Annotated in this window: 59 protein-coding genes (2 of these 59 only partly in view); 29 read left to right on the top strand and 30 right to left on the bottom strand. The window is 63.7% G+C overall.

Translation table 11 applies throughout. The features are described from left to right. From cysS to MESOP_RS26110, 9 genes are all read left to right on the top strand, one after another. Positions 1 to 1,120: the 3' portion of a cysteine--tRNA ligase gene (gene cysS / locus MESOP_RS26150; protein ID WP_013896348.1), read on the top strand. It extends 329 nt beyond the left edge of the window; only the last 1,120 of its 1,449 coding nucleotides appear in the window; its start codon lies beyond the left edge, outside the window; it ends in the stop codon at positions 1,118 to 1,120. A 120-nt stretch (positions 1,121 to 1,240) separates the two neighbouring features. Next, on the top strand, positions 1,241 to 1,648 hold the full coding sequence (locus MESOP_RS26145) for an endonuclease domain-containing protein (RefSeq protein WP_013896347.1): 408 nt from the start codon (positions 1,241 to 1,243) through the stop codon (positions 1,646 to 1,648). Further along, positions 1,645 to 2,031 (top strand): VOC family protein, encoded by a 387-nt coding sequence (locus MESOP_RS26140; protein WP_013896346.1) that lies wholly within the window; start codon positions 1,645 to 1,647, stop codon positions 2,029 to 2,031. Before MESOP_RS26145 ends, MESOP_RS26140 begins: the two co-directional genes overlap by 4 nt. Positions 2,032 to 2,037: 6 nt before the next feature. Beyond that, positions 2,038 to 2,529: a GFA family protein gene (locus tag MESOP_RS26135; protein WP_013896345.1), complete on the top strand. Its 492-nt coding sequence runs from the start codon at positions 2,038 to 2,040 to the stop codon at positions 2,527 to 2,529. Further along, positions 2,526 to 3,002 (top strand): GFA family protein, encoded by a 477-nt coding sequence (locus MESOP_RS26130; protein WP_013896344.1) that lies wholly within the window; start codon positions 2,526 to 2,528, stop codon positions 3,000 to 3,002. The genes MESOP_RS26135 and MESOP_RS26130 overlap by 4 nt, the downstream gene beginning before the upstream one ends. Next, a complete protein-coding gene (pip, locus tag MESOP_RS26125) occupies positions 2,999 to 3,952 on the top strand; it encodes a prolyl aminopeptidase (protein WP_013896343.1) in 954 nt (317 codons plus the stop codon). The genes MESOP_RS26130 and pip overlap by 4 nt, the downstream gene beginning before the upstream one ends. 197 nt (positions 3,953 to 4,149) lie before the next feature. Next, positions 4,150 to 5,766 (top strand): citramalate synthase, encoded by a 1,617-nt coding sequence (cimA, locus tag MESOP_RS26120; protein WP_041165016.1) that lies wholly within the window; start codon positions 4,150 to 4,152, stop codon positions 5,764 to 5,766. An 82-nt stretch (positions 5,767 to 5,848) separates the two neighbouring features. Next, complete coding sequence (rarD, locus tag MESOP_RS26115) at positions 5,849 to 6,766, top strand: EamA family transporter RarD (protein WP_013896341.1); 918 nt, start codon at positions 5,849 to 5,851, stop codon at positions 6,764 to 6,766. 9 nt (positions 6,767 to 6,775) lie between these two features. Next, positions 6,776 to 7,462, top strand: coding sequence for a glutathione S-transferase family protein (locus MESOP_RS26110; RefSeq protein WP_013896340.1), 687 nt, complete (start codon positions 6,776 to 6,778; stop codon positions 7,460 to 7,462). Between the two features lie 15 nt (positions 7,463 to 7,477). Here the strand turns inward: MESOP_RS26110 and MESOP_RS26105 are convergent, their stop codons facing one another. After that, a complete protein-coding gene (locus MESOP_RS26105) occupies positions 7,478 to 8,473 on the bottom strand; it encodes a transporter (RefSeq protein ID WP_013896339.1) in 996 nt (331 codons plus the stop codon). A gap of 181 nt (positions 8,474 to 8,654) precedes the next feature. Beyond that, on the bottom strand, positions 8,655 to 8,945 hold the full coding sequence (locus MESOP_RS26100) for a muconolactone Delta-isomerase family protein (RefSeq protein ID WP_013896338.1): 291 nt from the start codon (positions 8,943 to 8,945) through the stop codon (positions 8,655 to 8,657). 110 nt (positions 8,946 to 9,055) lie between these two features. On the opposite strand from MESOP_RS26100, the gene MESOP_RS26095 reads away from it, so the two are divergent. Beyond that, on the top strand, positions 9,056 to 9,946 hold the full coding sequence (locus MESOP_RS26095; RefSeq protein WP_013896337.1) for a LysR substrate-binding domain-containing protein: 891 nt from the start codon (positions 9,056 to 9,058) through the stop codon (positions 9,944 to 9,946). 91 nt (positions 9,947 to 10,037) lie between these two features. Here MESOP_RS26095 and MESOP_RS26090 read toward each other — a convergent pair whose 3' ends face one another. Then, positions 10,038 to 10,649, bottom strand: a complete 612-nt coding sequence (locus MESOP_RS26090; protein WP_013896336.1) for an LOG family protein — start codon at positions 10,647 to 10,649, stop codon at positions 10,038 to 10,040. Positions 10,650 to 10,807: 158 nt separating this feature from the next. Between MESOP_RS26090 and MESOP_RS26085 the strand changes: the two genes are divergently transcribed. Next, positions 10,808 to 12,277: a LysM peptidoglycan-binding domain-containing protein gene (locus tag MESOP_RS26085; protein ID WP_013896335.1), complete on the top strand. Its 1,470-nt coding sequence runs from the start codon at positions 10,808 to 10,810 to the stop codon at positions 12,275 to 12,277. A 14-nt stretch (positions 12,278 to 12,291) separates the two neighbouring features. Here the strand turns inward: MESOP_RS26085 and MESOP_RS26080 are convergent, their stop codons facing one another. Next, on the bottom strand, positions 12,292 to 13,089 hold the full coding sequence (locus tag MESOP_RS26080; RefSeq protein ID WP_013896334.1) for an NAD(P)H-dependent oxidoreductase: 798 nt from the start codon (positions 13,087 to 13,089) through the stop codon (positions 12,292 to 12,294). A 93-nt stretch (positions 13,090 to 13,182) separates the two neighbouring features. On the opposite strand from MESOP_RS26080, the gene MESOP_RS26075 reads away from it, so the two are divergent. The 4 genes from MESOP_RS26075 (at position 13,183) to MESOP_RS26060 (ending at position 17,039) form a co-directional block, all read left to right on the top strand. Beyond that, entirely contained in the window at positions 13,183 to 14,115 is a 933-nt protein-coding gene (locus MESOP_RS26075) for a LysR family transcriptional regulator (RefSeq protein ID WP_013896333.1), read from the top strand. A 67-nt stretch (positions 14,116 to 14,182) separates the two neighbouring features. Further along, complete coding sequence (locus MESOP_RS26070) at positions 14,183 to 14,530, top strand: ArsR/SmtB family transcription factor (RefSeq protein WP_013896332.1); 348 nt, start codon at positions 14,183 to 14,185, stop codon at positions 14,528 to 14,530. Positions 14,531 to 14,555: 25 nt separating this feature from the next. Then, on the top strand, positions 14,556 to 16,439 hold the full coding sequence (locus MESOP_RS26065) for an ABCB family ABC transporter ATP-binding protein/permease (protein WP_013896331.1): 1,884 nt from the start codon (positions 14,556 to 14,558) through the stop codon (positions 16,437 to 16,439). Between the two features lie 252 nt (positions 16,440 to 16,691). Beyond that, entirely contained in the window at positions 16,692 to 17,039 is a 348-nt protein-coding gene (locus MESOP_RS26060) for an antibiotic biosynthesis monooxygenase family protein (protein WP_013896330.1), read from the top strand. Here MESOP_RS26060 and MESOP_RS26055 read toward each other — a convergent pair. Continuing rightward, positions 17,036 to 17,902, bottom strand: a complete 867-nt coding sequence (locus tag MESOP_RS26055; RefSeq protein WP_013896329.1) for an SMP-30/gluconolactonase/LRE family protein — start codon at positions 17,900 to 17,902, stop codon at positions 17,036 to 17,038. The two genes, MESOP_RS26060 and MESOP_RS26055, sit on opposite strands and share 4 nt — an antisense overlap. Before the next feature lie 178 nt (positions 17,903 to 18,080). On the opposite strand from MESOP_RS26055, the gene MESOP_RS26050 reads away from it, so the two are divergent. The 3 genes from MESOP_RS26050 (at position 18,081) to MESOP_RS26040 (ending at position 21,154) form a co-directional block, all read left to right on the top strand. Further along, positions 18,081 to 19,346 carry a DMP19 family protein gene (locus MESOP_RS26050; RefSeq protein ID WP_013896328.1) on the top strand — a complete coding sequence of 422 codons (1,266 nt, stop codon included), beginning with the start codon at positions 18,081 to 18,083 and terminating at the stop codon, positions 19,344 to 19,346. 287 nt (positions 19,347 to 19,633) lie between these two features. Next, complete coding sequence (locus tag MESOP_RS26045) at positions 19,634 to 20,332, top strand: phosphatidylserine decarboxylase (RefSeq protein WP_013896327.1); 699 nt, start codon at positions 19,634 to 19,636, stop codon at positions 20,330 to 20,332. A gap of 3 nt (positions 20,333 to 20,335) precedes the next feature. After that, positions 20,336 to 21,154 (top strand): CDP-alcohol phosphatidyltransferase family protein, encoded by an 819-nt coding sequence (locus tag MESOP_RS26040; RefSeq protein ID WP_013896326.1) that lies wholly within the window; start codon positions 20,336 to 20,338, stop codon positions 21,152 to 21,154. Here the strand turns inward: MESOP_RS26040 and MESOP_RS26035 are convergent. From MESOP_RS26035 to MESOP_RS26020, 4 genes are all read right to left on the bottom strand, one after another. Further along, on the bottom strand, positions 21,151 to 21,744 hold the full coding sequence (locus MESOP_RS26035; RefSeq protein ID WP_013896325.1) for a TetR/AcrR family transcriptional regulator: 594 nt from the start codon (positions 21,742 to 21,744) through the stop codon (positions 21,151 to 21,153). The genes MESOP_RS26040 and MESOP_RS26035 overlap by 4 nt on opposite strands. A 109-nt stretch (positions 21,745 to 21,853) precedes the next feature. Then, a complete protein-coding gene (locus MESOP_RS26030) occupies positions 21,854 to 22,651 on the bottom strand; it encodes an SDR family oxidoreductase (RefSeq protein ID WP_013896324.1) in 798 nt (265 codons plus the stop codon). 176 nt (positions 22,652 to 22,827) lie between these two features. Continuing rightward, positions 22,828 to 25,050: an AMP-binding protein gene (locus tag MESOP_RS26025; protein WP_013896323.1), complete on the bottom strand. Its 2,223-nt coding sequence runs from the start codon at positions 25,048 to 25,050 to the stop codon at positions 22,828 to 22,830. Positions 25,051 to 25,188: 138 nt separating this feature from the next. Next, entirely contained in the window at positions 25,189 to 25,596 is a 408-nt protein-coding gene (locus tag MESOP_RS26020; RefSeq protein ID WP_013896322.1) for a tautomerase family protein, read from the bottom strand. 112 nt (positions 25,597 to 25,708) lie between these two features. Here MESOP_RS26020 and MESOP_RS26015 point away from each other — a divergent pair, with 112 nt between their 5' ends. Beyond that, positions 25,709 to 26,572: a LysR substrate-binding domain-containing protein gene (locus MESOP_RS26015; RefSeq protein WP_013896321.1), complete on the top strand. Its 864-nt coding sequence runs from the start codon at positions 25,709 to 25,711 to the stop codon at positions 26,570 to 26,572. 201 nt (positions 26,573 to 26,773) lie between these two features. Here the strand turns inward: MESOP_RS26015 and MESOP_RS26010 are convergent, their stop codons facing one another. The 3 genes from MESOP_RS26010 to MESOP_RS26000 all read right to left on the bottom strand — a co-directional run bounded on the left by MESOP_RS26010 (position 26,774) and on the right by MESOP_RS26000 (position 30,286). Next, positions 26,774 to 27,682, bottom strand: coding sequence for a DMT family transporter (locus tag MESOP_RS26010; protein WP_013896320.1), 909 nt, complete (start codon positions 27,680 to 27,682; stop codon positions 26,774 to 26,776). Between the two features lie 54 nt (positions 27,683 to 27,736). After that, the gene (locus MESOP_RS26005) at positions 27,737 to 28,624 is read right to left on the bottom strand and encodes a DMT family transporter (RefSeq protein WP_013896319.1); all 888 of its coding nucleotides are present in this window, start codon (positions 28,622 to 28,624) and stop codon (positions 27,737 to 27,739) included. 150 nt (positions 28,625 to 28,774) lie between these two features. After that, a complete protein-coding gene (locus tag MESOP_RS26000) occupies positions 28,775 to 30,286 on the bottom strand; it encodes a S10 family peptidase (RefSeq protein WP_013896318.1) in 1,512 nt (503 codons plus the stop codon). Positions 30,287 to 30,460: 174 nt separating this feature from the next. Here MESOP_RS26000 and MESOP_RS25995 point away from each other — a divergent pair, with 174 nt between their 5' ends. After that, complete coding sequence (locus MESOP_RS25995; RefSeq protein ID WP_013896317.1) at positions 30,461 to 30,967, top strand: OsmC family protein; 507 nt, start codon at positions 30,461 to 30,463, stop codon at positions 30,965 to 30,967. A gap of 158 nt (positions 30,968 to 31,125) precedes the next feature. On the opposite strand, the gene MESOP_RS25990 is transcribed toward MESOP_RS25995, so the two are convergent. The 14 genes from MESOP_RS25990 to MESOP_RS25925 all read right to left on the bottom strand — a co-directional run bounded on the left by MESOP_RS25990 (position 31,126) and on the right by MESOP_RS25925 (position 45,546). Further along, positions 31,126 to 31,344 carry a hypothetical protein gene (locus MESOP_RS25990; protein ID WP_013896316.1) on the bottom strand — a complete coding sequence of 73 codons (219 nt, stop codon included), beginning with the start codon at positions 31,342 to 31,344 and terminating at the stop codon, positions 31,126 to 31,128. Between the two features lie 167 nt (positions 31,345 to 31,511). Then, positions 31,512 to 32,150, bottom strand: a complete 639-nt coding sequence (locus MESOP_RS25985; RefSeq protein WP_013896315.1) for a hypothetical protein — start codon at positions 32,148 to 32,150, stop codon at positions 31,512 to 31,514. A 124-nt stretch (positions 32,151 to 32,274) separates the two neighbouring features. Continuing rightward, positions 32,275 to 33,015: an SDR family NAD(P)-dependent oxidoreductase gene (locus tag MESOP_RS25980; RefSeq protein WP_013896314.1), complete on the bottom strand. Its 741-nt coding sequence runs from the start codon at positions 33,013 to 33,015 to the stop codon at positions 32,275 to 32,277. 61 nt (positions 33,016 to 33,076) lie between these two features. After that, on the bottom strand, positions 33,077 to 34,546 hold the full coding sequence (gene purF / locus MESOP_RS25975; protein WP_023779649.1) for an amidophosphoribosyltransferase: 1,470 nt from the start codon (positions 34,544 to 34,546) through the stop codon (positions 33,077 to 33,079). Positions 34,547 to 34,650: 104 nt separating this feature from the next. Next, positions 34,651 to 35,313, bottom strand: a complete 663-nt coding sequence (locus MESOP_RS25970) for a CvpA family protein (RefSeq protein WP_013896312.1) — start codon at positions 35,311 to 35,313, stop codon at positions 34,651 to 34,653. Positions 35,314 to 35,360: 47 nt separating this feature from the next. After that, complete coding sequence (radA, locus tag MESOP_RS25965; RefSeq protein ID WP_013896311.1) at positions 35,361 to 36,764, bottom strand: DNA repair protein RadA; 1,404 nt, start codon at positions 36,762 to 36,764, stop codon at positions 35,361 to 35,363. 90 nt (positions 36,765 to 36,854) lie between these two features. After that, positions 36,855 to 38,345 carry a replicative DNA helicase gene (locus MESOP_RS25960; RefSeq protein ID WP_013896310.1) on the bottom strand — a complete coding sequence of 497 codons (1,491 nt, stop codon included), beginning with the start codon at positions 38,343 to 38,345 and terminating at the stop codon, positions 36,855 to 36,857. Between the two features lie 220 nt (positions 38,346 to 38,565). Next, positions 38,566 to 39,543: a small ribosomal subunit Rsm22 family protein gene (locus MESOP_RS25955; RefSeq protein WP_013896309.1), complete on the bottom strand. Its 978-nt coding sequence runs from the start codon at positions 39,541 to 39,543 to the stop codon at positions 38,566 to 38,568. Between the two features lie 2 nt (positions 39,544 to 39,545). Next, complete coding sequence (locus MESOP_RS25950) at positions 39,546 to 39,869, bottom strand: YnfA family protein (RefSeq protein ID WP_013896308.1); 324 nt, start codon at positions 39,867 to 39,869, stop codon at positions 39,546 to 39,548. A gap of 93 nt (positions 39,870 to 39,962) precedes the next feature. Further along, positions 39,963 to 41,255 (bottom strand): cyclopropane fatty acid synthase, encoded by a 1,293-nt coding sequence (locus MESOP_RS25945; protein WP_013896307.1) that lies wholly within the window; start codon positions 41,253 to 41,255, stop codon positions 39,963 to 39,965. 263 nt (positions 41,256 to 41,518) lie between these two features. Beyond that, on the bottom strand, positions 41,519 to 42,103 hold the full coding sequence (gene rplI / locus MESOP_RS25940; RefSeq protein WP_013896306.1) for a 50S ribosomal protein L9: 585 nt from the start codon (positions 42,101 to 42,103) through the stop codon (positions 41,519 to 41,521). 263 nt (positions 42,104 to 42,366) lie between these two features. Beyond that, on the bottom strand, positions 42,367 to 42,615 hold the full coding sequence (gene rpsR, locus MESOP_RS25935) for a 30S ribosomal protein S18 (protein ID WP_006203718.1): 249 nt from the start codon (positions 42,613 to 42,615) through the stop codon (positions 42,367 to 42,369). Next, entirely contained in the window at positions 42,615 to 43,106 is a 492-nt protein-coding gene (gene rpsF / locus MESOP_RS25930; protein WP_013896305.1) for a 30S ribosomal protein S6, read from the bottom strand. The genes rpsR and rpsF overlap by 1 nt, the downstream gene beginning before the upstream one ends. Before the next feature lie 487 nt (positions 43,107 to 43,593). Then, on the bottom strand, positions 43,594 to 45,546 hold the full coding sequence (locus MESOP_RS25925) for an LTA synthase family protein (RefSeq protein ID WP_013896304.1): 1,953 nt from the start codon (positions 45,544 to 45,546) through the stop codon (positions 43,594 to 43,596). Between the two features lie 253 nt (positions 45,547 to 45,799). Here MESOP_RS25925 and fabD point away from each other — a divergent pair, with 253 nt between their 5' ends. From fabD to fabF, 6 genes are all read left to right on the top strand, one after another. Then, a complete protein-coding gene (fabD, locus tag MESOP_RS25920; RefSeq protein ID WP_013896303.1) occupies positions 45,800 to 46,738 on the top strand; it encodes an ACP S-malonyltransferase in 939 nt (312 codons plus the stop codon). A 55-nt stretch (positions 46,739 to 46,793) separates the two neighbouring features. Then, complete coding sequence (gene relB / locus MESOP_RS25915; protein WP_013896302.1) at positions 46,794 to 47,015, top strand: type II toxin-antitoxin system RelB family antitoxin; 222 nt, start codon at positions 46,794 to 46,796, stop codon at positions 47,013 to 47,015. Continuing rightward, the gene (locus MESOP_RS25910) at positions 46,999 to 47,265 is read left to right on the top strand and encodes a type II toxin-antitoxin system RelE family toxin (protein ID WP_013896301.1); all 267 of its coding nucleotides are present in this window, start codon (positions 46,999 to 47,001) and stop codon (positions 47,263 to 47,265) included. The genes relB and MESOP_RS25910 overlap by 17 nt, the downstream gene beginning before the upstream one ends. 31 nt (positions 47,266 to 47,296) lie before the next feature. Then, a complete protein-coding gene (gene fabG / locus MESOP_RS25905; protein ID WP_013896300.1) occupies positions 47,297 to 48,034 on the top strand; it encodes a 3-oxoacyl-[acyl-carrier-protein] reductase in 738 nt (245 codons plus the stop codon). Positions 48,035 to 48,245: 211 nt separating this feature from the next. Further along, complete coding sequence (locus tag MESOP_RS25900) at positions 48,246 to 48,482, top strand: acyl carrier protein (RefSeq protein ID WP_006203723.1); 237 nt, start codon at positions 48,246 to 48,248, stop codon at positions 48,480 to 48,482. A gap of 34 nt (positions 48,483 to 48,516) precedes the next feature. Next, positions 48,517 to 49,779 carry a beta-ketoacyl-ACP synthase II gene (gene fabF, locus MESOP_RS25895; protein ID WP_013896299.1) on the top strand — a complete coding sequence of 421 codons (1,263 nt, stop codon included), beginning with the start codon at positions 48,517 to 48,519 and terminating at the stop codon, positions 49,777 to 49,779. 8 nt (positions 49,780 to 49,787) lie between these two features. On the opposite strand, the gene MESOP_RS36285 is transcribed toward fabF, so the two are convergent. Beyond that, positions 49,788 to 50,039, bottom strand: a complete 252-nt coding sequence (locus MESOP_RS36285; protein WP_245264976.1) for a hypothetical protein — start codon at positions 50,037 to 50,039, stop codon at positions 49,788 to 49,790. Here MESOP_RS36285 and mltG point away from each other — a divergent pair. From mltG to gmk, 3 genes are all read left to right on the top strand, one after another. Continuing rightward, positions 49,945 to 51,135 carry an endolytic transglycosylase MltG gene (gene mltG / locus MESOP_RS25890; RefSeq protein WP_342447489.1) on the top strand — a complete coding sequence of 397 codons (1,191 nt, stop codon included), beginning with the start codon at positions 49,945 to 49,947 and terminating at the stop codon, positions 51,133 to 51,135. The genes MESOP_RS36285 and mltG overlap by 95 nt on opposite strands. 148 nt (positions 51,136 to 51,283) lie before the next feature. Next, positions 51,284 to 52,174, top strand: a complete 891-nt coding sequence (locus MESOP_RS25885; protein ID WP_013896297.1) for a YicC/YloC family endoribonuclease — start codon at positions 51,284 to 51,286, stop codon at positions 52,172 to 52,174. Positions 52,175 to 52,195: 21 nt separating this feature from the next. Continuing rightward, complete coding sequence (gene gmk, locus MESOP_RS25880; protein ID WP_049802478.1) at positions 52,196 to 52,852, top strand: guanylate kinase; 657 nt, start codon at positions 52,196 to 52,198, stop codon at positions 52,850 to 52,852. A gap of 6 nt (positions 52,853 to 52,858) precedes the next feature. Here the strand turns inward: gmk and MESOP_RS25875 are convergent, their stop codons facing one another. From MESOP_RS25875 to pdxA, 3 genes are all read right to left on the bottom strand, one after another. Further along, the gene (locus MESOP_RS25875; protein ID WP_013896295.1) at positions 52,859 to 53,152 is read right to left on the bottom strand and encodes a DUF1330 domain-containing protein; all 294 of its coding nucleotides are present in this window, start codon (positions 53,150 to 53,152) and stop codon (positions 52,859 to 52,861) included. A gap of 167 nt (positions 53,153 to 53,319) precedes the next feature. Beyond that, entirely contained in the window at positions 53,320 to 54,144 is an 825-nt protein-coding gene (rsmA, locus tag MESOP_RS25870; RefSeq protein WP_013896294.1) for a 16S rRNA (adenine(1518)-N(6)/adenine(1519)-N(6))-dimethyltransferase RsmA, read from the bottom strand. 25 nt (positions 54,145 to 54,169) lie between these two features. Beyond that, positions 54,170 to 54,248, bottom strand: partial view of a 4-hydroxythreonine-4-phosphate dehydrogenase PdxA gene (pdxA, locus tag MESOP_RS25865; protein WP_041165011.1) — the 3' portion only. The gene runs 950 nt beyond the window's last position; 79 of the gene's 1,029 nt are visible here — the last part of the coding sequence; the start codon falls outside the window, past its right edge — the gene reads right to left on this strand; the stop codon is at positions 54,170 to 54,172.

Raw genomic sequence — 54,248 nt, 5'->3', positions numbered from 1 at the left:
AAAGACCGCCGACCAGTTCCACAGGGATGTCGCCACGCTCGGCTGCCTGGAGCCGACCGTCGAACCGCGCGCCACCGAATTCGTCGAGCCCCGCGCCGACGGCAAGGCCGACATGATCAGCTTGATTCAAAGCCTGATCGAACGCGGCCATGCCTATGTCGCGGCAGGTGAAGTTCTGTTCGACACGGCGTCGATGCCGGACTACGGCCAGTTGTCGAAGCGCAATCTCGACGAGCAGCAGGCCGGTGCCCGCATCGCCGTCGATGCGCACAAGAAGAACCCTGGCGATTTCGTGCTGTGGAAACTGTCGTCGCCCGAAGAGCCGGGCTGGCGGAGCCCGTGGGGCAGGGGCAGGCCTGGCTGGCACATCGAATGCTCGGCGATGTCGGCGGCCTATCTCGGCGAAGTCTTCGATATCCATGGCGGCGGCCTCGACCTGATCTTCCCGCACCATGAGAACGAGATCGCCCAGTCGCGCTGCGCCCACGGCACCGATGTCATGGCCAATGTCTGGATGCACAACGGCTTCCTGCAGGTCGAAGGGCAGAAGATGTCGAAGAGCCTCGGCAATTTCTACTCGATCCACGAACTGCTGGAGACCGAGACCTTCGGCGGCCGCAACTGGCCGGGCGAGGTTCTACGGCTGGCGATGCTGATGACGCACTACCGCGAGCCGATCGACTTTTCGATGCGCAAGCTGGAGGAGGCGGAGAACACGTTGCGCAAATGGAAACGCGCGGCCGATCTGGCGCCGACGGCGGGACAATTGCCGGCTAAGGTCGTGGAAGCCCTTTCCGACGACCTGGCCACTTACGCTGCCTTCCAGCAATTGACCCAGCTTGCCGGCGAGGCCAGCGAAGTCGAAGGCCATGGCGAGAACGCCGCCGCCGCTTCGCTCAAGGCCGCACTTCTCTTCCTCGGCTTCGACATCGGCGCGGCCAGGGTCGACGAGGCCGAGGTCGCGAGGTCGATCGCCAGGCGCCTGGAATTGATCGCCGCCAAGAACTGGGCCGAAGCCGACCGCATCCGCGACGACCTTTTGGCGCAAGGTGTACAGCTGAAGGACGGCAAGGATCCGGTCACCGGCGAACGTGTGACGACGTGGGAGGTGAAGCGGTGAGGGCGGCGCCAAGCGCCTTTGCAAGGTTGGCGGAGGCGCTGGCGACAGCCGATCTCCCCCCTTCCGGGGGAGATCGGTCGGCCTCATCGGTTTTGCCAATCTTCAGCGTAGGGGTGCTTGATGGGGCACGACCTCGTTCCGCCACGACAGCGCAAGAATGCGAAATCCATGCGGCGCGTCATGACCGATGCCGAGCTGAAGCTTTGGAACGAATTGCGCGCCCACCGACTGATGGGAATGAGCTTTCGCCGGCAAGTGCCGATCGGCCCTTACATTGTTGATTTCGCTTGCTCGGCCTGTCGCCTCGTTGTTGAGGTCGATGGCAGCCAGCATGCAGATGCCGAACATCTGCGGCATGACGAGGCGCGAAGCGCCTATTTGAAAGCCAGCGGCTGGACCGTCCTCCGCTTCTGGAACGATGACGTCATTCGCGATATCGACAATGTCTGCCAGCACATTGTCATCGAGGCCGGCTTGGGCAATGCCGCGAGGCCGGCGGGCGAACCAGCAAGGGAGGCTGTTTCATGATCGACCATCTCGGCATCACCGTTGCCGATTTCGATGTTTCGAAGGCTTTCTACGACAAGGCGATGGCGCCGCTTGGTGCGTCGTTGCTCTATATGGTGCCGCTGGAATACACCGGCGGCGCCAAGGTCGGCGGCTATGGCCGCGACCGGCCGGTGTTCTGGTTGAGTACCGGCAAGAACAAGCCGAGAGAGCACCAGCACGTTGCCTTCACCGCGCGCAGCCGTGCCGAGGTCGATGCCTTCCATGCGGCGGCCCTTGCCGCCGGCGGCAAGGACAATGGCGGGCCTGGTCTGCGCCCGCACTATCATCCGAGCTACTATGGCGCCTTCGTCTTCGATCCCGACGGCAACAATGTCGAGGCCGTCTGCCATGACCCGGAGTGAGCAACGATGAGCCTCGACAACCGGCCGGTCTACACAGGCGGCTGCCAGTGCGGCGCGGTGCGCTTCCGCGTCGAGGGCGCGCTTGACGATGCCTCGGTCTGCCACTGCCGCATGTGCCAGAAGGCGTTCGGCTCGTTCTACGCACCGTTGGTATCCGTGCGCGGCGCCAAGCTCGACTGGACGCGCGGCGAGCCGAAATATTTCCGCTCGTCCAGCCATGTCGATCGAGGGTTTTGCGCCAATTGCGGGACGCCGCTGACCTTTACCGCGCCTGATGGTGTCGGTCTCGCCATCGGTGCGTTCGACAATCCGGCGGAGATCGTGCCGTCGATCCAGTGGGGCACCGAGGCAAAACTGCCCTATGTGGACGCCATCCCGAAACTGCCGGGCGAGGAGACGATGGCCGATATATCATCGGCTCCGTATCTCGCCGATCTCGTCTCATATCAGCACCCGGACCACGATACGGAACAGTGGCCGCCAAAGGAAAAGTCATGACCGATCAGGTTCGAACCGGCGGCTGCCAATGTGGCGCCGTGCGCTTCCGCATCAAGGGCGCGCTCGGGCGCCCGTCCATCTGCCACTGCCGCATGTGCCAGAAGCAGTTCGGCTCCTTCTTCGGCGCCTTGGTGACGGTGCCAAAGGACGGCGTCGAATGGACTCATGAGGAACCGAGCTATTTCCAGTCGTCGGTAAATATCGATCGCGGCTTCTGCGCTCGTTGCGGCACACCGCTGACCTACCGCCAGCCCGGCGGTCTCGAAATTGCCATTGGCGCCTTCGACGACCGCTCGGATCTGGCGCCGCAGATCCAGGTCAATTACGCCGCGCGGCTGCCCTGGGTGGAGACGATCTTCGATCAGCCCATCCACCAGGATCCAGACTTCTACACAAGGCAGGAGCAGATCATCTCCTTCCAGCATCCCGATCACGAAACGGCCAACTGGCCGCAACAGGGCCTGAAACTATGAGCTTGCGCACCCTCTATCCGGAAATCGAACCGTTCGACTCAGGCATGCTCGATGTCGGCGACGGTCATCAGGTCTACTGGGAGCGTTCCGGCACCAAGGGCGCCAAGCCGGCCGTGTTCCTGCACGGCGGGCCGGGCGGCACCATTTCGCCGAAGCACCGGCGGCTGTTCGACCCGAAACTCTACGACGTCGTCCTGTTCGACCAGCGCGGCTGCGGAAAATCGACGCCGAACGCCTCGCTGGAGGCCAACACGACCTGGCATCTCGTCGCCGACATCGAGCGCCTGCGCGAGATGGCCGGCTTCGACAAATGGCTGGTGTTCGGCGGCTCCTGGGGCTCGACGCTGGCACTCGCCTATGCCGAGACCCACCCCGATCGCGTCAGCGAACTGGTGGTGCGCGGCATCTACACGCTGACCCGGGCCGAACTCGAATGGTACTACCAGTTCGGCGTCTCCGAGATGTTTCCCGACAAGTGGGAACGTTTCCTGGCGCCGATCCCCGAAGCCGAGCGCGGCGATATGATGGCGGCTTATCGCAAGCGGCTGGTCGGCACGGATCGCAAGGCGCAGATCGAGGCCGCCCGCGCCTGGAGCCTGTGGGAGGGCGAGACGATCACGCTGCTGCCAGAGCCGGAGACCAGCGGGCCATTTGGCGAGGACGACTACGCCGTCGCCTTCGCCCGTATCGAGAACCATTATTTCGTCCATGCCGGCTGGCTGGAGGAGGGGCAGCTTCTGCGCGACGCGCACAGGCTCAAGGACATTCCCGGCACCATCGTCCATGGCCGCTACGACATGCCGTGTCCGGCGCGCTACGCCTGGGCGCTGCACAAGGCCTGGCCGAGGGCGGATTTCCACCTGATCGAGGGCGCCGGCCATGCCTATTCGGAGCCGGGCATACTGGACCAGTTGATCCGGGCGACCGACCGGTTTGCGGGGAAGGTATAGTCGATGCACGGCGATCCTTCACACCCCCCTCTGTCCTGCCGGACATCTCCCCCGCAAGGGGGGAGATTGGATGTCGCCTTCGCTTTCGCCAATCGTCGACGTTGCAGGACCAGCGCTGTCATCAAAGCTGCCGATCTCCCCCTTTGCGGGGGAGATGGCCGGCAGGCCAGAGGGGGGTGCTCAAGCACCTTGCCATCATGAAAAAGCAACGCCTCTATCTCTTCGACACCACACTGCGCGATGGCCAGCAGACGCCGGGCATCGACTTTTCGGTCGAGGACAAGATCGCCATCGCGAGGCTGCTCGATGAATTCGGCTTCGACTACGTCGAGGGCGGCTATCCCGGCGCCAATCCGACCGACACCGCGTTTTTCCAGCAGAAACGCACGGCGAAGGCCAAATTTGTCGCCTTCGGCATGACCAAGCGGGCAGGCGTCTCGGCTTCCAACGATCCCGGCCTTGCCGCCCTTGTGCAATCGAAGTCGGACGCCATCTGCTTCGTCGCCAAGAGCTGGGATTACCATGTCCGTGTCGCGCTCGGCTGCACCAACGAGGAAAACCTCGATGCCATCAAGGCCTCGGTCGAGGCATCGGTCGCTTCGGGCAAGGAGGCGATGGTCGACTGCGAGCATTTCTTCGACGGCTTCAAGGCCAATCCGGACTATGCGCTGGCCTGCGCCAGGACGGCCTACGACGCCGGTGCGCGCTGGGTGGTGTTGTGCGACACCAATGGCGGCACGCAGCCATCGGAAGTGCGCGCCATCGTCGAGAAGGTGATCGCTTCCGGCATTCCAGGCGACCATCTCGGCATCCATGCCCATGACGATACCGGCCAGGCCGTGGCGAATTCCCTTGCCGCCGTCCAGGCAGGCGTGCGCCAGATCCAGGGCACGCTGAACGGCATCGGCGAGCGCTGCGGCAACGCCAATCTGATCTCGATCGTGCCGACGCTGGCGCTGAAGCCGGCCTTCGCCGATCGCTTCGAGACTGGCATTTCGGCGGAAGCGCTGACCGGCATCTCCAGGCTGTCGCGCGCCTTCGACGAACTCTTGAACCGTGCGCCTGAAGCGCAGGCGCCCTATGTCGGCGCCTCGGCCTTCGCCACCAAGGCCGGCATCCATGCCTCGGCGCTGGCCAAGGAGCCGGCGACCTATGAGCACGTGCCGCCGGAAACGGTCGGCAACCGTCGCCGCGTCATGGTTTCCGACCAGGGCGGCAAGGCCAATTTCCTCGCCGAGCTGAAGCGGCGTGGCATTGATGTGCCCAGGGACGATCACCGGCTCGACGCGCTGATTGCCGTGGTCAAGGAGCGCGAGGCCGAAGGCTACGCCTACGAGGGCGCCGACGCCTCCTTCGAACTGCTGGCCCGCAAGATGCTGCATGGCCTGCCGGAGTTCTTCAACGTCACCTCGTTTCGCTGTATGGTCGAGCGGCGTTTCGACGCCAACGGCCAGTTGAAGACGGTGTCCGAAGCCATCGTGAAAGTGCTGGTCGACGGCGAAGAGAAGATGTCGGTGGCCGAAGGGCATGGCCCGGTCAACGCGCTCGACATCGCGCTGCGCAAGGATCTGGGCAAATACCAAAGCGAGATCGTCGATCTGGAACTCGCCGATTTCAAGGTGCGTATCCTCAATGGCGGCACCGAGGCCATCACCCGGGTTCTGATCGAATCGCATGACGGCACCGGCGCGCGCTGGTGGACTGTCGGGGTTTCCGAAAACATCATCGACGCGTCCTTCCAGGCGCTGATGGATTCGATCGTCTACAAACTGATGAAGAACCGCGAGATGGCAGGCCTTGTTGCGGCCGAGTAAGTTTGAACCATCAGCGAAAGTCCATTGATCCATCAGAACTTTGCGATGGTCTTGCAGAGGTGACTGCGCCATAGCGTTGGCCATGGCCACTGAAGTAATTACACTCGACGCGGATTCGAAAGCCCGGCGCGGCTTCCTGCTGGCGCTGGGTGCTTACCTCTTGTGGGGGTTGCTGCCGTTTTACATGAAGGCGGTGGCGCATCTGCCGCTGGCCGAGGTGATTGCGCACCGCATCGTCTGGTCGGTGCCGATCGCCGCTGCGGTTCTCATCTGGGCCGGCCGCACGGCGGACTTCAAGGCGGCATTGCGCTCGCCGCGCACCATTTCCATGGCCGCGCTGACGGCGGCGCTGATCTCGGTCAACTGGGGCATCTATGTCTGGGCGATCGCCGTCGACCGCACCGTCGAGACCGCGCTTGGCTATTACATCAATCCGCTGGTTAGTGTGGTCGTCGGCGCGCTGTTGCTTGGCGAACGGCTCGACCGCTTGCAGATCGCGGCGGTTGTGCTTGCGGCGGTCGCCGTGGCGGTGCTGACGATCGAGGGCGGCAAGCTGCCCTGGGTATCGCTGGCGCTGGCGTTTTCCTTCGCCGCCTACGGCTTCTTCCGCAAGACGCTGCCGATCGGGCCAAGCCAGGGTTTTCTGCTGGAAGTGCTTTTGCTGTCTGTGCCGGCACTTGGCTACATCGTCTACCTGATCGCGACCGGACAGGACCACATCGTGTCCAGCAACAGCACCGACACGGCATTGCTGATCGGCTGCGGTCCGGTCACATCGGTGCCGCTGTTGCTGTTCGCCTTCGGCGCCAAGCTGCTGCGGCTCTCCACCATCGGCATCATGCAGTACATCGCGCCGACCATGGTGTTCCTGATCGCCGTGCTGATCTTCGATGAACCGTTCGGCACCACCCAGGCGCTCGCCTTCGCGCTGATCTGGGCGGCACTGGCGATCTATTCCTGGTCGATGCTGACGTCGGCACGCAAGGCCTCCGCCCGATAGGGAGTTTCGATGTACCAGCTGCACATTGCCAACAAGAACTATTCCTCATGGTCGCTGCGGCCATGGATCCTGATGCGAGAGCTGGACATTGCGTTCGAAGAGCGGCTGACGCCGTTTCCAACCGGATCGAGCTGGAGCCTTTACCGATCGTTCTCGCCGAACGGGCGGGTGCCTTGCCTGACCGACGATGGCTGGGCGGTCTGGGATTCGCTTGCCATTGTCGAATATCTGGCCGAGCGGCATCACGGTGTCTGGCCTGTCGAGGCCAAGGCGCGTGCCTGGGCGCGTTCGGCCGCCGCCGAAATGCATTCGAGTTTCACAGCTTTGCGCGGCGCATGCCCGATGAGTTGCGGCGTGCGCGTCGAACCGTTTCCGATGTCCGATGCGTTGAAGCAGGATCTCTTCCGCCTCGGCGGTCTCTGGAACGATGGCCTTGCCCGTTTCGGAGGGCCGTTTCTCGCCGGCGCGCATTTCACCGCCGCCGATGCCTTTTTCGCCCCGGTGGCGTTCAGGGCGCAGTCCTACGGGCTCTCTTTCGAGGGCGCGGCGTCCGCCTATTCGGCGCAGTTGCTGGCGCTGCCGGCGATGCGCGAATGGTACGCCGCGGGCCTCGCGGAGACCTGGCGCGAGCCTGATCATGAAGCGGAAGTCCGCGCGGCCGGCACCATCATCGAGGATCTTCGCGCCTTGGCGTGAAACCGCGGGCTGCCGTTACAATCCCCGGCCGAGCCGCCTGACGAACAGATAGGTGGCCGCCGCGATAACCACCGACACCGCCGTCACCACCCAGAAGCCTATTGGCGTATCGACCAGCGGCAGGCCGCCGACATTCATGCCGAACAGGCCAGAGATGATGGTCATCGGCAGCAGCACCGCCGTCATGACGGAGAGAACATAGAGCAACTGGTTCGACTGCATGGTCAGCTTGGCCATCAGCTCGTCCTGCAGCAGCCTCGTGCGCGCCTGCAACTGCTCGCCGTCATTGTAGAGCGTGAGCGCCCGGTGCGAGAGCCTGGCCGCCATGTCGTTGATCAGGTCAGGCAGCTCGTCGCGATGCGAATGGTCGAGATGCCGGAACAGGTTGGTCAGCGTCGCCATCTGCCGATGGATCACCACCAGTTGCCGGCGCGCCTCGACCAGCGCCTGGCGCTCATTGTGCCATGCGTCGCGCACCACGCGGTCCTCGATGCCGTCGAGCGTGTCGCCGAGCTTGCCGAGTTCTGTCGCCATGCCGTCGAGCGACTGGCCCATCACCGCCTCGATCAGCTCCGCCGGCGAGCGGAATTTCCGCGATCCGTTCTCCACCGCCTTGCGGATCGCGTCGACCGACTCCAGCGGCTGCTTGCGGGCGCCGATCAGCATCGTGTCGTTGAAGGCAAAGCGGAAATGGACGAGCCCGCGCGCCTCCGAAAAATCGTGCCTGAGATCAGGCAAATCGCCAAAGAGCCAGTTGTCCTCGTAGTCGATATGGCAGCCATGGCTGGGCGCGAGGAAGGCATCGCGGGCCGGCGCGGGCAGCGCCTTTTCGGCGCCGATCTCCTGGCGGGCGTGCAGGTCGGTGATCTGATAGCTGCGCCAGGTCCACTGCGCTTGCGCAGGATCCTTGGTGCGCAGGCCACTGGCGGTGAAATGATAGATGAAGAACAGCCCGTGCTCGTCGGGCAGATAGGGCGACAGGTCGGTGCCTTCGGGGAGGGCGGTGTCCATAGGGCGCTGTGCCAGATACGAGTTGCAAGGCGGCGCCGTGCAGCGGCACCTGGCCGCGATTTCTAGCACGCACGAACCCGGTTCCGTGTGACGGTTTCTTGACAGCCGATCACAGAGTGTCGGGCAGGCGGCAATGCGGTGACGGCGCCTTTCGCCATCACCGCATTGCAATTGCGGCGGTTCAGCGCTTCGGCCCGAACCCGGGATAGGGGTTGAGCGGTACGATTGCCGCGACGTCCATCATGCCGGCCTTGACCAATGGCAGAGTGGCGAGATGGCCGCGCACTTCGGCGTCGTCGTCCGCCTCGAACATCATGCCGCTGCCGGGAATATCGCCGCGGTTCCAGACCTGGCGCACCGCGCCTTCGGCGTAGAGCGTGCGCCGCTGCTCGGCCTCGCCGGGCAGGAGCGGTGCGAAGTCCGCGTCACTGAACTTGGCGGTGTTGCGGGTGAGAAGGGCAAAGAACTGCATGTCGGTCTCCTTGGTTGGGATGGCCGAGTATCGCTTTTCGATGGTCAGACTGTCCAAGACTGACTAGGCTAAAGTTAAGACCCATCAGGACTTGGAGCTTCGGAGAAAAATTGTTCGACCTGCGCCAGATCAGATATTTCGTCACCGTCGCCGAGACCGGCAATGTCGGCCGCGCCGCCGAAATCCTGCATATTTCGCAATCGCCGCTCAGCCGGCAGATCATGCAGCTCGAGGCGCAACTGGGCGTCGCCCTGTTCGAACGGGCAAGGCAGCGCGTCCATCTCAATGCCGAGGGCCGCGCTTTCCTCACCGAGGCCCGCGCGCTGCTCGCCGATGCGCGGCGTGTGGAGGAATTCGGCCGCAACCTCGCCAGCGGCGCGGTCGGCCGTCTCGCCATCGGCTATGTCGAGGGCGCGGTGCATGCCGGGCTGGTCGCCGACATGCTCAGGCAGTTCCGCCGCGAGCGGCCGGATTTCCATCTTCAGCTCAGGAGCCGGCGCACGGCCGCGCAGTTCGATGATTTGCGGCAGCGTGTGCTCGATCTCGGCTTCGTCTACGCTCCGGCCCCGGCCGACGATCCGGACATCGACAGCATGCTGGTGCGGCGCGAGCCGCTGGTGCTGGCTATCCCCGAGGATGATCCACTTGTCGCGCTAGCCGACATCGGGCCGCGGCATCTCGACGGCCGCACCTGGATCACCGTGGTGCGCCAGCCCGACGACACCAATCGCGGCCAGTTCCTCGCCGCCTGTGCAAAGGCCGGCTTTCTGCCCGACATCGCCTATGAAACAGCCGATCCACTGACCTCGCTCGGCCTGGTCAGCGCCGGCCTCGGCCTGGCGACGGTTCAATCCAGCCTGCGTGCCGCCGCACCGCCGCGGATCGCGTTCCGCGATTTGCCATGGTTCGAACGCACGGTGTCGATCCATCTGGCCTGGCGGCGGCATGACCGGCGGGCGGTGATTGGGGATTTGAGGAAGGCAGTAGGCAGTAGGCAGTAGGCAGTAGGCAGTAGGCAGTAGGCAGTAGGCAGTAGGCAGTAGGCAGTATCTTTCTCTATTCCCTACTGCCTATTCCCTTACTCCCCTAATCTCACATCTTATCGATCACCGACTGCACGCCCTCGGTCGGGGCGTCGACGGAGGAGCCTGCCACCATGATGGCGGCGACGATGGCCTCGGGGTCGTTGACGACCAGCGGCTTGACCCTTTGCGCGGTGTGAATGAAGCCTTCCGCCGCCATATGATCAAGCAAAGCCAGCATCGGATCCCAGAAGCCACCGACATTGCCGAAGACGATCGGCTTGCGATGATGGCCGAGTTGCGCCCAGGTCATGACTTCGACGATCTCCTCGACCGTACCGATACCGCCCGGCAGCGCCACAAAGGCGTCGGATTTTTCGAACATCTTATGTTTGCGCTCGTGCATATTGTCGGTGATCACCAGCTCGTCGAGCCGGTCAAGCGCGGTTTCGGTCGCTTCCCTGTTGATCAGGAAGCGCGGAATGATGCCCGTTACCTTGCCGCCGGCCTTGAGCGCGCCTTCGGCGACGGCGCCCATAATGCCTTTGGTGCCGCCGCCATAAATCAGCCTGAGGCCGGAGCGTGCAAGCGAGCGCCCGAGCAGGTGACCGGCCCTGACATAGATTTCATCACGGCCCGGAGACGAGCCGCAATAGACGCAAACGGATCGAATCGTGTTCATGCCGATGATTGGTGATTGGGTCTGAAAGCGGGGTCAAGCCCCAAGGCAACAAGGCCGGGCTTTTTCTTGTCGGCCCCTTTTTCTTCTCGGCCCGTTTTTCTTGTCGGCATTGGGAAAACACGCTAGACCGGCATTAGGTGGCTAAGGGGTAGGGAAATATGGCAATTAATCCACTGAAGGCGTTCCTGTTCGCGGCGGGTGGGACCGTCGCGGCTGCGGGAACCGCCTATGTATCGGGTGCGCTCGACCCGTATCTTCATCCAACGCCACCGGCGCAGGTAGCGGCCTTGACGCCGCCCGAGGCGAAACCGGCGGATCCCGGCACGGAAGGGCGACTGCCGGCACCGGCGGTACCGGCCGCTCCCGCCGCGGCACCGCAGGCGACGGCTCCGGCAGCGGATGCACCGGCGCCGGCAGCGCCCGCGGCGGCAGGTCCGATCGCGCCGACATTCGACGTCGTGCGCGTCGAGGGCAACGGTTCGATCGTGGTTGCCGGCAATGCGGCGCCCAATTCGAAGGTCGAGATCCTGAACGGCACCACCGTGCTTGGTTCGACGGTGGCGGGTCCCGATGGAGCCTTTGTCATCGTGCTCGACGATCCGCTGAAGCCGGGCGACTATACGATCGCCCTGCGTTCGACGGCCGGCACCGTGGTGACAGCCTCGGTGCAGACCGCCGTCGTTTCGGTTCCCAAGGATGCGACCGGCCAGGTGCTGGCGATGGTCGAGGAGCCGGGCAAGCCGGCCGAGCTGCTGACAGTCCCCGCGCCCGAGACCAAGCCGGCCGCGCCGGCCACCGGTGACCAGGCTGCCGCTCCGCCAGTGCCAGCGCCGGCTCCGGCCGCTGAAGCGCCGGCGGCTGTTGCTCCGGCGCCGGCAACATCGCCCGCCGCAGCCGCGGCTGAGCCCAAGATTGTTGTTGAAGCGGTCGAGATCGATGGCAGCAAGATCTTTGTCGCCGGCCTTGCTGATCCGGGCCGCAAGGTGCGCGCCTACGCCAATGACATTTTGCTCGGCGACGCCCAGACATCGCGCGACGGTCATTTCCTCGTCGAAGCGACCCGCGACATTCCGGTCGGCAGCTACACCATCCATGTCGATGGCCTTGATGCCGATGGCGTGAAGGTGGTCACCCGCGCCGCTGTTCCGTTCGAACGCGAGCCGGGTGACACGGTTGCCGCCGTAGCGCCCGCCCAGACCAAGCCAGCAGCGACGAAGCCAGCAGAGACCAAGCCTGCCGCCCCGGCCTCTGCCGCCGAAGCGCCAGCCGTTGCCGCCGCTCCGGCTGAGTCGGCACCAGCGGCGCCCGCCGCCGAGGCTCCGGCCATCGCGGCGGCAGCCACGCCGCCGAGCGACGTGCCCGAGGTCGTGGCACCCAAGCTCGAACACGCCGACAGCGCCGTCATCATCCGCCGCAACGACACGCTGTGGCGGATTTCGCGGCGCGTATACGGCCACGGGGTGCGCTATTCGACCATCTATCTCGCCAACCAGGACCAGATCAGGAATCCCGACCGCATCTGGCCGGGGCAGGTGTTCATGGTTCCGGAAAAGTCGAAGGAAGGCGAAGCCGCCGACCTCAAGGCAATGGGCGAGCAGGCGACGACGGCGCCGACCAAGACGCAGTAGAAGCCCCGTATCGGTCAGCCGGCATCACCGGCGCGGCTGGAGTGAAGCGCGAAACCGGCTGCACCCGGGTCGCCGAGCTCAGGGCGGAGATTCATGCTTGGAATGAGATAATCTCCGCCATTTTGCCGACGATATGGGATCGGCGGCGTCGTCGCCAGCGTCCGCATCCTGTCACGCAGGCGTTCAGCCACGGGCTCGAAGCCGTCCTCTCCGAGACGATCGACCTTGTAGACCACGAACGGCGGAAGCACGTCGTATCCGGGGTAGTAGAGAATCCCATGATTGATCGGGAACAGCAGGTCGTCGATGGGTCCGTTGATCCCGCGCGCGGTGTAGTGCTCCTCCCAGCCGCCAACGGTCACGATCAGCATCGCGCGTTTCCCGGCGAGGGTACCCTCGCCGTAGCGATCGCCCCAACGCCGGTCGCTATGCTCGCCAACGCCATAGGCGAATCCGTAGGCGAACACACGATCGACCCAGCCCTTGAGGATCGCCGGCATGGCGAACCACCAAAGGGGAAACTGGAGGATCAAGGTATCGGCCCACAGGAGTTTCTCGATCTCCGCCTTCACATCGTCGGTCAGTGCGTCGGCCTCGAAACCCCTCTTGGAGGCCGCGACGGGTATCAACCGCGCATCAGGTTCGAGCAAGGGGAAGTCGGTGCGATCGACCGCGGATTTCCAGCCATCGGCGTATAGGTCCGACACGCGCACCTCATGTCCTTGAGCCTCTAGTTCCTTTATGGCGACATCGCGAAGGGCGCCGTTGAGCGAACGTGGTTCGGGGTGGGCAAAGACAAGCAGAACTTTCATGGGTCAGATCCAATATTGAGGGGACTGACGTGAAGATAGCCAGCAGCGATGTGATCCACTATATGTAGGCAATGAATAACATTGTGCCGAATAATGGATAAGTCAGACGTCACATTCGAGCGGATGCGCACCTTCGTTCGCGTCGCCGAGCGTGGCAGCCTGTCGGCCGTTGCGCGCGAGCTTGGCGTCGGGCAGTCGACGATCACGCGGCACGTGCGGGAACTCGAAGAAGCTGTTGGCGTGCCTTTGCTCAGCAGAACGACCCGGCGTGTCACGATGACCGCTGAAGGCAGCCGCTATTACGCCAACAGCGTTCAAATCCTGCGCCTTGTCGAACAGGCCAGCGATGAGGCCCGGAGCACGCGCGGCGCGCCCGCCGGTACGATCCGGATAAGTTGTACGGCGGCTTTCGGTGTCTTGCACGTCAGCCGCCTCATCTTCGCTTTTCAGGACCGTCACGCCGACATCGGGATTGATCTCAGCCTCACGGACGAGCGGGTGGACCTCGTCCGTGAGGGCATCGATATCGCGCTCCGCCTGGGGCCGCTCACCGACAGTTCGTTGAAGCTGAGGGCGCTCGGCCAGTCACGGCGTCTGCTCGTGGCGTCTCCGGCCTATCTGGCGGCGCGGGGAAGGCCTTCTGTCCCTTCGGATCTGTCTCGACATGAGGGCATCCGGATGTCGAACGTGGCGGGCAGCGAAACACTTGTTTTGCAGGGCGCCGGCGGCGAGCGCCACATGGTGCCTTTCGCGGGGCGACTGCGGATCGATCATGGACTTGCCGCGCGGCAGGCCTTGGTTGCCGCTCGGGGCATCGCGCCTGCGCATCGATGGCTTGTGGACGATCTTCTGGACGCGGGCTCGCTGGAGACGATCCTGACGGATTATTCGCTGACGTCCGTTCCACTCAACATGTTGATTGTCCCAGAACGCGCGGGCGTCGCCAGGGTCCGCTTGCTGGTCGAGTTTCTGGCTGAACGGATTGCCGAGATTCCAGGGATCGAGAAATCCGTCTCACAGAACTAGCCGCTGTCTGATCTGCCCGGAAGAGTAGCTTGCGGCGGTGCCCTCCATCGTCTATCGCCGATGAACGATGACAGAATCCGCCTTTGAACCAGGCCGCGCCACCGTCGCTCTACCCAACTGCATCTCCGACAGTCGCGCTGTCGCGGCGCGATTTGCGGCGTTGTCGCATCCGGCGCGGATCGAAATCATAAAATACCTCTCGGCCAGCAATTCCTGCTGCTGCCGCGAGGTCGTCGATCGTTTCGACCTGGCGCAGTCGACCGTGTCCCAGCACCTGAAAATACTGGTGGAGGCTGGCCTGGTCCGGTTCGAGCCTGACCGCCAACGCTCGCGCTACGCGGTCGATCGCGCGGCGCTCGCCGAAATATCGGCGTCGCTGGGCGCACTCGTCGATTCCTGCTGCTCCGGCCGCTGACCCTCTCACCCAAAAGGCAAGAAAATTGGCCGAAAAAACTGTCTCCGCCGACACCTCGACCCTGACGACATTGCGCAATTTGTGGCCCTATATGTGGCCGGCCGACCGGGCTGACCTCAGGGCGAGGGTGACCTGGGCGACACTGCTGCTGGTCGTCGCCAAGGTGACGCTGGTCGCCGGCCCCTACTTCTTCAAATGGGCGACCGATGCGCTGGCTGGCGGCTTCAAAACGCCGCCGCCGCTGCCTTCCTTCCTGCTTGCCCCGGTGATGCTGGTCATCGCCTATAATGTGCTGAGGCTCGTTCAGCTCGGCTTCAACCAGCTGCGCGACGCGCTGTTTGCCCGCGTTGGACAACATGCGGTGCGCCAGCTTGCTTTCCGCACCTTCGTGCACATGCACCAGCTGTCGCTGCGCTTTCACCTGGAGCGCCGCACCGGCGGCTTGTCGCGCATCATCGAGCGCGGCACCAAGGGCATCGAGACGATCGTGCGCTTCATCATGCTGAATACGGCGCCGACCATTCTCGAATTCGCGCTGACCGCCGGCATATTCGGCTTCACCTATGGCTGGAAATATGTGGCCGTGGTGGCAGTCACCGTCTGTGTCTATGTCTGGTTCACGGTCAAGGCCAGCGACTGGCGCATCTCGATCCGCCGCGACATGAACGACAGCGACACCGACGCCAATACCAAGGCGATCGACTCGCTGCTGAATTTCGAAACGGTCAAATATTTCACCAATGAGGCCATGGAGGCCGAGCGCTTCGACCGCTCGATGGCGCGCTACGAGATCGCCGCCACCAAGACCTGGACCTCGCTCGGCTGGCTGAATTTCGGCCAGGGCGCCATCTTCGGTCTCGGCACGGTCGTCGTGATGTGCATGTCGGCGCTGGAGGTCCAGGCTCATACGCAAACGGTCGGCGATTTCGTCTTCATCAACGCCATGCTGGTGCAGCTCTCCGTGCCGCTCAACTTCATCGGTTTCATCTACCGCGAAATCCGCCAGGGCCTCACCGACATCGAGCACATGTTCGACCTCCTCGACGTGCCGCAGGAGATCGTTGACAAGCCCGATGCAAAGCCTCTGGTCGTCAGCGCCGGCAAGGTCGAGTTCCGCGACGTGCATTTCTCCTATGACCCGAACCGCAAGATCCTGAAGGGTGTCAGCTTCGACGTGCCGGCCGGCAAGACGATTGCCATCGTCGGGCCGTCGGGTGCGGGCAAGTCGACCATCTCGCGGCTCCTGTTCCGCTTCTATGACGTGCAGGGCGGCCAGGTGCTGATCGACGGCCAGGACATCAGGGATGTCACCCAGGAGAGCCTGCGGGCGGTGCTCGGCATGGTGCCGCAGGACACGGTGCTGTTCAACGACACCATCGCCTACAACATCCGCTACGGCCGCGTCGGCGCGAGCGAGGAGGAGGTGCGCAAGGCCGCCGAACTTGCCCAGATCGGGCCGTTCATCGAAAAACTGCCCGATGGCTACAAGTCGATGGTCGGCGAGCGCGGGCTGAAGCTCTCCGGTGGCGAGAAGCAGCGCGTCGCGATCGCCCGCACCATCCTCAAGGCGCCGCCGATCCTGATGCTCGACGAAGCGACCTCGGCGCTGGACAGCCACACCGAGCAGGAGATCCAGGCCGCGCTCGACCTGGTCAGCAAGGGCCGCACCACGATCGTCATCGCCCACCGCCTGTCGACGGTGATTTCGGCCGACGAGATCATCGTGCTCAAGGATGGCCAGATCGCCGAGCGCGGCACCCACATCGAGCTGATGCGCCAGCATGGCCTTTATGCCTCGATGTGGGATCGCCAACGCGAAGCGACCGAGGCCGAGGAACGCCTGCGTCGCGCCCGCGAGAGCGACGAATTTGGTGTTATCGTTCGCCGGCGGACGTCGGAGGTGTCGTAGGTTTTTCCTTCCCCCTTGTGGGGGAAGGTGGCCTCGCGAAGCGAGGTCGGATGAGGGGTGTTCCAGGGAACACCAACGCCTCACTCCGTCGCGCACCCCTCATCCGTCTCGGCGCTGCGCGCCGATCCACCTTCTCCCGCAAGGGGAGTAGGAAAAGATTTCAAAAACACCGCTTGACCTCAACTTAAGTTGAGATTGTACGCCGTTCCCCAGAGCCCGCAAACACCATGATCCAGGAACGGAACAATCGAGATGAAAGACATAAATCAGACTGTTAACGGTGGCAGCGTGTTCAGGGTGGACAAGTTCGTCGTGCCGGCCGCCGCCCGCGACGAGATTCTCACCAAGGTCAGGACCACGCACGAATTGCTGCGCCGGCAGCAGGGTTTCGTGCAGGATTTCCTGCTCGAGCAATTTTCGGGGCCGGGCGAGTTCAACCTGGTGACGATCGTCGAATGGGAAAGCCAGGCGGCTGTCGACAAGGTCGTGCCGATCGTCAAGGCCGCGCAAGAGCGCATCGCTTTTAATCCGCAGGAGACCATCGCCCGGCTTGGGGTGCGAGCCGACATCGCCAACTATCAGCGAATTCCGGGGCTCTAGCCGGGCCAGCCGGCGCCAGGTGCCGGCGCCTCGACGCTGAGTACCTGGCCGGTCCGGGCCTCGCTGACCATGTGCTCGAAGCCGCGCCATTCCGCGGCGACGATGAACAGGGTTCGCCTGGCCGCGCCGCCCAGCATGCAAGCAAAGCAACCGCGATCGATGGTGACGGTCTGCAAGACCTCACCGCCTTCGCGCACCCGCACGCAATGCTTGTTGGGAACATCCGCGTACCAGACCGCCCCTTCGGCATCGAGGCAGATGCCGTCGGGGTAACCGTCGAGTTCGGCCCAGACGCGTCGGTTGGATAAGGTACCGTCGGCGGCGATGTCGAAAGCGGTCAGCCGGCTTGCGTGGGATTCGGCAATGATCAGCGTCTTGTTGTCCAGGGTCACCACCATGCCGTTGGCAAAGGCGATATTCTCCGCCACTTGCCGGACCGAACCTTGCGGCGTGACCAGCACGATCGTGCCCGGGCCGAAATGTTCGCCGGGAGCCGGCGCCGGTCCGCCGCCATTGACATAGATATTGCCGAGCCCATCGACGACGATTTCGTTCCACGGACTTTTCGAGAGGCCGCGCAGATCGGCATGGGTGACGAGCCTGCCATCGGCTTCCTGCCGCAGCAGCAAGCCTTCCCGGCCCGAGACGACGAGCAGACGACCATCCGGCAGCCAATCGATGGAGTAGGGCAGGACGGCCGGCACCGTGAACATGATCTCGCGGTTGCCTTCGGCATCGACGGCGATGATCTCGCCGGTGCCCCAGTTGCAAAGCCACAGCCGTCCGTCATGCCAGCGCGGCGACTCGCCGAAAGCGAGGCCGGCAGTGATGAGATGCGCTTGGGGGGCAGGTGACTGCTGCATGTAAGGGACTCCTTGCCGGTTATCCTACCAAGGACGGTCGAGCCGATGGGGTGCCGACACCGCAGTCAGGAATTTCGGCACAAATCTTCCTATGCAAGTGCGGCAGATCAATCTTGAGCCCTTTTATCTTTCTGACCTGGTGATATTGTTCGCTATTAGAGTTTAGGGAAGTATTTGGATGTTCGGTTTTTTTTCGCGAAGACCAAAGAAGAATTCCGAGAAGCCGTCGGGAATCCCACTTCCTGCCGTAGGACAGGCATCGAAAGCCGGGCTGTTGGTAATCGTGCCTCGTTCAACCGTGGACAAAGCCGTTGAGAAGCCTTTTCAACTCGTCCTGGCAGTCGAAAAATTCATTCACGCTATGGTTTTTAAAGGGCTCTACCGCCATTTTGAAATCGACCCAAAGGCGATGCACGTCTCCCATGCCGATCAATATTCCGCCGAGGTGAATAACGGCGGTCATAGTCAATTCATCCACAATGCCGACCGTGAGTTCGATGTGATGGTCGCCAACGCTCGTGCCGGCCTCATTGCTATTGGCGCGAAGGGGCAATTGGCGACTCTGGAAGAGATGTCCGTCTGGGTCTCCGAACACCCTGACGAAGCCTCGGAAGAGACCGGCTTCGAGGGCGGGCGCGACGATTTTCTCGACACGCTTGATGATGCTTTCTACGGCGCCGATGAGGCTTCTCCGATAATCGATCTATTGGCGCTCTGGATCGCATCATGGCCCGATCTGCAGATTGTCGACGACGATGATTGCGATGAAGCTATCCTCCAGTTGGCAATGGCCAATCCTCTGCGCGAATCCCGGCTTCTCCATCGATCGGTCAGCGAACTGGTCGGTCAGATGTTTCGCACGCGCGATGTCGGAGTCGGCCTCGCGTGCGCCAATGCGCTACCGCCCGAGGTCAAACTATCGCTTGGCGTGGCGAGGATGTTGGATGTCGAGGGCGAGACCCAATTAGCTTTTCAACTGCGCACCAACGCAGAGGAGCTTCGCCTTTGCGTCTCCACCGACACCCATGCGGCTGTCTATGGATATATCGCTCCGGAAGTTCGGCCAATTGCGCAACCGGGTGAAAATATACTCGCTGCTGGTGCGCCTCGCGTCGGTCGCAAGCTCGGTCAAGCCGATGCGCAAACGATAGCAAAGGTAATCGAACTGGCCGAGGAATATCATGCGCCAGTAGCCGTCGATCTTTTGCTGCGGAAGGCTGGATTCGATCCAACTGACGCAGTCGTGTCGGCGAATTCTGTCGTGCAGAACGAAGGAGGGCCGGTGGTGAATTGGGTGGTGATGGCAGGTGGTCACGCGTTTCTCTTCCAGTCGTACCCAGACCGTGGCGTGATGTTACGCGGTGGCAATGAGCAAAGTCTGGTGGAAGCTTATCGAAATGAGCTTGAGGAACACTTCGACCTGAGCGCCGCAGCTGGCGAATAAACTGTTCGAGTTAGATCGGGCTGGAACGTCATCCTAGCCCCTGCGATCACTGCATTTCGCTCGGGAAGAAGTTTGCATGGAGATGGACGTTGGTGCCACGTGGGCCGGAATTCTGACGGCAATGGCATGGGCATGCAAGCCGGTCGCGGCTCACGAAAGACAGAGTGTCCGGCCATCCGGATACAGCGGGCCCTTGCCCGTTCGCCCGCGCCGCCGATTGTTGCGTTGCGGCGAGGGGGGCTTTCGGCTATTGAGGCCGGACCTGAAACGGAGCCCGTTTACACCCGATGAGCCTTGTCGATACGGTCAAGAACGCGTTCGTACCGATCCATCGCGAAGGCTATCCCTTTATCGCGGCCTTTGGCGCGGCGACGCTTTTCCTTGGCTATTTCTCCTCGATCCTGTTCTGGATCGGCCTGATCCTGACCGCCTGGTGCGTCTATTTCTTCCGCGACCCCGAGCGCGTCACCCCGATTGACGACCGCCTTGTGGTGAGCCCCGCCGACGGCATCGTCTCGGCGGTCGGGCCGGCCGTGCCGCCACGCGAGCTTGGCCTCGGCAATGTCGAGATGACCCGCATCTCGGTGTTCATGAATGTCTTTTCCTGCCATGTGAACCGCGCCCCGGTACGCGGCCGTATCGTCAAGATCGAACATCGGCCTGGAAAATTCCTCAACGCCGAGCTCGACAAGGCCAGCACCGAGAACGAGCGCAACGGCCTGGTCATCGAAAGCCCCAACGGCACGATCGCCGCCGTCCAGATCGCAGGTCTGGTGGCGCGCCGCATCGTCTGTTGGGCTGAGGCGGGCGGCTCGATCGGCATCGGCGAGCGTTTCGGCCTGATCCGCTTCGGCTCGCGCGTCGACGTCTTCCTGCCCTTGACCGCGACGCCGCGCGTTGCCGTCGGCCAGACCGCGGTCGGCGGTGAAACCGTGCTGGCCGAATTCGGTGGCGTCGCCGGTACGCCTCTCGTGCGGATTTCCTGAGCCGTGGGCACGCAATATAAGAAGTTCGAGGCCCATGCGAGCGGCGGTCCGCGCATCCGCGAGATCCCGATGCGCATGGTGCTGCCCAACCTCGTCACCGTGCTTGCCATCTGCGCCGGCCTGTCCGGCATCCGCTTCGGCTTCGAAGGCCGCTTCGAACCGGCGGTGGTGATGGTGTTGCTGGCAGCCTTCCTCGACGGCATTGACGGCCGCCTGGCGCGGATGCTGAAGGCGACCTCCAAATTCGGCGCGCAGATGGATTCGCTGGCCGATATCGTCAATTTCGGCGTCGCCCCGGCCTTGGTGCTCTATGCCTTCCTGCTCGACCGCGCCGGCTCGCCGGGCTGGATCGCGGCATTGCTGTTCGCCATCGCCTGCGGGCTCAGGCTCGCCCGCTTCAACGTGCTCGACGACGAGAAGGCCGACCGCCCGATATGGCAGTCCGAATATTTCGTCGGCGTGCCGGCGCCGGCTGGTGCCGTGCTGGTGATGCTGCCGCTCTATCTCTATTTCCTGCGGCTCGGGCTGGAGCCAAGCCGCCCGGCTGCCTTCATCGCCACCGGCTTCACCGTGCTGGTTGCCTTCCTCCTGGTCAGCCGGCTGCCGGTCTATTCCGGCAAGAGCATCAAGATCCCCGGCGACAGGGTGCTGCCGGTCATCCTGGCGGTCGTGCTCTACGTTCTCTTGCTGATGACCTATCCCTGGTACACGCTGACCGCGTCGGTCGCCGGCTACCTGATCTTCCTGCCGTTTTCCGTGAGCGCCTATTCCAAGCGCGCCAAGCTGGAAGGCGAGAAGGTGCCGCCCTCGGACATAGGCTAAGGTCTCAAGCCCCTGAGCAACAGATCACTCCAGGCCGACGCAAAGCGTTCGTCGCTGACGTCGATCGCACGCTCGCCCCAGATCGCTTCGAAGACCCGGAACATGGCGACGCTGCCGACGATCACGGCGGCGACGGCCTCGCTGTCATGCGGGCGCAGTTCGCCCTGGCGCTGACGCTCCCGCAGCCATTCGGCGACGGCAAGGTAAGTGCTTTGCATGATCTCGCCACGCGCCGCGGCTTTCAGTTCGGGAAAATGCTCCAGATCCCGCCACAGGATCCTGAGCACGTCACGATTGGCGCCGAGTTTTTCAAGCATGCTTTCCACTAGCCGCCGCGAACCCTCGTCGACGGAAAGTGTCGTCCCGCCAAGTTCGGCCCGGCCTTCCCGTGCGGTGCCGACAAACTGTTCGATCGCGGTGGCAAGCAGATCCTCTTTTGAGGAAAAATGCTTGTAGAGCGCGCCGGAGCCGCGCGACAGGCCCGCCGCCTCCTGAATCTCGGGAACGCTCGTCCGGTCGTAGCCGCGCTCGGCGAACAGGCGGATAGCCTCGCGCAGGATACGCTGGCGTCCGGTCGATGGCGGCTTCATGGCTGCTCCTGGCTCCGTGGGCACGATGACGGGGATTGGCGATCGGACATCAACATCCGACGGACAATCTGAAATGACCCGCGCCGCTGCGTGCAGCGCCGCTGACCGGTCACTGGCGCCCGCCTTGTTCGCAAAGCCACGCCTTCCAGTTTCTTTCGCCAAGCCGTTCGGCGGTTTCGACCAAACCCATTTTGAGGCTCATCTTGCGGCCGATCGGCAACGGCAGGACGAGACGCCTCAGCCCAAGCGCGTCGCGGTATTGCCGCGCGAAATCCGAGAAAGGCATCGTATCCGGACCGCCGATTGCCGGGCGTACGCCGCATTTGCCGTCGGTGACGGCCTCGGCCAGATATTTGGCCACGTCGCGTGTATCCACCGGATTCGACGGCGAGGTCGGCAGCGGCCAGACCGGCAGCCATTTCAGCCCACCGAGCATTTGCGCCAGAAGGTAATAGAACGGCGTGGCCGCGATGACCGACCATGGGACCGACGACTTCCGCACCAGCCGTTCGCCCGCCAGTTTCACGCGGGAATAGGGCAGGGTGCTGAATTCGAGGCCGACGATGGACACGAAGATGAAGTGCGAGACGCCGCTGCGCTCCGCGGCGGCGAGCAGGTGGCGCGTGCCGTCGACATCGACGCTGGAAGGGCTCGAAAAGAAATCGACCAGCCTCATGCCGCGCCTGGCGATCGGCGAGAGCGTCGCGGCGTGGATGACCGTATCGACGCCGCGCAGCGCTTCATCGATGCCATCTCCGGTCGCGAGATCGCCTGGGGCCCATTCCACGAAACTGTGCTGCCCGGCTTTCCGGGCAAGCAGCCTGACAGCGTGGCCAGCCCCGGTCAGCGCCGGCACGAGGTCGCGGCCGAGATGCCCAGTTCCGCCGGTGACAAGGATTTTTGACATTCGAGATCTCTTCGCTGTGCCAAACAGTGCCCGAAGCGGGTGCCATGGAATGCGAGACCACCGAAGCTTCGAACTTGAAGGAAGTGAATACTCACTCACCGGCAATTTGTCTAGGGAGATCACGCGCGGCATGGGCGCACAGATTGGCCCGGCCTGGATAGGGGATACGGGTAGGGTCAGGCCGCGACGCCGAGCCCCAGCCTGTCGATCGCCAGCTTGCGGGTCGAGACGTAGTCCGTCTTGCCCGACCCCAGCACGGGGATTTCCTCGACCTTGACGATGTCGTTCGGCACCATCAATTCGGCCGCACCCGCCTGCTTGCCGAACTTGCGCAATTCGTCGGGATTGGCATCGCCGGCGGTGGTGACCAGAACGATGCGCTCGCCGCGCCGCTTGTCCGGCACCGCTACCGCCGCGTGGCGTTCTTCCGGCCACAGCGACTGCACCAGCATCTCGACCGCGCCCAGCGACACCATCTCGCCGGCGATCTTGGCGAAACGTTTGGCGCGGCCGCGAATGCTGATGAAGCCTTCGCGGTCGACGGCGACGATATCGCCGGTGTCGTGCCAGCCGGTCAGCGGTTGCAACTCGCCGGGCCGGTCCGCGGTCATGTAGCCCATCATCAGGTTTGGCCCATCGAGCCACAACTGACCGGCGTCGGTGATGCCTTCGATCGGCTCCAGCTTCATGCGCATCGCCGGCAGCAGCCTGCCGACCGTGCCGTCGCGGCCGTGGATCGCGGTGTTGACGGCAACCACGGGCGCGGCTTCGGTCAGCCCGAAACCTTCGATGATCTCGGCCTGGAAGCGCTGGCGATAGACGCGACGGGTTTCCGGCTTGACCGCCTCGGCGCCGGCAACGACGAAGCGCAGGCTGGAAAAATCGCCGTCCTTGGCGGTGCGCGCATAGTTGGCGAGGAACGTGTCGGTACCGAACATGACCGTTGGCTTCACCTTGCGCGCGACCTCGGGGATGATCTTGTAGTGCAGCGGCGAGGGGTAGAGGAACAGTTTTACCCCGGTGACCAGCGGCAATATGGTGCCGCCCGTCAGGCCGAAGGAATGGAACACCGGCAGCACGTTGAGCAGGATGTCGGCCGGCGAGATGGTGATGCGCGCCTCGGCCTGCATGGCGTTGGCATGAAGGTTCCTCTGTGACAGAACAACCGCCTTCGGCGTGCCTTCGGAACCCGAAGTGAACAGGATCACGCCCGGCTTGGCCGCTTCCTGCCGCTGCAGAGGCCAGCGCCACAGCAGGGCGGCGGCGAGCTTGTCCAGCGCGGTGACGCTGGTCCGCAGATCTTCCAGCCACAGCAGCCTGGCGCCGCCCTTTTCGACGGCCACGACAATGTCGGCTAGGTCTGCTTTTTCGACAAAGGCGCGTGATGAGATGACGGTGCGGATCACCGCCGTGCGCACCGCCGCGGTGACGCTCGCCGGTCCGGCCGTATAATTGATCATCGCTGCTACGCGGCTGGCCGACAGAAGCCCGACGAAGGACAGCACGACGCCATTGGCGTTGGGCAGCATCACGCCTACCGCCTCGCCCGGCGCGGTGATCGCCTCGAAGCGCCTGCCCAGCACTCGCGCGCCGATGAACATCTTGCGGTAGCTCAGCGCGCCCGAGATGACATCCTCGATGATGGGATGCGAGGCGCCGACCCGATCCGAAGCATCGCGCATGGCCAAGAACAGTCCGCGATCGAGGTTGCTGCCGAAAAGCCGAGCCTCGGCGACACGGTCGAACAGGGCATTGGTGTTCGAGGCCTGGTCGGGGTTGCGCGCCACCAGTTCGGCGATGGTCATCGGCTCCAGGACGCTGATCGACAGCTGCGGAAACCAATGCCGTGGCGCGTTGTCCGCCGGCGTCAGCGACACCGGCAGGCTGCGCGCGCCGGCGACGAAGATCGGCACGATGCGGGCGTCGGCCTGCATGGCGATGCGGGTGACGGCGCGAAACAGCCGAAACGTCTTGACGTCGGGCTCGACCGCATCCGGCAGATAGACGGCGAGCCGCCCCTTGCCCTTCAGCACGCGCACCAGCCGGCGGCTGACGAAGACATGTTCGGCGTTGAAGGCGATGGTGCGGCCAAGCTCGCGCCAGGGTTCGAGCCAGGGCGAGCGCGCCGAGACCTCGTCGAGGATATGCAGCGTGTCGTCAGGCAGCAGCGACAGCATCAGCGCCGGTTCGAAGCGCGACTGGTGCGAGATGACGTAGATGACCGGTACCTGCGCTTTGCGCGCGATCCTGATGCGGTTGTCGCTGACCCGATAGGCGAGCTTGAACGGCACATAGAGCAGCGCCTGGGCGAAGCGCAGGCCGAGGCGGAATTTCTCCACCACGCCGATCAGCAGCCAGGCCACGACAAGACCCGCAAGCAGCGCCAGTGTCAGGATCATGCCGCGTCTCTCCCAACGACTTTATCATCGCGGCTCTTTTGCGGCCGCGTCGGGCAGAGCGTAGACGATGTGGGAGCAAGGTCAATGCGGATGAGGACGGTCTTCCTTCTCCCACAGGGGAAGAAGGAAAGGCGCCCCTCAAGCCGCCTTCAACCGTCCGCTGATGAATCGGAACTCCTGCGTCTTGCCGCCATAGCCATAGGCGGCCGCCGGCACCTCATGCACGAAGCCATAGCTTTCTTCATGTATGCCGCCCAGCAGGCCGCCGAAGGCATCGAAGATTGCCTTGAGATAGGCTTCCAGCTCGACCTTGGTATTGGTGCCGTCGACCACCTTGATGTCGAGCCAGAACGTGCTGGTTCCATGCTCGGCCAGCGACTTGCCGCCGGCGAACCAATGCTTCGGATCGATATAGGACACGGCAACGGCGGTGATCGTCGGATCCTTGCGCAATCGCGTGGCTGTGATTTCGGTCACCTCCCCGGCAATCCTGGCTGACAGGGCGGCGTCGGGCTTGCCGGTGACGCTGACATTGATGATAGGCATTTTTCTTCTCCTGGTTTGAGCGGCGTCCGATCGCCGTTGACAACACCATGCCACTATTGTCGGATCAAAAAAATCGAATTGTTTTTGATTGAAGATTCGATAAAATCGAATTATGGAAACGCTCGATCCCGATCTGCTCAGAACCTTCCTCGCTTTCGCCGACGGCGGCTCGCTGGCGCAGGCGGCTTCCAGCGTCGGCCGCTCGCCTTCGGCGGTGACCGCACAGATGCAGCGGCTGGAGGAGATCGTCGGGGAGCCGCTTCTGACGCCGCAGGGGCGGGGACGTGGCCTGACGCTGGCCGGAGAGGATCTCGTCGGCCACGCCAGGCGCATCCTTGCCGTGCATCGTGAGGCGTGGCTGGCGTTGAAGGGCGCGCGCGCCGCCGGGCGCGTCGCCATAGGCACCACGCAGGACTTCGCCGACAGCGGCCTGCCGGAGCTGCTGCGCGCCTTCGCTACCAGCCATCCGCGCGTCAGGATCGAGTTGCGGGTCGGCCGCTCCGCCGAACTGGCGCAGGCGCTGCAGGCCGGCAGCCTCGATCTGGCGATCGTCATGCGACAGTCAGCGTTGGCGGACGAGGTCGGCGTGCTGCGCGAGCCTATGATATGGCTATGCTCGCAAAAAGGACTGGCCTCGCGCCAGGAGGAACTGCCGCTGGCGCTGCTCGATCCCTATTGCGGCTTCCGCGAGGCCGCACTTGCGGCGCTCGATGCAGCTGGCCGGCGCTATCGCATCGCCGCCGGCAGTGCCAGCCTTGCCGGCCTGCGCACCGCGGTGAATGCCGGCGTCGCGCTGACGTTGCGAACCGCGCGCTTTGCCCATTCCGGCATTGTCGAGGCACCGCGCGAGCTTGGCCTGCCGCAGGTTCCGATGGCTGAGTTCGCGATCCGGCTGCGCGCCGGCGCCGATGGCCCAGCGAACGATCTGGCGGCACTGCTCCGCGGCAACCTGGCGCTGTCTGGAGCCTTTGGCTGAACACGGACGTGTTGGCCTTGGCGTTGCCTAAACGCAAAGAGAAAGCAGACCTTGCGGTCGGGCCCATTTTGCAAAAGAAAAAGCCGACCTTGCGGTCGGCTTGGAGTAAGACGGGCCGAGGGGTTTGGGGGGACTTGGGGGGTGGCCCGTCGCACCAATAATGCCTGAACCCGATGATGGTTCCATGACTTCGAAAATTTTTTAAGAAATATTTGACGCTGTCCGTTGCCCGCGGGCCGCCAGCCAGTCGCGGCCGGCATGGGCAAACACCGCGCAGAGTACGATGGCGCCGCCGACCAGGCTGGCTGCCGGCGCGATTTCGCCCAGGAACAGGAAGGCAAACAGGATCGCGAACGGCACTTCGGCCGAGCCGAGCAGCCCGGATTCGGCCGCCGGGATGAGCCGTGCGCCTTCCGTCCACAGGATCGACGACAGCGCGAAGGAAGCGCCGAAGGTGACGAGCAGGACGGCATCCCTTGGCGAGACCGCCAGCGGATCGGTGACGAACCAGCCGAGCACGAACAACAGGAAGGCCGATACCGCGCCGGCCCAGACCACCGGTGTGTCGCGGAAGGCACGCACCATGATCATGTAGAGGCCGCTGCCGATGGTCATCAGCAGCGCCAGTCCGTCGCCGAACAGGTTGCCGGTGCCGAAGCTGGACCAGACCATGATCGCCACGCCGCAGAGCGACACGGCAGCGGCGAGCATCGTCTGCATGCGGAAGGGTTCACGCGTCAGAACCCAGGCCAGCAGCGCGGTGGCGAAAGGTGCGGTGGCGTAGATGACGGTGACATTGGCGACGAAAGTGAATTTGAACGCCGAGATGAAGGCGATGCTGGCCAGCGCGCCTTCCACCGCCAGCAGCCAGCCGCGCCAGCCCAATCGCAGGCTCTCGCGCCCGCCGGAGCGGTGTCGCCGCCACAGCACATAGAGGCTGATCAGGATCGAACCGACAAAGCCGCGCCAGCAGATGATGGTCAGCGGATCTGCATGGATCGATTTTGTCAGCACGCCAGTCAGCGCAAAGACCGCCGCCGAGCATGACACGAGAACGATGCCAAGCGTGCGCTCGGCGACAGTGTCGGTGGTGGCTGTCACATCAGTCATGCCGCCAGCCTACGCCGCTCCCTCCTGACATCGTAGCGTCAGCAGTGATGCCCATCACAGCCGCTTGCGAAAATGCTCGCCGCCGACGATCAGCAGCCCGGCGGCGACGATGAGGGCGGCACCCAGGAAGACTTCACGGCGCGGCACGTCGCCCCAGATCGCGAAGCCGAGCGCGAACGCCCACAACAGCGAGGTGTATTCGAGCGGCGCGAGGATCGAGGCCGGCGTGCGCTTCATGCCCTCGAAGAGGAGGTATTGCGCCAGGCCGCCGAGCGCCCCGACGCTGGCGAGAAGCAGCAGCTGGGGCAGGTCCGGCGTGTGCCACCACAACAGCGCCGGCACCGCCGAAAACAGCAGGAAATAGAAATTGTTGAGGAGAAGCTGGATCATCGAGCGTTCGGCAAGCGCGGTCTTGCGCAGCAGCACGATGGCAATGCCCCACAGGAAGGCGGCTGTCAGCACCAGCAGCACCGGCACGGACAGGCCGAGATGGGTAGGATCACAGGCGATAAAGACGCCGGCGAAGCCGATCAGGACCGCCAGCCAGCGCAGCATCGGCACCTTTTCGCCGAGCAGGAACACCGAAAGCACGGTGACGATGATCGGGGCCGCGTAATATACGGTGGTCAGTTCGGCGAGCTGCAGGCTGCGCGCGGCGTTGTAGTAACAGAGCCAGGCGGCAAGCGTGAAGGCGCTGCGCACCAGCATCGGCCGCACGATCGGCGAGCGCACCGTGTCGGCAAACAGCGCTCGTCCGCCGATTGCCGCGCAGGCACCGAGAATGGTGATGCTGCGGAAGAACATGATTTGCCAGACGGTCATGCCGGTGACCAAGAGCTTGATCGAGGCATCCTGCGTCGAAAACAGGAGATAGGCAGCACCGGTCAAAAGGATCCCGGCGAGAACCCTTTCACGAGTTTCGAGAATGGCGACATCGGCCATAAGGTGCGGGACCAGTGTTGCAGGAAGCGATGCGAGCGGCCTGGAAGGTCAGGCCCCGCTCCAAGCTATACGGGCGAAAGTCGGCGCAGCGCTACGCCAGCCCTGAGCTTGCGTTGGGGCAGGGGTCGATCGCGCGCGTTGCCGCGAAGCCTACTGCGTTGCCTGGTAGAGTTCCGAGGCGGCCTCTTTCAGAGCGCGTCGACCGTCGGGGCTGAAATACATCATATGCCCACCCTCGACAACATCGAGATGGATGGGCTTGGTATTGGCAAGCGACGGGACTTGATTCACCAGGTAGCGCGAGGCGAGATAAGGCGTAACCAGATCGGTGTAGCCGTTGACGATCACGACGCCGAGTGCAGGGTTCAGCGAGCGTGCTCGCTGCAGGTCGTCCATCACCCCGGCATAGCCTTGCCGTGAGGCGCTCGTCCCGTAATCCCAACTATGGCTGATTTCGTCATTGAGCAGGCGATAGCTGACATCGGTGCGGAAATTCAGTTCGTTGCGGGCGTAGCCGACGAAAGCCGAGGTCAAAGCCGGCACGCTGCGGTCGAGCACTGGATCCGGACCGACGACGCGTGCGCTTTCGGGCGCGATGTCGGCGGTGCTGATCATGGCGTCGTATGGGCTGAGCACCTTGCCGCTGGCGCGGGCGAACTCTCTTGCGAACAGGTCGGTCGGGATGCGGGCGGAGTTGCGCCGCACGAGGTCGAGCGGCAGGCCGGTGATGTCGGCCACGCGCTGGCTCGCCAGTCGCCCGCCTTGCTCCAGCCCGCTGGTGAGCGCCGTCAGGTAATCGCCCAGCGCATAGTGTTCGACTTCGGCCAGCTTTTCCCGCAGTGCATCGCCGCTGACGCCTTCGGTGCGCAGGCGCACGGCCGCCAGCGAAGGCAGTTCGAGCGCCCAATGCAACGGCTGGAATTCGTCGGGCCGCACCAGTGTGAACTCCAGCGCCGGCGAGATCAGCACGATGCCGTTCGGACTGATGCCGATATCCTCTTGCAATGTCCTGGCCAGAAGCGCCGCACGGAAGCCGCCATAGCTTTCCCCGGCGAGGAACAGCGGCGAACCGGTGCGGCCGTTCTGCGCGAGATAGAGCCGGATGAAGGCGCCTATCGAGCTGGCATCCTGTTTGACTCCCCAGAAGTCGTGCGTGTCCTGGCCCGGTGCCTCGCGGCTGTATCCAGTTCCGACCGGATCGACGAAGACAAGGTCGGTCATGTCGAGCCAGCTGTCCTGATTGTCGATGAGCCTTTGCGGCGGGGGCAGGAATTCGCCACCGGTTCCCGTGGCGATCACGCGCGGACCAAGCGCGCCGATATGCAGGAAGGCGGACGCTGCTCCAGGGCCGCCATTGAACACGAAGGTGATCGGCCGCTGCGGGTCCTTGGCCGCGTTTGCCGGTGGCTCCAGCGTATAGGCGACATAGAATATCTCCGCTGTGACGTCGCCCTTGCCGGAAAGCAGCGGCAAGGTGCCGGCCCTTGCCTGATAGTCCAGCTTGCGCCCGGCGAGGGTGATGGAATGCTTGGTGGTCTGCGGCGACGGCAGCAGGGACAGCACGCCGCCCGAGGGCGCCGGACGCTCCGCCGTATCAGCCAGGACAGGCTGCGTGAAGGCGGCAAGCATCAGCAGGGCGATCAGTTTCAGCTTGAGCGACATGATGTCTCCGCGAGAACGACTCCCGCATAGGTATGGCCGCGGCGATCGAAGTCAAAGGGCATGATGGGTGGCTCGGTTTTGCCAATTCGAGATTTTTGCCGCGGGTTGTGACAAGTCCCCGATTTCGGACCATTATTCACGGCACGAAACAAGCAGTCGGGAAAGGGCAACAAAATGGACGCCACGGAACTGAAGGCCATGCAGGCCCCGCTGAAGCAGGCCTATCGCGACGACGCTTCGCAGGCGCTGATCACGTTGAAGGCAAGAGGGTCGATCGACGACCAGTCGGTGGCCTGCAAGGTGGAGACGGGGAGGGCCCTTGCGATTGCCGGATTGCACCCGGCAACCGGCGGCTCAGGCCTGGACCTCTGCTCCGGCGACATGCTGCTCGAGGCGTTGGTGGCCTGCGCCGGCGTGACGTTGAAGGCCGTCGCGACGGCGCTTGAGTTCAAGCTTGGGGCTGCCGCGGTTGAGGCCGAAGGCGACCTTGATTTTCGCGGCACGCTCGGTGTCGCCAAGGATGCGCCGGTCGGCTTCCGTGCCATCCGGCTCAATTTCGCTCTCGACACCGACGAGCCGCAGGAGCGTATCGATTCGCTGCTGAAACTGACCGAGCGCTATTGCGTGGTGTTTCAGACCATCAATCAGAAACCTGAGCTGACGGTGAGCGCACGGCGCTGATGATCTCCCGCTTGAGGGGGAAATGTCGCCGAAGGCGACATAGGGGGATCGGAACATCCTGACGCGACGCCCCTTTGCCGGCAGAGGAGGTCAGCGCTCCACGCGCGGCGACCCCCTCTGGCCTGCCGGCCATCTCCCCCTCAAGGGGATTACGCTCATCACTGCGCGGACGGCTCTTCGGCATCGCCCTCGTCGGTGAAGGGCGAGGCGCTTGGCACGCATTGCACCGACCAGCCCTGCGGTGTCGGCTGCTTCTGGTATTCGGTGATGGCGGCGGTGCACTGCTCGCGCTTGTCGAAGGTGCTGGGCAGCACGACCATGCCGCCCTGCGGGCCGGCGATTACAAGATACCAGACCAACGCTGCGGTTGTAGCCATGGGGATTTCCTTATTCTGCCCAGCGGGGCGCTTGTTGCGGGAATCTCTACGATCCTAACAACTCCGTGGAAATGACGAAAGCATGACCACGGAGCAGCCTTTACGCTGGAGATCACAGCCGCGTGATGACAAGGCCGGCTCTGCTCCGGTTCTCGGGGACTACCGCTTCAGTCGGTTGCAAAACAGTAGAATAGGCCGTCGCCGCCAGTGCCCTTCAGCGCCTCCTGACCGCAGCCGCCGCGCGAGGCATGCGAGGAATTCCAGGACTTTGCCGCAGCCGAATCGTCGAGCCCGGCGCGGTCGTGGTGGCCCATCATGGCAGCCCCTTCGGCGCCGCTCACCGTCCAGTCGCCACAGGTCTGGTCGGCGATCTTGGTGCCGTCGGGCTTGGAGCCGGTCAGCATGTCGTGACGGTTCGGCGTGTCGCCACGGCCATTGACGGTCTCACCCTTCTCGGTGAGCGCGGTCTGCTTGGTGATGCCGTTGGCGTCGCTGTGCAGCGAGGCGACATCGTCGGCGATCTTCTCGCCCTTGGCGTTGAACCAGGGACCCTTGCCGATGCGGTCGCGCGCGTCCTCGGTGCTGGTCGAGAGATAGGCGTGCCAGGTCTTGCCGGCGACACCGGCCGCTTGCGCCAGCGAAGCGCAATGTGCGTCGGCGCCCTTCAGGCCGCCGAGATCGCCGCCCTTGCCGGAGCCGGCGCTGGTGACGAAGAAACTCATCTTGGCATCTTGCGACAGGGCTGTGCCGGCAGTCGCGGCGAGGGCGGCCGCGGTGGCGGCAACGATAAGAAGAAGTCTGCGCATATCGGTCCTCCGGTTTTCGAATATCCTACGTTCGAAGAACGTAGCCGGAGGCCTTTTTAATCCCTGACACAGGCCACCTGAATGCGGGCAGCGGTTCTGGGAGCCGTCGAACGAGGGTGTAAATTTATTCCGGTTGCCTGTAGGCGACGAAGCGGTTGTGCTTTGCCTGGAAGATTAGCCCGGTCTCTTTCAGGTCCGGGCTTGCCAGCGGCACGATGCGCTTGGCGATCTCCGAGGGATGCGGCAGCGTTGCCGGATCCTCGCCGGGCACGGCCTGCGCGCGCATGGCGGTGCGGGTGGCGCCGGGGTCGGCGGCGTTGACGCGCAGCGGCAGGCTTTGCGTCTCATGCGCCCAGGAACGCATCATGGTCTCCACCGCTGCCTTCGACGCTGCGTAGGGCGCCCAGAAGGCGCGTGCCGAATGCGCGGCGTTGGAGGAAAGCAAAATCGCGCGGCCGGCATCCGAAAGCCGCAGCAACGGGTCGACCGAGCGGATCAGCCGCCAGGTCGAGGTGACATTGATGGTCATCACCTTCTCGAAGGTCTTGGCCTCGACATGGCCGATCGGCGAGATGACACCGAGCACGCCGGCATTGGCGACCAGAATGTCGAGCTTGCCCCAGCGCTCGTGAATGGCGCCGCCCAACCGGTCGATGCCGGCCATGTCGGCGAGGTCGAGCGGCACCAGCGTCGCCTGGCCGCCGGCCGCCTTGATCTGGTCGTCGAGTTCTTCAAGCCCGCCGACGGTGCGCGCGACGGCAATCACATGCGCGCCGGCGGCGGCCAATTCCTTGGCGATGAAATAGCCAATGCCGCGCGAGGCGCCGGTGACGACCGCGACGCGGCCGGTAAGGTCGAGGGTCATGCGAGAATTTCCGTGAGGTAGGTGCGAGACGCCCCCGAAGGCAAATGACGGCCTGGCAATCTTATGCCCCGCTGTTCGCCAGCAGCGACAGCGTGCGTACGTTGTCGTGGCCTTCGAAGTCGAGCAGGCGGGTCGGATATTGGCCGGTGAAGCAGGCGTCGCAGAATTGCGGCTGGTCGTTGTCGCGGCTGGCCTCGCCGACGGCGCGGTAGAGCCCATCGATCGAGAGGAAGCCGAGCGAATCGACGCGGATGAATTCGGCCATCTCCTCCACCGACATGCGCGATGCCAGGAGCTTCGACTTCTCCGGCGTGTCGACACCGTAGAAGCAGGAGGCGCTGGTCGGCGGCGAGGCGATGCGCATGTGCACTTCCTTGGCGCCGGCATCGCGCACCATCTGCACGATCTTCTGGCTGGTGGTGCCGCGCACGATGCTGTCGTCGACCAGCACCACGCGCTTGCCCTCGATCATGCGGCGGTTGGCGTTGTGCTTCAGCTTGACGCCCATGTGGCGGATCGAATCGCCGGGCTGGATGAAGGTGCGGCCGACATAGTGGTTGCGGATGATACCGAGCTCGAAGGGGATGCCGGCCGCCTGGCTGAAGCCGATCGCCGCCGGCGTGCCCGAATCCGGCACCGGCACGACGATGTCGGCGTCGACCGGATTTTCCTGCGCCAGTTCGGCGCCGATGCGCTTGCGCACCTCATAGACGTTGCGGCCTTCGACCGAGGAATCCGGCCGAGCGAAATAGACATATTCGAAGATGCAGAAGCGGGTCTTCTGCGGCTCGAACGGGAACAGGCTTTCGATGCCCTTGGAGGTGACGACGACCATCTCGCCCGGCTTCAGGTCGCGCACGAAACGCGCGCCGATAATGTCGAGCGCGCAGGTCTCGGAGGCCAGGATCCAGGCACCGTCGAGATCGCCGAGCACCAATGGCCTGATGCCGAGCGGGTCGCGGCAGCCGATCATCTTCTTGGCGGTCATCGCCACCAGCGAAAAGGCGCCCTCGACCTGCCGCACCGCATCGATGAAGCGCGAGTTGAGGTCGCGCTCCTTGCTGGTCGCAACCAGATGCAGGAGCGTTTCGGTGTCGGAGGTGGAGGAGAAGATCGCGCCCTGTTTCTGCAGCGCGCGCTGCACCGTCATGGCGTTGGTCAAATTGCCGTTGTGGGCGACCGCGAAACCGCCATCGGCGAGTTCGGCAAAGAAGGGCTGAATGTTGCGCATGCCGGCGCCGCCGGTTGTGGCGTAGCGCGTATGGCCGATGGCGCGGTTGCCTTGCAGGCTGTCGATGACGCGCTGTTTGGTGAAAGTGTCGCCGATCAGGCCCACATGGCGTTCGACATGGAACTGGGTGCCGTCGTAGGAAACGATGCCGGCCGCTTCCTGGCCGCGGTGCTGCAGCGCATGCAGGCCGAGCGTGACAATGGCCGCTGCGTCCTGCCGGCCGAAAATGCCGAACACACCGCACTCGTCATGGAAATGGTCGTCGGCCTCGGCGGAAAGCACGTCGTCTGCGTCTGCCATCTTAAGCTCCGCTAAAATCGCCATATAGAGCGGGTTCGCGTCGAAAGCAACGCGCGCCGTGCAGTCGTTCACACCATCGTCGGTCCTGACGCCTCTTTCGGGCGTCAGTTTGCAGGCGCTGCCGGTGCCGGCTTGGCCGTGTTGTCGGCAGGAGCGGCGTCGTTGTCGTCGGGCGCTGGCGCATTGGCGTCGTCGCCGCCGGCAGGCGCGTCCGCCGCAGGTGCATCCGGTGCTGCCGGCGTCTCGGCGGCCGGCTGATTCGGATTCAGCTTCTTGAGGATGGCGTTTTCCGGATCCTCCGGCAGCAGGCTCTCGAGCTTGGCGCCGATCTGCTCCAGCAGCGGCCGCGACTTGGCTTCCGTCACCCAGGCCGGTGCCTTGGCGCCGGCCAGCCAGTTGAAGAACAGCAAGGCGACAGCGACGACCAGTATGCCGCGCGCAGCGCCGTACAGGAAACCGAGCGTGCGGTCGAGCGCGCCGATCCGGGAATCGATGATCCAGTCGGCGAGCTTCATGGTGATGACCGAAACGACGATCAGCGCGATGACGAAGACGACGCCGGCGGAGGCCGCCATGGCGATCTTCTCATTGTCGATGTAGGGCTTCAGATAGGGCAGGACCGGCTTGTAGAAGAAGAAAGCCGCCGCGGCCGCCGCCGCCCACGATACGACCGAAAGGACCTCGCGCGAAAAGCCGCGAACCATGGCGAGCATCGCCGAGACCAGGGTGAAGCCGACGAGAATTCCGTCAAGCAGCGTAATCGGCATGTCTTTCGCCCCACTCCGATCTCTTTTTCACGGCTCGACGAGCCGCGTTATTCTTCGTCGTCCACACGGCTTCGGCGTGAGCCGGCTATGCGTGCCACGAGGTCGGCAAGCTCGGTGGGCTGGAAAGCGCCGGCCCCGATCCCCCCTGCAAGTTCCTCGCTGCCCAAGGGCAGAACCGCGCTACCAAAACCCAGCTTTTCGGCTTCCTTGAGGCGCTGCTGCGCATGCGCAACCGGCCTCACTGCGCCCGAAAGGCTGATTTCGCCGAAATAGACGCAATCCGCGGGAAGGGCAAGACCGGTGAGTGAGGAAACCAGTGCGGCGGCGACCGCGAGATCGGCGGCTGGCTCGCTGATGCGGTAGCCGCCGGCGACGTTGAGATAGACGTCATGGGTGCCGAAGCGCACGCCGCAATGGGCTTCCAGCACTGCCAGGATCATCGACAGCCGCGCGCCATCCCAGCCGACCACCGCCCGGCGCGGCGTGCCGAGCGAGGAGGGCGCGACAAGCGCCTGGATCTCGACCAGGACCGGCCTGGTGCCTTCCATGCCGGCGAAAACGGCAGCCCCCGGGGATTTCGCATGCCGTTCGCCCAAGAACAGCTCCGACGGGTTGGCGACCTCGCGCAAGCCCTTGTCCGACATTTCGAAGACGCCGATCTCGTCGGTCGGTCCAAAGCGGTTCTTCACCGTGCGCAGGATGCGGTAGTGGTGGCCGCCTTCGCCCTCGAAATAGAGCACGCCATCGACCATATGCTCGACGACGCGCGGGCCGGCGATCTGGCCTTCCTTGGTGACATGGCCGACAAGGACGATCGCCGCACCCGTCGATTTCGCATAGCGGATCATCGCCTGGGCGGAAGCGCGCACCTGGGTAACGGTGCCAGGCGCGGAATCGGCAAGATCGGTCCATAGTGTCTGGATCGAATCGAGAATGACCAGATCCGGCCGCTTGCCGTCGGCGATCGTGGCGAGAATGTCCTCGACATTGGTTTCGGCGGCCAACTCCACCGCGGTGTCGGCAACACCCAACCGCTGCGCTCGCAGCCTGATCTGGGCGACGGCCTCCTCGCCCGAGACATAGACGATGCGGTGGCCCCGGGACGCAAGTGCCGCGGCAGCCTGGGTAAGAAGCGTCGATTTGCCGATGCCGGGATCGCCGCCGACCAGCAGCGCCGAGCCGCGCACGAAACCGCCGCCGGTGGCGCGATCGAGTTCGCCGATGCCCGACACGATGCGCGGCGCATCCTCGATGTCGCCGGAAAGTGTGGTCAGCACCACCGCACGGCCCTTGCGGGCATTGCGCGTGTTGGCCGGGCCGGAGCCGATGCCGCCGGAGGTGCCTTCCTCGACCAGCGTGTTCCACTCCCCGCAGGCGTCGCATTTGCCGGCCCAGCGCTGATGCACCGAGCCGCAATTCTGGCAGATGAACTGGACGCGGGATTTAGCCATGGAGTCGCGCCGGGTCGGTAGAAAGTGCAAACCATAGACAGGCCGGCAGGACAGAGGGGGGCGGGACGGAACGAGGCCTGTCTCAAGAGGTCACTCGAACCTCTCCGCGATATGATGTTCCTCAGCCAGATCGGAGAAGCGGGTGAACTCACCGTGGAACGCAAGGGTGACAGAGCCTGTCGGGCCGTGGCGCTGCTTGGCCACGATCACCTCGGCCTTGCCGCGCATCTCGTTCATCTCGTTTTCCCACTTGACGTATTCCTCCGTGCCGAGCTTCGGCTCGCGGTTCTTGAGGTAATACTCCTCGCGATAGACGAAAATCACGACGTCGGCGTCCTGCTCGATCGAACCGGATTCACGCAAGTCGGAAAGTTGCGGGCGCTTGTCGTCACGGCTTTCGACCTGGCGCGAGAGCTGCGAAAGCGCGATGATCGGCACGGCCAGTTCCTTGGCCAGTGCCTTCAGGCCGGTGGTGATCTCGGTGATTTCCTGCACGCGGTTCTGCGAAGACTTGGCGCTCGAACCCTGCATCAGCTGGATATAGTCGATGACGATCAGGTCGAGGCCGCGCTGGCGTTTCAGCCGCCGGGCACGGGCCGAGAGCTGGGCGATCGAGATACCGCCGGTCTGGTCGATGAACAGCGGGATCTTCTGCATGGTCTGCGAACAGGCGACCAGCTTCTCGAAGTCCATTTCGGTGATTTCACCGCGGCGGATCTTCGAGGAGGAGATTTCCGTCTGTTCGGAAATGATGCGGGTGGCGAGCTGTTCGGACGACATTTCGAGCGAGAAGAAGCCGACGACGCCGCCATTGGCCGCCTTGAACGAGCCATCGGCCTGCTGAGCCGGCTCATACATCTCGGCGATGTTGAAGGCGATGTTGGTCGCGAGCGACGTCTTGCCCATGCCTGGACGGCCGGCGATGATGATCAGATCGGACGCCTGCAGGCCGCCCATGCGGCGGTCGAGATCGCGCATGCCGGTGGCAAGGCCCGACAGATGGCCGTCGCGCATATAGGCGGCGTTGGCCATGTCGACCGCGGTCTTGACCGCGTCGGTGAAGCTCTCGAAGCCGCCATCGTAGCGTCCGGTTTCGGCCAGTTCGAAAAGGCGGCGCTCGGCATCCTCGATCTGCTCGGATGGCGACATGTCGACCGGCGCGTCATAGGCGATGTTGACCATGTCCTCGCCGACGGTGATCAACGCCCGGCGCGTGGCCAGATCGTAGATGGCGCGGCCATAGTCCGTGGCGTTGACGACGGTGACGGCCTCGACCGCCAGCCGCACGACATATTGCGCCACCGTCATGTCGCCGACCTTCTCGTCGGCCGGCAGGAAGGTCTTCAAGGTGATCGGCGTCGCCACCTTGCCCATGCGGATGAGCTCGGCCGCGACATCGAAGATCTTGCGGTGCAGGGGTTCGTAGAAATGGCCGGACTTCAGGAAGTCGGAGACACGATAGAAGGCATCGTTGTTGACGAGGATCGCACCAAGCAGCGCCTGCTCGGCCTCGATGTTGTTGGGCGATTCGCGATAGAGCGGTTGCTCCGCCACGCCGAATTTTCGTGCTGCCTCTGCCATGATATCCCCGATGTCGATCCCGGCTTCTCGATATCAGAACGAGACGAATCGATGCTGACCTTTCTGCATCATCGCATGACCAACCAGCCTTGATGCCCGTTGTTCACAGGCTCGGCGAACCGTCCACAGGAGAGTGCTTCCAAGCCCCGATTCCGATTGACTCGGAAAGGCGCAAGTCCCTACCCGAGTCTTTGGAACAGATCAAGAACAATCTTGGCGATCAGGCGCTTCCTTCGTCCAGCGTATCGCCCCAGTCCAGGCGCCGTGCCGCCTTGAACAGATCACCGTCGCGTTTGGTCAGCAATTTTTCGCCGGCGCTGCCGTCCGTTCCGCAAAGCTTGAGCAGAACCTTGCCTGAGCCGGACTTTGGCGGTGCGAGCACCCGCGCGGCATGCGCGGCGGCCGGTTGGCGCGAGGCGGCGACAAAAATGAACTTCTCGTCTTCCCACGGCACTTCCGCCTCCTTGGCCAGCCGGTGCAGGCGCGAGCGGGCGACGCGGCGGGAAAAGTGGCACCAGTCGGGCGGGGCGAGCGGGCAAGGCGCCTCATGCGGACAAGGCGCCAGCAGATGCGCGCCCGCCGCGATCAACCGCGCGCGCACCGCCAGGATTCGCTGCCAGCCGGCAGGCGTGCCCGGCTCGACAACGAGCAGCGTGTCGGCCGTGAGGTGCCAAAGCCGGTCGACAAGCTTCGGCAGGGATGCCGGAATGATCTCGTCCAGCACATAGGTACACGTCACCAGCTCGGCCGGCTCGAGATCGGCGAGGTCGATGGTGGCGTCGCCGGCCAGCCATTGGGTCCGGGCAGCGACTGCGCCGGCGGCGAGCGTCTCGCCGACCTTGCGTGCCGCCGCACTGGCTTCGAGGAGCACCGCCTGTTCGAGGTCGGGCCAGAGGTCCATCGTGGCCCAAAGCACCGTACCAGGCCCGGCTCCGATATCGAGCAGGCTTTTCGGGGTGAAATCCGGCCGGGCTTCATTCAGCACACCAAGACTGGCGCGGACCGCGGCATAGGTCGCTGGCAGCCGCGTCGCGAGATAAGCGTGCACGGCCAAATCCTGCGCCATGTGCAGGCGGCCATCGCGCAACTCGGCACGGTAGCGGTCTGAAAGCGTTTTCGCCGCTTGCTTCAGGGTCGCCAGCGGAACGTTTTCAAGCAGGCGCTCGACCCCTTGGCGAAGTGGCGCTGGCAATTCCATGGTCAGGCTCCGCGCGGTGCGAGCAGGATGACAGAGGCTCCGGCCATGCAGAGGACCGCGCCGGCAAGATCCCAGCGGTCGGGCCGCACGCCTTCCACCAGCCACAGCCAGGCGAGCGACGCCGTGATGTAGATGCCGCCATAGGCGGCATAGGCACGGCCCGCCGCATTGATGTCGACCAGTGCCAGGAGCCAGGCGAACAGGACAAGCGAGACGAAGCCCGGCGCCAGCCAGAGCGGCGACCTTTCCAGCCGCCACCATGCCCATACCGAAAAGCAGCCGGCGATCTCGGCCAGGGCCGCGGCAACATAAAGGAGATAGCTCATGAAAAAGGCCTCGCGACGATCACGAGGCCTTTTTCAGGGCAGGGGCGTGCGAAGGCAAGCGCCAACAGCGAAAGCGTACGAACGTTCCCGTTTCTATTCCGCCACCTTGCGGCGACGGGCAGGCTTGGCGGGCTTCTCGACGGGAGCCGCCTCGCGGCGGCCCAGGTCGCGCATTTCCAGCGCCTTTTCGCATTTGGCCATATAGTCGCGGGTCATCGGCAGCGTGTCGTTCTTCTTGGTGATCTGGAACTGGAAGATGACCAGGTCCTGCCAGCGGAAGGCGGCTTCCGAGGCGGCCAGATAGAATTCCCACATGCGGCAGAAGCGTTCGTCGTAGATCGCCTTGGCCTTGTCGCGGTTGGCGGCGAAGCGCTGGCCCCAGTGCTTCAGCGTATCGGCATAGTGGAGCCGCAGGATCTCGACGTCGGTGACCACGAGGCCGGATTTCTCGATCGCCGGCAGCACCTCCGACATTGCCGGGATGTAGCCGCCCGGGAAAATGTACTTGCGGATGAAGGCGCTGGTCGCCCACGGCACACCGGAACGGCCGATCGTGTGCAGCAGCATGACGCCATCGGGCTTCAACAGTGTCGCGGACTTGTCGAAGAAGGTGCGGTAGTGGTTGACGCCGACATGTTCGAACATGCCGACCGAAACGATGCGGTCGAAACGCTCGTTGAGCTCGCGGTAATCCTTCAGCTCGAAATGGACGTGGTTTTCCAGCCCCTGCGCGTGCGCCCGGTCGGTGGCCACGCCATGCTGTTCGGTCGACAGCGTCACGCCCTGCACGTCGACGTCGAAAGCCTTGGCGAGATAGAGCCCAAGCCCGCCCCAGCCGGAGCCGATGTCGAGCACCGTCTGGCCGGCCTTCAGCCTGAGCTTGGCGGCGATGTGGCGCTTCTTGGCGGCCTGCGCCTCGTCCAGCGTCATGTCCGGCTGTTCGAAATAGGCGCAGGAATACTGCATGTCCTCGTCGAGGAAGAGCCGGTAGAGATCGCCTGACAGATCATAGTGCCGCTGCACGTTGCGGCGCGAGCGCGAGGCGGTGTTGATCTGCTGCAGGCGGCGGAAGGCGTGGCGCAGGCCCTCGATGGCTTTCGACCAGGTCGCGTCGATGCCGCCGCTGCCCATGTTCTGGAAGGCAATTCGCATCACACCGAGCACGCCGCCGTCGAGAATGTCGAGTTCGCCATCCATGTAGGATTCAGGCACCGCCAGCATCGGATCGAACGTGATGGCGCGTTCGGCATGTCGGGTCTTGATGTGCAGGTGCACCGGCTCGCCGCTGCCGTCGCCGAACACGAATGTCGTGCCCTTCGGTCCGGTCACTTTGAGACTGCCGGTGCGAACCAGGCGATCGAGAACGCGCTTCAAGAGAATATTCATGACCTAATGTCCCCAGGGTGCCTTACGCATGGCCCGAAAACCGCAATCGACTTTCGGACTGGATCATGCGCCGAACTCTAATTCCACACGTCCTTTGCGCGTCCAAAGGACGCGCGACGATCTAGTCTGCAACAATATATGGGGACCCGGAAAGTTCCTTTTGGCACAAAAAAGCCCGGGCGAGAGGCCCGGGCGTTGGTCCACAAAGGACGGATAACGGCAATGTGATCGGAGCTTAGCTCCAATCCCTTGCGAGGGTGAGATCAGGCGTTGTCTTCGCCGCCTTCGAACTCGGCGTTCGGATCGAAGAAGTTTTCCGGCCGGGCGTTGTCGTTGATGTCGTCGCCATAAATGGCTTCGGCGGTGGTCAGCGTCTCGCCCTTGGCCTGGCGTTCGGCTTCGTCGGCCGTGCGGGCGATGTTGAGCGTGATCGTGACTTCGACTTCCGGGTGCAGCGCGATCGCCACATTGGTGACACCGATGGTCTTGATCGGCTGGTTGAGCTGGATCTGGTTGCGGTTGACCGTGAAACCTTCCGCCGTCAGCAGGTCGGCGATGTCGCGCGTCGACACCGAACCATAGAGCTGACCGGTCTCGCCGGCCGAGCGGACGGCGATGAAGCTCTTGCCGTCGAGCTTTTCGGCAACCTGGGCGGCTTCCGACTTACGCTCGAGGTTGCGGGCCTCGAGCTGGGCACGCTGGCCTTCGAACTTCTTCTTGTTGGCCTCGTTGGCGCGCAGCGCCTTGCCCTGCGGCAAGAGGAAATTGCGGGCAAAGCCGTCCTTGACCTTGACGGTATCACCCATCTGGCCGAGTCGGGAAACGCGTTCGAGAAGAATGACTTCCATGGTTTTGTTCCTTTCAGTTGGGCGTCGATCTCGGGATCGATGCCAATTCTTGGGAACAGGTCAGGAAGCAAAGGGCGTTGCCGCCGGTGTCGCTGTCCTGCCTGTCGGCAGTTAGAGGCTTTGGCCTCAACCCGGGATTTCCTGCATGTCGCCCAAAAGTGGGTTCCCGGCTTTGGGACAACGACATGCATCGTCAAGACACTCCAGCGGCGCCCGTCGCCGTGGAGAAAAAGCGGGCGACAAAGCCGCCCGCTCGGAGAAATTTAGCGAACCACGTAAGGCAGCAGGCCGAGGAAGCGGGCGCGCTTGATCGCCTTGGCGAGCTCACGCTGCTTCTTCTGGCTGACCGCGGTGATGCGCGACGGCACGATCTTGCCGCGCTCGGAAATGTAGCGCTGCAGCAGACGCACGTCCTTGTAGTCGATTTTGGGCGCGTTGGCGCCGGAGAACGGGCAGGTCTTGCGGCGACGATGGAACGGGCGCCGGGTCGGGATCTGGTTGATGTCGACCATTATTCTGCACCCCCTTCAAAGCCTTCGCGCGGACGGCGCGGACCACGCTCGCCACCGGCATCGCCGAAGCTGCGCGGCGGACGGTCGCCGCGATCGCGGTCGCCGAACGAACGCGGGCCACGGTCACCACGGTCGCGGTCGCCGAAGCCACCGCGCTCCGAGCGCTCTTCGCGCTTCTGCATCATCGCCGAGGGGCCTTCCTCATGCGCCTCGACCTTAATGGTCAGGAAGCGCAGCACGTCCTCGGACAGGCCCATCTGGCGCTCCATCTCGTTGAGCGCTGCCGGCGGGCAGGTGAGGTCCATCAGCGTGTAGTATGCCTTCCGGTTCTTGTTGACCCGGTAGGTGAGGGACTTCAGTCCCCAGTTCTCGACCCGGCCGACGGACCCGCCATTTGCTGCGATGACGCCCTTGTACTGTTCGACAAGCGCATCGACCTGCTGCTGCGAGAGGTCCTGCCGGGCAAGAAACACATGTTCGTAAAGAGCCATTATGTCTTCGTGCCTTTCTTCGTTTCTCTCCCGGTTCCCGGCGGCAAAAGCCTCTGCAACTTCTCTGACCCGGATCCCTTGAGGGGCGGGGAAGAAAGGAGCATGACGAGACGGTCGAGAGCGGAGACACGGGAGGCGGAAGCACTTCTGGCTTCACGCGAAGGTTTTTGAGAAAACCTCCGGCCCTCCGTTCAGCCCCCAGCTAGGACCGGCAGATTGCGGGCGTCTATATAGCAATCCGCAGGGAAGGCAAGGGCGGGTGGCGTTCGCGATGTCGCAGGGGCCCTGTGTCGCAAAGGGGGCGATGTCGCAAGGGGGGCGATGTCGCAGGGGAAGGTCAAATGGCGACAACCGCAAGACTTTGCGATTTCCCCGCAGCGGCAAGCATTTCCGGGGATGAGATGCTTCTCAAGAGCAGATCGCCAACAAGTTCTCGAAGCTGCAACTAACGAATTGAGTGTTCGATCCCCTCAGAGGGACTGCAGGCTCAACTCATGTGGGCTACGACCTTGTCGACCGTTTCGGGGAAGAAGTCCGGCGCCGCGTGCCGCTTGCCGAACATCATGTCATATTGCAGCAGGCGGAAGTCGCGGATCGCCGGGTCGATGTCCTTCTGCCGCGCCCAGTCGGGCGTGGCTTCCCCGGCCGGCGTCAGCAACAGGTTGCGGTCGACGACGCGGTAGCGTTCGCGCATCTCGCCCAGGAAGCCGGTGTAGTAGGGATGGGTGATGCCGGCCGTCTTCAGGATATGATAGGGCAGGAAGGCGGGGCTGACCGCACCCAGGTCCTCGGCCGGACCGGTGCGGTTCGACCAGATGACCAGCGGCGTCTCGTGATGCTGAAGGGCATCCTGCGGTGACGCCTCCTTGCGCGGCGCGACATTGTCCTTGAGGAAGCCGGTTTCGACGTAAACCGGGCCCAGCGGCGGCAGATGGTCGCCGAAGAAGGCGATCACCGTGGGACGGGAGCGCTTCTTTGCCCATTCGACGAGGCGCTCGAGACCGCGATCGGCATCCGCGGATCCCTCCGCATAGCTCAGCAGCGATTCACGCGCCCACTGGCTGATCGGCGCCTGCACCTTGTGGGTCGGGTTGTAGTAGCGGTTCGGCTCGTAGGGACCATGGTTCTGCAGGCTGACCGCGAAGAAGAACACCGGCTGCTCGCTGGCGTCGGCTTCGCGGATGATCTCGTCGGTCATCGCCGCATCCGATGCCAGCGGTCCGCGCTTTTCCATCGGCGGCAGCGTCTCTTCCGACTTGAAGTCGTTGAAGCCGAAATCGGCGTACACCGCGCCGCGGTTCCAGAACCAGTTGGTGCCTGGATGTATGGCACGCGCCTGATAACCCTCGCTCTTCAGGAAGGTTGCCATCGACGGCGTCGGGGTGCGCACATATTGCTGGTAGGGGATGCTGCCGGCCGGCAGGAAGGCGTTCGAGAAGCCGGTCAGCGCTTCGAACTCGATATTGGCGGTCATGCCGCCGAATTCGGGCGAGAACATATAGCCCGAGCGCAACGCCCGCACATTGGGAATGGGGTCCGGCGTAATGGTGACCCCTGGCAGCTTGGTCGGATCCCAGAACGATTCGCTCATGACGACGATGATGTCCGGTTTCTCGGCGGGCACGGAGGCTGTCACCGCTGGCCTCTCGATCGCGGCGATCGCCTTGTCGGAATAGCCGGCCGGCGCCGAGACATGCGCCATCGGCACGTTGAGCGCGAAAGCGAGCGCAAAGCCGTTGGAGGCGTAGTTTTCCTTCTGGTCCCACATGATCGGGATGATCTGCAGCCGGTCCCTGGTCCACGAGAAGGTGGCGTAGTCCATGATCGAGACAAAGAAGGCGAGCAGCGGAACCGCCAGCGTCAGCCGGGCGAGGCGGCCCTTGCGGCTGAGTGCGAGGACCTTGCGGCGCCACAGCCGCCAGCCATAGACGAGCAGCGACAGGCCGGCGACGATGCCGACGACCATGGCGAGCGCGGTCATTGGCCGGTCGCGAACCAGCAATGGCAGCAGGGCGACGATCTGGCGGGCGTAGAGGAAATCCGTCGGATAGAGCGGGTCGCCGAGATAATGCGACTTCTGATGGCCGACAAAGGCCAGGGACAGGGTCAGCGGAGCCACGATCATCAGGCTCTGGTGGCTACGGCCGAGCACGGCGTCGAGGCCGATCAGGATCAGCGCGAACACGACGATCGTGGTCCAGCCCGGCTTGAGCGGTTGCAGGAAGAAGGAGACGGTGCCGGCGAAATCACCGCGCACGATCAGTTCGATGGCGAACACCAGGATGGCCGCGATCGCCAGGCTGATCAGCCCGTAACGGACAACCGGCCATCTCCGGCCCGGCAGGTAGCCGGTGGACGGATCGTCTTCCAGGAATTGCGGCACGGCTTTACCGCTACGTTTCGAACTCTTTGTCACTTCAACTTCCCCACCCAGCGACAAACACGTCACTCGATTGTCATATAATTGTCACGCAAAGCTAGCGCCTGTGGCGGAAATAAGAAGAGCCAGCAAACGATTCGTGAGCGGTTTTCATCAGGAGTGATCGCCAAAAAGCCTTTGGGAACAGGCACTCGGCGGTTGACGAGGCCGCCCGGCAGGGGCGAACTGGGCTTGACTTGGCGGCCTGCCTTGCGTCACAGGCAAGAAAAACCCGCCTATCAGGCAAGCAAAACCAGCCGTTGGGAGCCTTCGCATGGCCGTCGCATTCACCTTTCCGGGACAAGGAAGCCAGGCTGTCGGCATGGGCAAGGATCTCGCCGATAGCTTTCCCGAGGCGCGCAGGGTCTTCCAGGAAGTCGATGACGCGCTCGGCGAAAACCTGTCGAAGCTGATCTGGGAAGGTCCCGAAGAGGCCCTGACGCTGACGGCCAACGCACAGCCGGCGCTGATGGCGGTATCGCTGGCGGCCATCAGGGCGCTGGAATCGCGCGGGTTCTCGCTGAAGGACAAAGTCGCCTATGTCGCCGGCCATTCGCTGGGCGAATATTCGGCTCTGGCCGCCGCGGGCTTCGTTTCCGTTGGCGATGCCGCGCGGCTGCTGCGCATTCGCGGCAACGCCATGCAGGCGGCGGTACCTCCCGGCGAGGGCGCCATGGCGGCGATCATCGGACTGGAGCAGGCGGATGTCGAAGCTGCCTGCGCTGAAGCGGCCAAAGGGTCTGTCTGCCAGGTCGCTAACGACAATGGCGGCGGCCAATTGGTCATCTCCGGCGCCAAGGCCGCAGTCGAACTGGCCGCTAGGCTTTGCATCGAAAAGGGCGCCAAGCGGGCGCTGATGCTGCAGGTCTCGGCACCTTTCCATTCGGCGTTGATGACGCCGGCCGCGGAGATCATGCGCGATGCGCTCGCCGAAGTGGCCAAGGCCGCACCGGTGGTTCCGATCGTCTCGAACGTCACAGTCACCCCGACGAGCGACCCGGACGAGATTTCGCGGCGCCTGGTCGAGCAGGTGGTCGCCCGCGTGCGCTGGCGCGAGACGGTCGAATGGTTCGGCGCCAACGGCGTCACCGCGCTCTACGAAATTGGCGCTGGCAAGGTGCTGTCGGGGCTGGCGCGGCGCATCAACCGCGACATCGCTACCGCGTCGGTCGGTGCGGCGGTTGACGTCGAGGCGGCGCTAGCGGCGCTCTGACTTGAATTCTCCCCTGCGCGGCTGTACATGAATACATGTATTCATGAGGATTGCCATGCCGACCTCTATAAGACTGGCTCCCGAGATCGAGGAGCGCCTGGATTTCCTGGCGGCCAGGACCGGCCGCAGCAAGGCTTACTATCTGCGCGAACTCATCGAGCGCGGTATCGAGGAAATGGAAGACTATTACCTCGCCGCTGAAGTTCTGGAGCGGATCAGGCGTGGCGAAGAGGATGTCATGAAGGGCGAGGACTTCTGGCGTGGCCTGGACGCTTGAATACGCCCGTTCAGCGCGCAAATTCGTTGAAAAGCTGGATCCAAAAACGCGGCATCGCATCCGGGACTTCATTGAAAACCGTATCGCGGTGCTCGACAATCCACGTGAAGCCGGCAAGGCGCTGAAGGGCCCTTTGGCGACTTTTTGGAGATACCGGGTTGGGGATTATCGCATTATCTGCGATGTGCAGGACAGCCGGCTGGTCGTTCTGGTGGTAACCATCGGCCACCGTGGTGACATCTACAGATAATCGCCCGCCCCATTTAAGAAGAGGACAAGACATGTTCGAATTGACCGGCCGCAAGGCGCTCGTTACCGGGGCATCGGGAGGCATCGGCGAGGCAATCGCCAGGGTGCTGCATGCGCAGGGCGCCATTGTCGGCCTGCATGGCACGCGCATCGAGAAGCTGGAGACGCTGGCCAACGAACTTGGCGACCGGGTCAAGCTGTTTCCGGCCAATCTGTCGAACCGCGACGAGGTCAAGGCGCTCGGCCAGAAGGCGGAAGCCGATCTGGAAGGTGTCGACATCCTGGTCAACAATGCCGGCATCACCAAGGACGGCCTGTTCGTGCGCATGTCGGACGCCGATTGGGACAGCGTGATCGAGGTCAATCTGACCGCCGTTTTCCGGCTCACCCGCGAACTCACCCATCCGATGATGCGCCGGCGCCATGGCCGCATCATCAACATCACCTCGGTGGTCGGCGTGACCGGCAATCCCGGCCAGACCAATTACTGCGCCTCCAAGACCGGCATGATCGGCTTCTCGAAGTCGCTGGCGCAGGAGATCGCCACCCGCAACATCACCGTCAACTGTGTGGCCCCCGGCTTCATCGAATCGGCAATGACCGACAAGCTCAACGACAAGCAGAAAGAGGCGATCATGGCGGCCATCCCGACGCGCCGCATGGGCACCAGCGTTGAAGTCGCGTCCGCGGTCGCCTATCTCGCCTCCAACGAAGCAGCTTACGTCACGGGCCAGACCGTCCACGTCAATGGCGGCATGGCGATGATCTGAACGAGGCCCGGCGGCAACGCTGCCGGGTTGTGAAAAGAGACCATTTCGCCTTGGACCTCAGCTATTTTTCGTGTAATGCGGCCCGCAACCCGGCGGTTCGGGCAAAAACCGGTCCGTGGCCGTTGCGTTTCCGGCAGGACCATCTTTCAGCTTGATTAGCGGCATTCTGCCCGCTAACGAAGACAGACAAACAAAAGACGAGGATGCCCAAATGAGTGACACCGCAGAGCGCGTCAAGAAGATCGTCATCGAACACCTTGGCGTCGATGCCGACAAAGTGACGGAGCAGGCGAGCTTCATCGACGATCTGGGCGCCGACAGCCTCGACACGGTCGAACTCGTCATGGCGTTCGAAGAAGAATTCGGCGTCGAGATTCCCGACGACGCGGCCGAGACCATCCTGACCGTCGGGGATGCGGTGAAGTACATCGACAAGGCTTCGGCCTGACGCTTTCTGCTGTCACCACCGGGGAGGACCTGCGATGAGGCGTGTCGTCGTCACGGGCCTTGGGTTGTTGTCACCGTTCGGCATGGGCTTCGAGCACAGCTGGAAGGAACTTCTGACCGGCCGCAGCGCCGCCAAGCGCATCACCGAGTTCGAGGTGGAGGATCTTGCCTGCAAGATCGCCCACGTCGTTCCGCGTGGCGACGGCAGCAATGCTACCTTCAATCCCGAGGCCGTGCTCGAGCCGAAGGAATTGCGCAAGATCGGCGACTTCATCCTGTACGGGATTGCCGCCGCCGACGAGGCGCTGAAGGATTCCGGCTGGGAACCCAAAACCCATGAAGAGCAGTGCGCCACCGGCGTTCTGATCGGTTCCGGCATCGGTGGTATCGAGGGCATCGCCGAGAACGCGATGATCCTCAAGGAGCGCGGTCCGCGCCGCATCAGCCCTTTCTTCATCCCCGGCCAGATCATCAATCTCGTCTCCGGCCAGGTTTCGATCCGGCACGGGCTGAAGGGCCCGAACCATGCCGTCGTCACTGCCTGCTCGACCGGCGCGCACGCCATTGGCGACGCTGCCCGGCTGATCATGTGGGGCGATGCAGACGTCATGGTCGCCGGCGGTGCCGAAGCGCCGGTGACGCGGCTGTCGATCGCCGGCTTCGCCGCATGCCGGGCGCTGTCGACCGAGCACAATGATACGCCACAGACTGCATCGCGCCCCTACGACCGCGACCGTGACGGCTTCGTCATGGGCGAGGGCGCCGGCGTCGTCGTGCTGGAGGAGCTGGAGCACGCCAAGGCGCGCGGCGCCAAGATCTATGCCGAGGTTACCGGCTATGGCCTGACTGGCGATGCCCATCACATCACCGCGCCCGCCGAGGACGGTGACGGCGCCTTCCGTTGCATGACGGCGGCCCTGAACCGAGCCAAGCTGACGCCTGCCGATGTCGACTACATCAACGCCCATGGCACCTCGACCATGGCCGACACGATCGAGCTCGGCGCCGTCGAGCGGCTTGTCGGCAATGCCGCGTCCAAGATTTCGATGTCGTCGACCAAATCGTCGATCGGCCATCTCCTGGGGGCGGCGGGCGCCGCCGAAGCGATCTTCTCGATCCTCGCGATCAGGGACAATGTCGCGCCGGCGACCATCAACCTCGACAACCCCGAACGCGAAACCGCGATCGACCTGGTGCCGAACAAGCCTCGCTCCCGCCAGATCGACGTCGCGTTGTCCAATTCCTTTGGCTTCGGCGGCACCAACGCATCGCTTGTGTTCCAGCGCTACAATGGCTGATCGTCCGGTTACCGGGCGGTGCTTTGACGTGTCGTCAATTTTGCCATATTCGCCCCTACTCTGCCGCAGGGGATTCGTTGAGAGATCAAACGGTAGGGCGAAATGAACACAAACCCGGCAGGCAACGGAGAATTCGGCCAACGTCCGGCGAGCACTGGGCCGATCGTGCCGAAAACAGCCAGCGAAGCCTTGCGGCCTGAAGCCGGAACGCCGCCGCCGAAGCGCTCGCGCGCTTCTCGCAGCCAGGTCGTGGTGTTCATGAACTTCGTCATCTCCTCGGTGATGCTGATGGTGCTGGCGGCGGGCGTGGCGGTCTACTTCGGCAAGCAGGAATTCACCGAACCCGGCCCCTCGGCCAATGGCGACACTTTCCTGGTCAAGCCGAACACCGGCGTCCAGGATATCGCCGACCAGCTCGAGCGCCGCGGATTGATCAGCGACGCTCGTATCTTCCGGCTTGGCGTGCGCGCCTTCGGCAATGATTCCGCGCTCAAGGCCGGTGAATACGAGGTCAAGCCCAGGGCATCCATGCGCGACATCATGGAGCTTTTGAAGAGCGGCAAGTCGGTGATGTACTCACTGACGATTCCGGAGGGGTTGACGGTCGAGCAGGCTCTGCAGCGTATCGCGGGCGAGCCCGCCTTGAGCGGCGACATGCCGGCCAAGACGCCACCAGAGGGCAGCCTGGCCACCGACACGCTGCGTTTCACGCGCGGCGCGACGCGCCAGCAGATGATAGACAAGTTGCTGGGCGATCAGAAGAAGCTGGTCGACGAGGTATGGCAGCGGCGCGCGCCGGACCTGCCGCTGTCGAACGTCGACGAGTTCGTCACCCTGGCCTCGATCGTCGAGAAGGAAACCGGCAAGGGTGACGAGCGTTCACGGGTGGCCGCGGTCTTCCTGAACCGGCTGGCCAAGGGCATGCGCCTGCAATCCGATCCAACCATCATCTATGGTCTGTTCGGCGGCAAGGGCAAGCCGGTGGACCGGCCGATCTACCAGTCCGACATACAGAAGCAGACGCCTTACAACACCTATCTGATCAGCGGCCTGCCGCCGACGCCCATCGCCAATCCGGGGCGTGCGGCACTTGAGGCCGTGGCCAATCCATCGAAGACCGACGATCTCTATTTCGTTGCCGATGGCACGGGCGGTCACGTTTTTGCCGCGACGCTGGACGAGCACAATGAAAACGTCGCCCGCTATCGTGCGTTGCAGAAGAAGCAGGCCGATGAAGCGGCCAAGGCCGCCGCAGCCGCCGGGGCCAGCGGCAGTGCCGACAAACCTGCTGACGGCAGCGACGGCAGCGACGGCGACAGTGGCGACGCCGGCGGCGATGCGGGTGCCGCCCAGTAAGACGAAGAAGGCTGGAAGGGCGACAGCCCTGACATTTGAAGCAACGCCACGCGTCCGATTTCGACGTCCCGCGGCGTGATCGTTTTTAAGCAGCATCTGCCCTGTCCGGGATGGTTTCGGGGCGATGCGCCAGGGGTGTGTAGGCGACATGAATTTGCAGAGCATGACCGGATTTGCCCGTGCCGTCGCCGAGCATGAAGGGACCTCGGTCGCTTGGGAGGTCAAGTCCGTCAACGGCAAGAGCGTCGAGGTGCGGCTGCGGCTGCCGCAAGGATTCGAGCGGCTGGAGCCGGCGGTCAGGCAAACGCTGCAGAAGCGTTTCGCCCGTGGCAATTTCCAGGCGACGCTGACCATCGGCCGTGCCGCCGGCGCGCAGGCGCAGCCGGTCGTCAACGAGGCGTTCCTGAAGGATCTGGCGGGGCTCGCCAAGCGGCTGCAGGAACAATTTGGCGTTGCTCCCGCGACGGCCGACGGCCTGCTTTCGCTGCGTGGCGTACTCGACATTCCCGAAACCGTCGAAACCGAAGAGGTGCGCGCCGCGCTCGATGCGGCCATCATGGCGGCGCTAGACGTGGCGCTGAAAGGGCTCGAACAGGCGCGGCACGGCGAGGGTGCTGCACTGGCGCTGCTTTTGTCCGGCCATATCGACGCCATCGAGGCCTTGACGCTGCTCGCCGAGGCGGACCCGTCGCGCGATGCGGCGGCGATCCGTGAACGCATCGCCGAGCAGGTCAGGCTGCTGATGGACCCGTCCGCCAATCTGGATGCGAGCCGGCTGCACATGGAAGCGGCGTTTCTTGCCACCAAGGCCGACATTCGCGAAGAGATCGACCGGTTGAAAACGCATGTCGCGTCTGGCCGGGCGCTGATCGAGGGTGGCGGCGCCGTCGGCCGCAAGCTCGATTTTCTGGCACAGGAATTTAACCGCGAATCGAATACGCTGTGTTCGAAGTCGAACGCCGCCGCCGTCACCGCGATCGGGCTGGAACTGAAGGCCGTGGTCGACCAGTTTCGTGAACAGGTCCAGAATCTGGAGTAGCCGATGGTTGCCAAGGAACCGATGGTTGCCAGGGATTTGGGCTCCCGCATTCGTCGCCGGGGGCTGATGCTCGTCCTGTCGTCGCCATCCGGCGCCGGCAAGTCGACCATCGCGCGCAACCTTCTGGAAAGCGACTCCAGCCTCGAACTGTCGGTCTCGGTCACCACCAGGCCGCGTCGCGGCAGCGAGATCGAGGGTGTTCACTACCATTTCCGCACGATGCGCGACTTCGAACGGTTGCGCGATTCCGACGCGCTGCTCGAGTGGGCCGAGGTGCATGGCAACTGCTATGCGACACCGCGCGAACCCGCCGAACTGGCGCTGGCGCAAGGCCGCGACATGCTCTTCGACATCGACTGGCAAGGCGCCCAGCAGCTCAAGGAGAAGATGCGCGCCGATATCGTCTCGATCTTTATCCTGCCGCCGTCGATGAAGGAACTGAAGGCGCGCCTGAAGCGCCGCGCCGAGGACCAGGAAGCGGTGATCGAGACGCGGCTCAAGAACGCCCGCAACGAGATCGAGCACTGGAAGGAATATGATTTCGTCATCGTCAATGACGACCTCGATCGTGCCTTCGCCGAAGTGCGCGGCATCGTCGTGGCCGAGCGGCTGAGGCGCGATCGTCGGCCTGGTCTGTTCGATTTCGTCTCTGGCCTGTTGGACGAAAAGACCGGCTGACCGGTTTCAGGATGCCATGCCGTCGACCAGGATCAGATTGCGGCTGAGCGCGGCGTCGCGCACGTCCAGTGCAGCGGCATACTCAGCGGAAGCGTACCAACGCCTGGCCCGTTCCATGTCAGGAAATTCGACGACGATCAGCGGCCGGGGATGCCACTTGCCTTCCAGCGCCTCCACCTGGCCGCCACGCACCAGATAGCGCCCGCCGTGCTGTGCGATGGAGGCAGCGGCACGGGTCCGATAGATCTCGATCGCCTCTTCGTCGCGGATGGTGACATCGGAAATGATGTAGGCGGGCATTTGGTTCTCCAGCATATTGCCAGATTATCTATGCCGTGAGCGAGGCGTTTCCAGACCTGCCGGTGCTAGAGCATTTCACCGTTTCACGGAAACGGCGAACCGCTCTATCTCTTTGTTTTTACGCAATTCCGGACGGAAAACCGTGTCACACTTTTCCTGGAATTGCTCTATACCAAATTGGTCAGCCGCACGAACTCCTCGACGCTGAGCGTTTCGGCACGGCGGGTCGGATCGATGCCTGCGCGCTCGAGCAGGGTCTCGCCGCCGAGGCTTTTCACGCTCTGCCGCAACATCTTCCGGCGTTGGCCGAAAGCGGCTTCCGTGACGCGGCCGAGTTTTTTCACGTCGGCGGGCAGGGGTGTCGCGCGCGGCTCCAGATGCACCACCGAAGAGGTAACCTTGGGCGGCGGCGTGAATGCCTGGGGTGGCACGTCGAAGGCGATCCTGGCCTGGGTACGCCAGCCGGCCAGCACGCCAAGCCTGCCATAGGCATCGCTGCCGGGTGCGGCGACGATGCGCTGGGCCACCTCACGCTGGAACATCAGCGTCATCGAGGCATAGAAGGGCGGCCAGTCCGTGACCGTCAGCCAGCGGATCAGCAACTCGGTGCCTATGTTGTAGGGCAGGTTGGCCACGATCTTCGTCGGCGCGCCGGCGGCGAGCGCGGCAAAGTCCGTTTTCAGCGCGTCGCCGGCAATAATCTCCAGCCGGCCCGGATAATGTTCCGAAACCTCGGCCAACGCCGCCAGGCAGCGTTCGTCGCGCTCGATGGCAATGACCCGTCGGGCGCCGTTGAAAAGCAGCGCCCTTGTCAGGCCGCCGGGGCCCGGCCCAACCTCGATTATCGTGGTGTTTGTCAGGTCGCCCGCGGCACGCGCGATCTTGCTGGTTAGATTGAGGTCGAGCAGGAAATTCTGGCCGAGCGCCTTTTTCGCCTGCAGCTCATGGCGCTCAATGACGTCGCGCAGCGGCGGCAACCCGTCGATGCTCATGCCGGAAAGCCAGAAGGGGGAGTGTTCATGCGGCCGCGGCCCTTGCGTCGGTGTCAGCCAGCTTCCTGGCCAGCTTCAACGCAGCGATCAGGCTGTCGGGGCGC

The organism is Mesorhizobium opportunistum WSM2075 (genome assembly GCF_000176035.2).
In the GTDB taxonomy this organism is placed as follows: Bacteria; Pseudomonadota; Alphaproteobacteria; order Rhizobiales; family Rhizobiaceae; genus Mesorhizobium; species Mesorhizobium opportunistum.
The sequence above is the reverse complement of the archived record's forward strand: the minus strand, read 5'-3'. Positions and strand labels throughout refer to the sequence as shown.

Coding starts and splice junctions, on each gene's coding strand:
- MESOP_RS26145 (WP_013896347.1), top strand. CDS start 1,241: ATGGGGCACGACCTCGTTCCGCCACGACAGCGCAAGAATGCGAAATCC.
- MESOP_RS26140 (WP_013896346.1), top strand. CDS start 1,645: ATGATCGACCATCTCGGCATCACCGTTGCCGATTTCGATGTTTCGAAG.
- MESOP_RS26135 (WP_013896345.1), top strand. CDS start 2,038: ATGAGCCTCGACAACCGGCCGGTCTACACAGGCGGCTGCCAGTGCGGC.
- MESOP_RS26130 (WP_013896344.1), top strand. CDS start 2,526: ATGACCGATCAGGTTCGAACCGGCGGCTGCCAATGTGGCGCCGTGCGC.
- pip (WP_013896343.1), top strand. CDS start 2,999: ATGAGCTTGCGCACCCTCTATCCGGAAATCGAACCGTTCGACTCAGGC.
- cimA (WP_041165016.1), top strand. CDS start 4,150: ATGAAAAAGCAACGCCTCTATCTCTTCGACACCACACTGCGCGATGGC.
- rarD (WP_013896341.1), top strand. CDS start 5,849: ATGGCCACTGAAGTAATTACACTCGACGCGGATTCGAAAGCCCGGCGC.
- MESOP_RS26110 (WP_013896340.1), top strand. CDS start 6,776: ATGTACCAGCTGCACATTGCCAACAAGAACTATTCCTCATGGTCGCTG.
- MESOP_RS26105 (WP_013896339.1), bottom strand. CDS start 8,473: ATGGACACCGCCCTCCCCGAAGGCACCGACCTGTCGCCCTATCTGCCC.
- MESOP_RS26100 (WP_013896338.1), bottom strand. CDS start 8,945: ATGCAGTTCTTTGCCCTTCTCACCCGCAACACCGCCAAGTTCAGTGAC.
- MESOP_RS26090 (WP_013896336.1), bottom strand. CDS start 10,649: ATGAACACGATTCGATCCGTTTGCGTCTATTGCGGCTCGTCTCCGGGC.
- MESOP_RS26085 (WP_013896335.1), top strand. CDS start 10,808: ATGGCAATTAATCCACTGAAGGCGTTCCTGTTCGCGGCGGGTGGGACC.
- MESOP_RS26080 (WP_013896334.1), bottom strand. CDS start 13,089: ATGAAAGTTCTGCTTGTCTTTGCCCACCCCGAACCACGTTCGCTCAAC.
- MESOP_RS26075 (WP_013896333.1), top strand. CDS start 13,183: ATGGATAAGTCAGACGTCACATTCGAGCGGATGCGCACCTTCGTTCGC.
- MESOP_RS26070 (WP_013896332.1), top strand. CDS start 14,183: ATGACAGAATCCGCCTTTGAACCAGGCCGCGCCACCGTCGCTCTACCC.
- MESOP_RS26060 (WP_013896330.1), top strand. CDS start 16,692: ATGAAAGACATAAATCAGACTGTTAACGGTGGCAGCGTGTTCAGGGTG.
- MESOP_RS26055 (WP_013896329.1), bottom strand. CDS start 17,902: ATGCAGCAGTCACCTGCCCCCCAAGCGCATCTCATCACTGCCGGCCTC.
- MESOP_RS26050 (WP_013896328.1), top strand. CDS start 18,081: ATGTTCGGTTTTTTTTCGCGAAGACCAAAGAAGAATTCCGAGAAGCCG.
- MESOP_RS26045 (WP_013896327.1), top strand. CDS start 19,634: ATGAGCCTTGTCGATACGGTCAAGAACGCGTTCGTACCGATCCATCGC.
- MESOP_RS26035 (WP_013896325.1), bottom strand. CDS start 21,744: ATGAAGCCGCCATCGACCGGACGCCAGCGTATCCTGCGCGAGGCTATC.
- MESOP_RS26030 (WP_013896324.1), bottom strand. CDS start 22,651: ATGTCAAAAATCCTTGTCACCGGCGGAACTGGGCATCTCGGCCGCGAC.
- MESOP_RS26025 (WP_013896323.1), bottom strand. CDS start 25,050: ATGATCCTGACACTGGCGCTGCTTGCGGGTCTTGTCGTGGCCTGGCTG.
- MESOP_RS26020 (WP_013896322.1), bottom strand. CDS start 25,596: ATGCCTATCATCAATGTCAGCGTCACCGGCAAGCCCGACGCCGCCCTG.
- MESOP_RS26015 (WP_013896321.1), top strand. CDS start 25,709: ATGGAAACGCTCGATCCCGATCTGCTCAGAACCTTCCTCGCTTTCGCC.
- MESOP_RS26010 (WP_013896320.1), bottom strand. CDS start 27,682: ATGACTGATGTGACAGCCACCACCGACACTGTCGCCGAGCGCACGCTT.
- MESOP_RS26005 (WP_013896319.1), bottom strand. CDS start 28,624: ATGGCCGATGTCGCCATTCTCGAAACTCGTGAAAGGGTTCTCGCCGGG.
- MESOP_RS26000 (WP_013896318.1), bottom strand. CDS start 30,286: ATGTCGCTCAAGCTGAAACTGATCGCCCTGCTGATGCTTGCCGCCTTC.
- MESOP_RS25995 (WP_013896317.1), top strand. CDS start 30,461: ATGGACGCCACGGAACTGAAGGCCATGCAGGCCCCGCTGAAGCAGGCC.
- MESOP_RS25990 (WP_013896316.1), bottom strand. CDS start 31,344: ATGGCTACAACCGCAGCGTTGGTCTGGTATCTTGTAATCGCCGGCCCG.
- MESOP_RS25985 (WP_013896315.1), bottom strand. CDS start 32,150: ATGCGCAGACTTCTTCTTATCGTTGCCGCCACCGCGGCCGCCCTCGCC.
- MESOP_RS25980 (WP_013896314.1), bottom strand. CDS start 33,015: ATGACCCTCGACCTTACCGGCCGCGTCGCGGTCGTCACCGGCGCCTCG.
- purF (WP_023779649.1), bottom strand. CDS start 34,546: ATGGCAGACGCAGACGACGTGCTTTCCGCCGAGGCCGACGACCATTTC.
- MESOP_RS25970 (WP_013896312.1), bottom strand. CDS start 35,313: ATGCCGATTACGCTGCTTGACGGAATTCTCGTCGGCTTCACCCTGGTC.
- radA (WP_013896311.1), bottom strand. CDS start 36,764: ATGGCTAAATCCCGCGTCCAGTTCATCTGCCAGAATTGCGGCTCGGTG.
- MESOP_RS25960 (WP_013896310.1), bottom strand. CDS start 38,345: ATGGCAGAGGCAGCACGAAAATTCGGCGTGGCGGAGCAACCGCTCTAT.
- MESOP_RS25955 (WP_013896309.1), bottom strand. CDS start 39,543: ATGGAATTGCCAGCGCCACTTCGCCAAGGGGTCGAGCGCCTGCTTGAA.
- MESOP_RS25950 (WP_013896308.1), bottom strand. CDS start 39,869: ATGAGCTATCTCCTTTATGTTGCCGCGGCCCTGGCCGAGATCGCCGGC.
- MESOP_RS25945 (WP_013896307.1), bottom strand. CDS start 41,255: ATGAATATTCTCTTGAAGCGCGTTCTCGATCGCCTGGTTCGCACCGGC.
- rplI (WP_013896306.1), bottom strand. CDS start 42,103: ATGGAAGTCATTCTTCTCGAACGCGTTTCCCGACTCGGCCAGATGGGT.
- rpsR (WP_006203718.1), bottom strand. CDS start 42,615: ATGGTCGACATCAACCAGATCCCGACCCGGCGCCCGTTCCATCGTCGC.
- rpsF (WP_013896305.1), bottom strand. CDS start 43,106: ATGGCTCTTTACGAACATGTGTTTCTTGCCCGGCAGGACCTCTCGCAG.
- fabD (WP_013896303.1), top strand. CDS start 45,800: ATGGCCGTCGCATTCACCTTTCCGGGACAAGGAAGCCAGGCTGTCGGC.
- relB (WP_013896302.1), top strand. CDS start 46,794: ATGCCGACCTCTATAAGACTGGCTCCCGAGATCGAGGAGCGCCTGGAT.
- fabG (WP_013896300.1), top strand. CDS start 47,297: ATGTTCGAATTGACCGGCCGCAAGGCGCTCGTTACCGGGGCATCGGGA.
- MESOP_RS25900 (WP_006203723.1), top strand. CDS start 48,246: ATGAGTGACACCGCAGAGCGCGTCAAGAAGATCGTCATCGAACACCTT.
- fabF (WP_013896299.1), top strand. CDS start 48,517: ATGAGGCGTGTCGTCGTCACGGGCCTTGGGTTGTTGTCACCGTTCGGC.
- MESOP_RS36285 (WP_245264976.1), bottom strand. CDS start 50,039: ATGAACACCACGACCTGGCTGCGAGAAGCGCGCGAGCGCTTCGGCGGC.
- MESOP_RS25885 (WP_013896297.1), top strand. CDS start 51,284: ATGAATTTGCAGAGCATGACCGGATTTGCCCGTGCCGTCGCCGAGCAT.
- gmk (WP_049802478.1), top strand. CDS start 52,196: ATGGTTGCCAGGGATTTGGGCTCCCGCATTCGTCGCCGGGGGCTGATG.
- MESOP_RS25875 (WP_013896295.1), bottom strand. CDS start 53,152: ATGCCCGCCTACATCATTTCCGATGTCACCATCCGCGACGAAGAGGCG.
- rsmA (WP_013896294.1), bottom strand. CDS start 54,144: ATGAGCATCGACGGGTTGCCGCCGCTGCGCGACGTCATTGAGCGCCAT.